Origin of the sequence: Promicromonospora sp. NPDC050262, from assembly GCF_040655935.1 — a bacterium.
Classification (GTDB): domain Bacteria; phylum Actinomycetota; class Actinomycetes; order Actinomycetales; family Cellulomonadaceae; genus Promicromonospora.
Window position 1 is genome coordinate 168200 of record NZ_JBFAKX010000003.1, and the last position, 56652, is coordinate 224851.

The following is a 56652-nucleotide window of genomic DNA, read 5'->3' on the forward strand; positions in this document are numbered from 1 at the left end:
CCGCGCAGCTCTGGACGCTGAACCACCGCCTGCTCACCGTCGTGCTCGACGCCTGCAGCGCCGAGCTGGCCGAGCTGGGCCTGGAGGCGAAGGAGTTCTTCGTGCTCGCCGAGGTGGCCGCGTCCCCGTACCCGGCCGGGCTGGCGGCGAGGCTGGTGATCCCCAAGGCGAGCGTGACGGTCTACGTGCGCAATCTCGTCGCCAAGGGGTTCATGCGCCGCGAGATCGACGACACGGACCTGCGGCGGCACCGCCTCGTGCTCACGGACGACGGCGCGGCCGCGCGGGACCGCGCCTTCGCGGCGCTGGCGAGGGCGTTCGACCGGAGGTTGGCGGCGATCGCGCCCCAGGACCGTGCCGAGCTGCAGCGGATCCTGCTCGCGCTGCTCGAGCCGGCCCCGGGGGCGACCTCGTGAGCGACGTCCCGCTGCCGTCCCGGCCGTGGACCGAGCGCGAACTGGCTCAGCTCGACGACTCGGAGCTGATCCGCGTCGCAGCGGCCCGTGCGGACGGGACGCTGCGGCCCCTCGTGACCGTCGGGCACGTCCGCCTCGGCCAGGACGAGCTCATCCGCTCGCTCCACGGCACCAGCGGTGCCTGGTACCGAGCTGCGGTGGCCTCCGGCCGCGGCGAGATCGAGATCGGTGGCCTACGCGTCGCGGTCGCGTTCCTGCCCGACCACGGGCGTGAGGCGGATGTCGACCAAGCGCTGCGCTCCCGCTACGGCGACGACGCCGGCGTCCGCCGGATGACACGCTCGCCGGCACGCGACGCGACTCTGCGGGTGGTCCCGCTGGGAACCGACGTGTGAACCTCGCACCGAAAGGTCTGCCGCGATCGGTGGACGCCGCCTTTGGGGAGTGCCGCCAAGCTCGATCGGCGCATACGCCGGGCGCGACATACCATATTGGTGTGTGGACCGCAATTGTGATTCTGCTGGTGATCTGGGCGGTGCTGGCCGTCGTCGGGTTCGTCTTCGAAGGACTCTTGTGGCTGGCCGTGGTCGGACTCATTCTGTTCGTGGGCACGTTGATCATTGGGATCATTCGCCAACGGATTCGTCGTAGCGGCTGAACTGCTCGTCGTCCGGCCAGAGCACCGAGGCCCGCGGTTCTCGCCGGCCCGGATGCTCACTCGAAGCGGACGCGCTCTGCCTCGGCCTTCACCCTGGCCGCACGTGCCGCTTCGGCCTGGCCCCATCGAAGACGCTCGTCGTCGCGCCGCTCGCGCTCCGCGACGACCTGCTGATCGATCTCACGGAGGACCCTGGCGATCTCGGTGGCGAGTCCGCCGACCAGCATCGCCAGGTTTGTGTGCGCGATCTCCAGCCGGCGGTCCGCGACTTTCAGGGATACGCCCTGGTAGCCGCGTTCGGCGAGCATCGCCGTGACGCTCGGAGCCTCGATCAGGGCGCGCTCCTCAGCGGAGACCTGACGGGAGAAGACGGCCGTGACCAGGTACCGTTCCGGCTCGTCGTCCGTACCCAGCTCATGCGGAAGAGCGGAATCCAGCACGCCGCGCAAGAAGAGCCCACTTCTTGCGGGTTCGGTGTCAGGAGCCCTGGTGCTGCGCGGGATGTCCGGCTCGAATCCGCCGTCGTCGTCCCACTGCGCTCTCGAGGCGTCCTCGTCGGGAGCCGGAGTTTTCTGCTGTGTCGACGAAGCGTCTCGAGCGGCCTCGTGCGGGCCGCTTTCGCTCTCACCCACACTTTGATCGTACTCCCGGGTGCGAACCGGGCGGCGCCCGGAGCAGGCACGCGCTGACCACCGAGCTGATCGATTCCTGCTGCAGTTCGTCGGCATCTGGAACAACTTCCTGCTGCCGTTCATCATGCTCTCCGACCAGCGGCTCTACCCGATCACCCTCGGGCTGTACACGTCCCTGTCCCGAGGCGCGGGGGATTCGGACCTGTACCCGCTGGTGATCACGGGCTCGGCCGTGTCGGTGGTGCCGCTGATCGTGATGGTGCTGCCCCTCCAGCGGTTCTGGCGCGCCGACCTGCTGGCCGGAGGCCTCAAGGGGTGAGCCGGGGGCTCAGAGGTGGAGCCGCTCGTCCAGCCAGTCGAACATGCGCTGCTCGGTCAGCTCACGGGCGAGCGGCTGGCAGTGGGAGGCGGCCCCCTCGTCCTGGGTGAAGCGGGCGAGCGTGGCGCCGGGCACCAGCTTCGCCAGCTCCGCCGACTGGGGGAAGAACTGGTCGCCGTCGGGGTCTGTGACCAGCAGCGGCGTCGTGATGCGGGCGCCGAGCTCGGGCGTGAGCGCGTACCGGGAGACCTCGTCGAGCACGGCGGAGTAGCCCTCGACCCCGTACGGACGGGCGCGGAAGGCCCAGGTCTCCCGCGCGTCCCGGCCGCCCGGCAGCCGCATGCCCAGGCGCATGTCGCGGTCGAACTTCTCCTTGTGGCCCTTCCGGTACTCGTCGAACACGGCATGCGGGATGTTGGACAGCCAGGACCGGCCGACGTCGACGACGCCGCCGTCGGCGACCGCCGCCGCGAACCGGTGCTCGAACGCCAGGGCCCGCGGGACCCAGTACCCGCCCTGGCTGACGCCGTAGACGGCCACCCTGTCCTGGTCGACGTCGTCGCGGGTGGCCAGGTGGTCGACGACGGGGGTGAGCACGTTCTCCCAGTCGGGACGGAACGGGACGCCGCGCTCGAAGAGCATTGACTGCTGGCCCGGCCCGTCGAACAGCAGCACGGCGTACCCGCGCTCCAGCGCGCCCTCGGCGCCCTGGCACCACAGACCGCTGACCGACCCGTCGCTGCCGTTGTTCATCACGAGCACCGGCCGCGGTTCCCCGGAGAGGTCGGGTCGGAAGAACCACCCGGGCATGCTCGACCCGTCGTAGGGGATGGTGACGGCCTGCGCCGGCCACCGGCCGTGCGCGACGAAACCCTCCCAGGCGGCCCGGTGCGCCCGGAAGGTGGGTAGGTGGTCGGCGGTGTCGTCGTCGAGCCCGTCGATCGCCTCGACGGCGACGGCCAGGTAGTTCGCCGCGCGCAGGAACGCGCGCGCCGCGCTGACGGTGTGGCCGGCGTCGGCGCACCGCTGGGCCTGCCGGGCCACGTCGCGCCCCAGTGCCTCCCACGCGGCGAACCACCCGCGGTGGTCCTTGGGTCTGACCCGGGCGATCGTCGCGAGCACCTCGCCCGGCTCGGAGCCGCCGCGGGCGGCTCTGCCGAGGATCGAGCGGACCTCGTAGTCCCACCCGCCCTCGTAGAACCCTGCGGTGTAGACCTCGTGCGAGCGGGTGCCGTGCCGGTCCAGGTGGTCGACGGCGAGCGCTTCGGTGGTGTCGGAGACGGCCATGAACTCGTTCCCCTTGATGGGCTCTCGAACGATGGGCTGGAGACCGGCTGGGCGGACGGGCTGAAGGGCCGGCCTGATTGCAGACTAGGTCGCGGCTTGGCCCGGCGCTCCCGCTCCGGGCAGTCTCACCCGCTCGCCTACGCCTCCGCCTCCGCCTCGGCCGGCCGCCTCGAAGTCCGACGACCGCACACCGAAAATCCGGCGGTCTGCTGCCGTTCATCGGCGTCTTCGCCGGGTCACCCGAGTCGGCGGCTCAGTCCTTCTTCGCAGCGGACACGTCGACGCATACGATTCCCTCGTTGCCGTCCTGGTCGGCAATCACGGTGAGCATGGGCGCGTTGCTGTCGTCGACGATGGTCCCGCCTGCTGCGACGGCGGCGGCGATCCGTTGCTCGGCAACCTCGGGCGCCACATAGACCTCGATGTGGAACCGCTGACGCGGGGGCTCCTGCTTGTCGGCGTCCCCGAACCACAGGTTCGGTACCCGTCCCGTGGCGTCCCGGATCTCGTCGCCGGGGGACCCGCGGCCCTGGGAGTCGGCGCTTCCGGTCAGCAGCGCGGCCCAGACCGGGGCGATGGTCGCGGAGTGCGCCGTGTCGAGTCCGAGCTCGATATGGCTGACCGAGACCGGCTCGGCGTCGATCTTGTGGTCGGCGGCGATCTCGGTGATCCGTCGCGCGAGGTCGACGTCCTGCTGGGTCACCCATTCGACGACGTGTTCGGTGCCCTCGCCGTCGCGGTAGACGGCGTCGTCGCTGATCAACGTGAAGTCGACGTACCCATGACCGATCGATACGCGCGGGTGGTGGCCCAGTGCGTCGCCCGCCTCGCCCGTCGCGGCGACGAACCGTGCGCCGGTGCCGAAGTCGTCAACCACGTAGCGGGCATGCAACCCCTGGGCCAGCTTGCGCCAGTCGGTCAGGTCGGCTGCCGCGATCTGGTCGCCCGTCAGCATGTCCATGAACGGTGACTCTAGCTCTGACGGTGCCGCAGCGGCACCAGATGACCGCCTGCCGCTCGATGAGTTGAAGGCGCTCTGGCGAGCCGCCGACCCGAGAGCGAGAACTGGTGATCGGGGGCGGGGTACGGCGGCGTCCGGGCAGGCTCAGGCAGGCCGGATCGTACGACGCATGACGGTGTTCTTCAGCCCCTTCGAGCGGACGAACTCGAAGCCGGCTTGCTCGTACATCGTGCGTGTTCCGTTGTAGACGAACGAGTTGTTCATCCGCTTCTCGCCGATCTCGTGCGGGTACCCCTCGACCACACCGCCACCCTGCGCGGCGATCTGGTCGAGCGCCCCGGCCAGAGCCACCTTGGCGTAGCCATGCCTGCGGTACCGCTTGTCGACGAAGATGCAGGTGATGCGGTAGTCCGGCGTGACGTCAGCCTCGGCGAGATATTGCTTGCGGTGATGGATGTTCGGCAGCTCGTCCGGGGTGCCGTACTCGGCCCACGCGATCGCTTCGTCGCCGATCAGCACCAGCGCCGCATGGGCCTGTCCGGCCTCGACGAGCCGCTTCTTCAGCGCACGGCTGCCCTCGTATCCCGGTTCCCGTTCGGCGCATTCGGGGTGGAAGTAGGTACACCAGCACCCACCGAAGATCCCGTTGTGCCGTTCGACCAGACCGGCGAACGCGTCCCACGTCCGAGCGGTCAACGGCTGGATCGAGTGTCCGTCGGTCACCATGCACCGATCGTAGGCTCCGACCGGAAGAGCGCCTGATGTACCGCTGAGTCACCACATGTGTGGGCTGGGACCTCCATCGCGGACGACCGGCAGGCGAGCAGTACGGCGCCGAGCTGCCGTTCGGGCGCGCAGGTCAAGAGCGTTGTAGAGGTCACGCCGCTCCGCCGGCAAGGTCGTCCCCACCACCAGCGACATCTGAAGACGTGCCTAGGCACCGCCTCCGGCTGTCGCGGCCTCCGTCGCGGACCGCCCCGGAGCGGTCGGCCCCGGAGCGGTCGGCTTCGTGAACCACCCTCCGTAGGTCAGCAGCAGCCCCATGACGGCCAGCGCGGCGAAGAAGATCCGGGCCGCGATCGTCGCGGCCGGCGAGTCCATCGTGGCGTCGACACCGGTCTGCATCGCGTCGGGCGTGACGATCAGGGCGAACCCGCGGAGAGCCACGAACCAGCCGAACAATGACACGGTGATCGCGAGCGGGCCGCGCCAGCTCCGGTGCCCGCCGATGATGATCAGGCCGCCCAGCAGCATCATGGCGCCGAGCATCAGGACCAGGATGGGCTGGGCGAACAGGTCACCGATGCCCTCCATCCCGTCGGGCAGCCGGATCGCGTAGATGGTGGTGAAGGCGGCGACGTAGGGACCGATGACGCGGGCGAACGCTCGGGTTCGCAGCTGTGCCTCGATGCTGGCAGCTCGCATGGTCTTACTTCCTCTCCTTGGGGCGGTAGCCGACCTGATGGAGGACGGCGCGCAGGTAACGCTCGGTGTCCTGCGCCGTGCAGGTGTCCGGGTACGTGACCAGGTGCTGCCAGCCCGCCCCGGAGAGCAGATCCAGCAGGACCTGCGGGTCGGTGCCTGCCGGCAGCTCCCCGCGGTCCCTGGCCCGCTCGAAGACCTTCGTGCGGGTATCGCTGCGCTGGTCCCCGAACTGGCTCTGGTAGGCGCGCGCGATCTCGGGGTAGTCCTCGAACGCGCCGTAGAGCCGACGCAGGAGGCGGCGCTGGCGGGTGTCGGCGAGGACGGATGCCCAGCCGGTCAGCAGGTGCTCGACGTCGCGGATCTCCGGCGTCGCCGACGGATTCCCGTTGGCGGCCTCGAACGCGGCCAGCAGGAGTCGGGTCTTGTCCGGAAAGCGCCGGTACACCGTGGCCCTGGTGACCCCCGCACGCCGGGCCACCTGCTCGACGCTGGTCGCGTCCGCGCCGCGTTCGATCAACAGGTCGAGCGCGGCGGTCAGGATGGCTGCGTCGGCCTCGCTGCTGCGCGGGCGGCCGGGGGTGCGGTCGGCGGTTCCCATGCCACTTACAATACAGTACAGCCCTGTATTGTAAATAGCACCGGCGCGCGACCTGCGCTCCGAGCCGACGAGGCCCCCTTTTGTCCTCCGTGAGACGGAAGGGGGCCTCGTCGGCGTATGTGGATCAGGAGATCTTGCGGCGGTAAGCGTCCCTGGTGCCCACGACGTGCCACGGTAAATCCCTGCGGCGCCGGGGCCCGACTTTGTTATGGTCCGGTTACCGCAACGGGAGGGCACCCTCATGATCGACCTCGACGAGCTGGATGCCGCGGCGTCGGCACGATCGTTCAGCGGGGTCGTGACCATCGACGTCGGTGATCGCCGGGTCGTGGAGCACTGCTACGGGTTCGCCCATCGCGCGCTGCGCGTACCGAACACCCCGGGTACGCGGTTCGCGATCGCGAGCGGCAGCAAGAGCTTCACCGCCCTCGCGATCATGCAGCAGGTCGCGTCCGGGACGCTGGCCCTGAGCGACCCGGTGCGGCGCTACCTCGGCGCCGATCTCCCCTTGATCGACGACGACGTCACGATCGAGCAGCTGCTGACGCACACCTCGGGCATCGGCGACTACCTCGACGAGGACGACGACTGGGACCCCGCGGACTACGTCCTGTCCGTCCCGGTGCACACCCTCGAGACGGCGGAGTCGTTTCTTCCGATCCTGGGCGGCCTGCCGCACAAGCATCCGCCCGGTGCGCGGTTCACGTACTGCAACGGTGGTTACATCGTGCTGGCGATCGTGCTCGAGCGGGTCACCGGACGACGCTTCCAGGACGTCGTGGAGACCGACGTGTTCCGACCTGCCGGCATGACGAGCACGTCATACCTTCGCTCGGACGAGCTGCCCGGCGACGTCGCCCTGGGCTATCTGGACTCGGATGGTGATCGCAGCAACGTGCTGCACCTGCCGGTTCGCGGCAACGGCGACGGCGGCGCCTACACGAGCGCCACCGACCTGCACCGGTTCTGGCGCGCGTTGCACGACGGCGCGATCGTGCCCCATGAGGTGGCCACCGAGATGACGCGTCCGCACGTCATCGTGCCGGAGGGGCCGCGGTACGGCCTCGGGTTCTGGCCCCACCCGGTCGATCCCGCGGTCGTGATCCTCGGCAGCGACGCGGGTGTGGAGTTCAGGTCGACGCACGATCCCGTGACCTGCACGACGGCGACCGTGCTGAGCAACTGCAGCACGGGCTCGCAACCCGTCCTGGACCTGCTTCGAGCGTCCTGGCCTGATCTGCTGACGACGACGTGATCTTCGTCGTGTGGTGCCGCGTGGACGGTGAGAACGAAGCCACGCGCGTGTAGGGGTGGTGGAACGATGGATCAGGTGAACCCGAGCGCCGAGCTGCCCCCAGCGCCGAACCGCGCTCCGGACGTCGAGGACGACTTCGCCACGGGGCCGAACCCAGGGCTCTGGGTACCGCACTACCTGCCGCACTGGACCACGCCCGACCGGTCCGCGGCTCGCTACCGGGAGACGGCGAGCGGCCTGGAGCTGCTCGTCGAGGCCGATCAACCGGACTGGCGGCCCGAGGACGCGCCACTGCGCGTCTCCAACCTGCAGACCGGCACGTACTCCGGCCCGGCCGGCTCGCGACGGGGGACCCACCGGCACCGGACCGACGGCCTCGTCGTCCGCACGGCGACGCCGTCACGCCTTCTCTGGGCGCCCTCGGCCGGCCGGATCGAGCTCACCGTGAGCGCGACCCGCGACCCTGGATGCATGCTTGCCGCCTGGTTGGTCGGCACCGAGCAGGACGACGCGACCGCAGCCGGCGAGATCTGCGTCTTCGAGATCGACGCGGCGGCGATCAGCGCCACCACCACGGCGCGCACGGGGATCAAGGCGCACCACGACCCAGAGCTGGCGACCGACATGAGCGAGGTCCGGCTGCCCTTCGACGCGACGACGCCGCACACCTGGACGGCCGTGTGGGGGCAGGGCGAGACGGTGATCGGCTGCCAGGGCAGGGTGCTGCGGCACATCCCGCAGAGCCCGGACTACCCACTCTTCCTGATGGTCGACCTCTTCGAGATCGGCCCGCCCGGCGGCCACTACCCGAAGGCCGCCGTCGTGCACCGTGTACGCGGGTGGACCGGTCGGTAGGACCATCGCCGTTCGGGCCGGCATTCCGACGCGCTATTTGAATGTGGAAGGATTGAAAAGGCGCGCGAGTGGGTGAAAACTATCCCGGGCGGGTTATATTCCAATGCTGAAGGATCGAATCTGTATGTGGACCGATTGAATCCGTTTCCTGGACGTGACCGGCCTGTGAACAGTGGTCGACCCGCTTGAACTGCCCGATTTTTTCTCGGCATGATGAAAGTCATTCACCGCGAAAGAATCCGAGGGGTCATCGTGAATAATCAGCCCATTGTCACCGTGACTGGCATGCTCGCGGCCAGGGCGGAAGAGAGGCCGGACGCGACCGCGATAGAGCTCGTCGGCGCGGGGCGGCTCAGTTATTCGGCGTGGAACGAACGCTCGCGCGCGGTCGGTCACGGCCTCGCGGCCAGGGGCGTCCAGCCTGGTGACCGGGTGGTCGTGCGCGCTTCCGGTGACTGGATCGCGTTCGCGATCGCATACGTCGGGGTGCAGACCGCCGGGGCGATCGCCGTGCCGGTACTCGCGTCCAGCAGCGACGAACACATCGCTCGCGTCTGCGTGGAGGCCGGGGCGGTCGGTGTCATCGGTGACGTTCCCGTGGCCGGGTGCCCAGGCTGGTCCCGGACGGTCCGTCAGATCGAGGCGGCCCAGCCGACCGGCTCGACCGGGGTCGCGGTGAGCGGGGCGGACGACGCCGAGATCCTCTTCACCTCCGGGACGACCGGACGGCCGAAGGGCGTCGTGTCCACGCACGACAACCTCACGTACGCGGTCCGGCCCCCCGGTGACGGCGCGCCGACGGGGGAGGAGACGGCGGGCGAGCCGGTGCGCAGGGTCCTGCATGCACTGCCGCCCGCCACGAACGCGGGTCAGAGCCTCATGATGCAGACGCTGAGCGCGGTGCCGCACACCATGATCGTGCTCGAGAAGTTCGACGCCGACCGTCTGCTGGGTGCCGTCCAGAGGTTCAGGCCGGACGACGTGGTGCTGGTCCCCGCCTACGCGCTCGCGCTCCTGCGGGTCGGCACGCGGTTCGACCTGAGCGGTGTACGGCAGGTGCGGACCACGAGCGCGCCGATCTCTGCCGCGACGCTGGCCAGGCTCGCCGAGCTGTTCCCGACCGCGAGCGTCGTCAACATGTACACCTCGACCGAGAGCTGGCCCGCGCGCCTGCGGATGCACTTCGACCCGGGCCGACCGTTCTCGCTCGGTCGGGCGCACGGCCGGAGCGAGGTGCGCATCGTCGACCTGTCCGGCGAGCCGGTGGCCACGGGCGTCTCGGGGTCGGTGCAGCTCCGGACGGACGGCGTGCGTCCGCGCCGCTACTGGAACGACCCGGAGGCGAGCGCCGGCGTCTTCCGGTCGGACCTGTGGGTGAGCACCGGCGACGTCGGCCGCCTGGACGAAGCGGGGTACTTCTACCTCGAGGACCGCAGCGCCGACACGGTGAACGTCGGCGGGCGGAACGTGTCCACGCTCGCCGCGGAGGGTGTCCTCGAGGACCATCCTGACGTGGAAGAGGCGGCGGCGTTCGGTGTGCCGCACCCGACGCTCGGGCAGTACCTGGTCGCCACCGTGATCGGTTCCGACAGCCTCGACCCCGACCAGGTTCGCTCCTTCGCGGCCGCGCGGCTGGGGGAGGCCGACGCACCGAAGCGGGTCGTCCGGGTCGGGCACTTCCCTCGCAACGCCCTGGGCAAGGTCGTCAAGCGTGAGCTGATCGAGACCGTCTCCGGGCTGATCGCGCGAGATGCCGGGCACGGCGAGGCGGCGAGCGACACGGAACGCGTGGTGGCTGCCATCTGGGGGCGGGCCCTGGACGTCGGTCCCGCCGCGATCGGCCCGGACGCCGAGTGGTTGTCGCTCGGCGGATCGTCGCTCGAGGCGGCCGAGGTCGCGCTGCTCGTCGGCGACGAGCTCGGGCGGGACGTGCCCGAGCGGGTGCTGCACACGAACCCGACCCTGCGGGCCTACGCCGCGGCGGTGGACCAGGCGCCGCCGGCGGACCAGGTGCGGCTGCGGCCCCTGGGCCGCGCTACCCGGGGGGTTGGCGGATGAGCACGCTGCACGCGGCGACGCACTATCAGCGTTCCCTCTTCGACGCGACCGGCGGGCGGGCGTCCGGCGTCAACATCGGCGCGGCCGTCCGGATGCGCGGTCACGCCGACCCCGGCCGCGTCCGCGGCGCGCTGGACGCGCTGACCGCCCGGCACGAGGCCCTGCGCACCACCCTGACACGCCAGGACTCCGGCGGTGCCGCCCATCAGGTCATCGGCAACCACGCTCCGTCGGACCTGCGCGAGGTCAGCGTCGCCGAGGTCGACGAGCAGCAGCGGGAGTCGGCCTGCGCCGCGCTCCTGCAGGAGGAGCTGCGGCGGCCGTTCGTGCTGGAGGACAGTCCCCTCGCCCGGGCCGTGCTGGTGACCCTCGCCGACGACGACCGGGTGTTCGCCGTGATCGCGCACCACGCGATCATGGACGGCTGGTCCGCCGGTGTGATCCGCGACGAGCTCCCGCACCTGTACGAGCACGGCACGGGCGCCACGCTTGCACCGCCCGCGCTCCATCTCGCCGACTACGCCGGGTGGGAGACAGAGCTGGCCGACGACCCCGCGACACAGCGGCACTGGCGGGCCGCCCTGGCCGACGCCAGTCCCCGCCTCACCTTCCCGGAGGACGTCTCGGACGTCGGGGCTGTCGCCCGCACCACGCCTCGTCCGCTCCCGCTCGACCACGGTCTGACGCTGGGTGCGTTGCACCCGCTCATGGTCGAGGAACGGGCGAGCACGACCGCCGTCCTGCTGGCCGCCCTCGCGGCGTCCCTGAGCGGTCATGCGACGAACGAGCGGATCACGTTCGGCGTCATGCGGTCGAACCGCCAGCAGCGTGACGTCCGCGGCACGGTCGGGTTCCTCGCCGGGCACGTGCCGGTCACGGTGGACCTGTCCGGGGACCCGACGTGCGCGACCCTCGTCGGGCGCACGGCCGACGCCTATGACCGGGCGATCTCGCGCCCGGCACCGGTCGGCGTGCTCCGCGGGGCGCTGCCCGACGCGGGCCGTGGGCCCCTGTTCGACGTGTCGCTCAACTACAGCCACGGACCGCATCAGGCCGACGCGGTGGTCACGGGTGCGGGAATCGCGTTCTCGCAGTTCGACCTCGCGCACGAGGAGCCCACCGACCACCCCTGGTGGGACGGCGCCTCGCTGCTGGACTTCCAGGTCAGATCTGATCCGGCCGGGAGACTCTCGGGTGTCCTCGTGGCGGACGCCAACGTGCTGGGCGACCCGGAGGTGGCCGGTTTCGCCGAGCGTTTCAGCGCCGCGCTGCGCAGGTTCGCCGATCGCCCCGGGGATCGCCTCAGTGATCTCGGCGCGGCGAAGGAGGAGGCCCGGTGAGCGCGCTCGCGGCCGACGCCGGGACCGTCGTCCTGCCGGCCACCTACCTCCAGCAGGAATGGGTCGCGGCGGTCGGTGGACCCGAGTCCAACCACAACATCCCGCACGCGATCGAGATCACCGGACCCGTGGACCTCGGTGATCTGTCCGCGGTGCTGGCGGCGCTGGTGGAACGACACGAGACCATGCGCACGGCCTTCGTCCGCACCGAGGCCGGGATCGCCCAGCAGGTCGTCGCGCCGTTCCGCCCGGAGCTGGGGTTCGAGGACCTGTCGCGCCGGCCGCGACCGGCGCAGCGTGCCGCGCTCGAGGAGCTCGCGGTCCGGCGCTGCGAGCAGCCGATCGACCTGTTCTCCCCGCCGCTCTGGTCGGCGGTCGTGGTCCGGATGGCCCCTGAGCGCCACGTCCTGCTGACCGTCTGGCACCACGCGGTCTTCGACGGATGGTCCAACGCGGTGCTGTTCCGCGATCTCCACCAGCTCTACCGTGCCCGGCTCGACCCCGGGTACCCGCCGCCGCCCGCGCCAAAGGTCCAGACCGGTGACTACGCCGCCTACGAGCGCACCCTCGGGCTCGGGGCGAACGCCGGGTTCTGGGGCGAGCAGTTCCCGGCCGACCCGCCGCGCCTTCCCCTGGAGCGCACCGGACCGGACGACCCGCTGTGGCTGCAGGCACACCCGCTTCCGCTCGTGGCGGGGGACGCGGCCGGCTCGCTGCTCCAGCTCGGCGCGCAGCGCGGCGCCAAGCCGGCCAGTGCCCTGCGCGCCCTGGTCCTGGCGTCGCTCGCGCCCTTTCTCGGCGACGACGTGATGATCGGGTGTGTCACGGCCAACCGGGACGCCTCCGGGCTGACGCACACCATCGGTCTCGTCAGCGATCACGTGCCCGTGCGGGTCGATCTGCGGGACAACCCGTCGTTCGGGGAGCTTGCCGGCCGCGTCCACGAGGCGACGAGACAGGCGCACATGCACCGGGTCCCGGTCGGAGTGCTGCGTCACGAGCTGCCCCGGGCGGTCCGGGGGGACGGCTCGTTGTTCGACATATCGATCAACTACATGCCGCACGCCCCGGCCAGGGCCGTCACGATCACGGCAGCGGACGGCAGCAGCATCGGCATGCTCCTCCGTCCGCTGCCGACCGACACGCTCCGGCCGCGGATGGCGTCGTCGTTCAGCGGGGCCGTGCGCCTCGGCTTTCAGCTCCGCCACTCGCACGAAGGACATGTCTCCGGCGATCTGTGGGCGCATCGCCCCGCGTTCAGCACGCGGACGCTCGACGAGCTGACGGGGAATCTCGGCCGTGCGGCACGCGAGGTGCTCGCCTCGCCTGGGCGGGGGATCCGGGACCTGGCAGTCCGGGGGAGGGCGGCGGACTAGCCCGGCGAAGCCGCCATCGCGAGCCGCTGCTGAGCGGCCCACGCCTTCGCGGTCACGGCCACCTGGACCTCGGGATCGAGCAGCCAGGCGGTCTCCAGACCATTGATGAAGGCGATGATCTCGATGGCCTTGAGGCGGGTGTCGACGTCCGCGCGGATCTCGCCGCGATCCTGTGCGGCGGCCAGGACCGAGCCGACCCGGTCGACGGTCGCGTGATACCGGCTGGCCAGCCGGGGGTGGAGAGCGCCGTCCTCGCCGAGGTTCTCGACGACAAGCACGGTGTGCATGCCGACCGTCTGGGAGTGGCTGGCCCAGCGGGTGACGTTGTGGGCGATGACGTCGAGGATGCCGAGGCCGACGTCGGCGTCGCGCCACAGGATCTCGTCCTCGGCCTCGTCGCGCCGATCCAGCACCGCGTTGAGCAGCGCCTCCTTGGTCGGGTAGTGATAGAGAAGCCCGCTCTGCGAGACCCCGGCCTCGGCGGCGATCTCCGCGAGATTGGTGCCGCGCGATCCGTTGCGTGCCACGAGGCGAGTCGCGGCGTCGACGATCAGCTCCTTCCGGGCCTTGCCCTTTGCCGATTCGATTTTCTTGACGCCGCCGGTACCCCGTGCCGCCTGGAGATCGTATTGCCGTGCCATATACGTATCCTATCGCCCTATTTGACAGCGCCCTGAAGCAGGGCTTTCACGAAGTGGCGCTGGAAAAAGAGGAACACCAGCAGGGAGGGGGCAATGATCAGCAATGAACCGGCGCACAACAAAGCGATGTTCGTACCGTGCTCACCCTGGAATGCACCCAGGCCGCCGGCAACGGTACGCATGGTCGGATCATCGATGAGCACGAGCGGCAGCAGGTACTGGTTCCAGGTCGCGAGAAAGAACAGGATCGTGAGTGCCGACAAGGCGGGTACCGCGAGCGGCAGCTGGACCTGGCGGAAGATCTGCCACGGCGTGGCGCCGTCGAGCTCGGCAGCCTCGGTGAGGGCCGTCTCCACCTTGAGGAAGCTCGCTCGCATCCAGAACACGCCGAAGGGCATGAGCAGCCCGATGAGCGGCAGGATGACGGCCCACCGGGTCCCGAGCAGCCCCATGTCGCGAAGGTTGTAGTAGAGCGGCGTGATGAGCGCCTCGAACGGCAGGGTCAGCCCGACGAGCAGGAGCGCGTTGACGAACCTGCCGCCGGGTACGTCGAGCTGCGCGAGCCCGTATCCGGCCGCGGTGGCCATGGCGACGGCGGCCGGCACGACGCCGAGCACGATCAGGACGCTCGACTGGAAGAGCGCGAGGAAGTTCGCCGCGGTCCACGCGTCGGCGAAGTTCTGCCACTGCGGGTCCTCGGGCCAGGCGAGCCCCGGCGGCGTGCTGTTCTGCGGTGCGAGCGCGGCCGTGAGCATGCTGAGCAGGGGCAGGATCGCGAACGCCATGAGCGCCACCAGGATGACCACACGCGAGACGAGGCCGTGGCGGGTCGACGAAGCGGTGTTCATTCGTGCCTCCCGAGTCGCTGGATGGGCCAGATGACGAGCAGGACGAGAGCCGCGAGGAGGACGGCGAGGGCCGAGGCCTGGCCGATCCGCTGTTCCAGGAAGGTGAGCCGGTAGATCTCCACGCCGGGCACCATCGTCTGGTACCCCGGGCCGCCCTGGGTCGCGATCTGGACGACGTCGAAGCTGGCCAGGGCTGCGATCGTGCCGATGGTCGCGCAGACCGCGATCTCCCCGCGGAGCCCGGGAAGCGTGACCGCGAAGAACTCGGCGACGCGGCCCGCTCCGTCCAGGCGGGCAGCCTCGTAGAGCGACGGGTCGATCTTGCCGATGCCGGACAGCAGGAGCACCGTGCAGAAGCCGAACGACAGCCAGAAGCCGATGACGCCGACGGCCGGCAGCGCGAACGTGAAGTCGCCGAGCCAGGCGCGCGTCAGGGACTCCAGGCCGACCGCTCCGAGCGCCTGGTTGACGAGCCCCTCGGTGGAGAACATCCACGTCCACGCGATGCCGGCCGCCACCGGCGGCAGCACCTGGGGGATGAACAGCACGACCCGTGCCGTGGTGTTGAACGTCCCGACCCGGAGCTCTCGGATGAGGCTGGCCGCGACGAGTCCCAGACCGACCGGGAGGACGGTGTAGAAGAAGATGAGGACGAACGCGTGGATGACCGACCCGAGCAGCTCGGGCTCGGTGAAGATCGCTCTCCAGTTGTCCAGGCCCGCCGGTGTCGCCGGCCCGATGCCGTCCCACTCGTAGAACGAGAACTGCACGGACTGGCCCAGCGGGTACAGGACGAACACGCCGTACATGACGAGCGCGGGCGCCACCCAGAGCAGTGCTCCCCACCGCCGTGCCGGACGACGTCGTCGAGCGGGACGCGGGCGTGGTGACGACACGGGACCCGGCTTGACCGCGGTCGAACTCGTCACCAGGTGGCCTGGTGGTTCAGTGCCTGCGTTCTGTGTCATGGTCTCGCCCCCGGGCATCTACTTCTCCGCCTCGTCCTCGTAGTCCTTCTGGACCGCCGCGGAGAACTCGGCCGGCGACGTCTTCCCGGCGACGAGAAGCTGGGTCTGCGGGATCAGGGTGTTCGCGTGCATCGATGCGGTCGAGTTCGACATGAAGTCGACGAGACCGTCGCTCTCCAGCAGCAACTGGAACGACTCGACGGTGCCGGAGACGAGGGATCCGGGCTCGGAGTCCGGCAAGGACGCGTCCGACGGTCCGGCGGGTGGCAGGCCGAGAAGGTCGAGCGTGCTCTGTCGGGCACCGGTGTCCGTCTGGATGAAGTCCAGGAATGCGGCGGCCACGTCACTCTGGGAGGACTTGGTGGGGATCGCGAGCACGCCGGGGGCGGTCATCGCGGTGAACGGGTCACCGGTCTCCTCGGGCGGGAAGAGGAAGAACCCGATCTCGCCTCCGCCTGCTTCCTGGAGCGTGGGTGCCTGCCAGTTGCCGCTCGGGAAGAAGACGCCCTCACCTTCGGCGAACCTGGCGGGAGCCTGGGTCTGATCGATGCTGTTGACGTCCGCCGGCAGATATCCCTCCTCGCTCCAGCTCTGGAGCGTCGTGGCGGCATCCACCAGCGCGGGCGTGTCGATGTTCGCGCCCGGCTTGTTGTAGTTCCAGTCCTGGACCACCTGGGTGCTGCCGGCGTAGTTCATCTGGAGGTTCTGCAGCGGATACGCCAGTCCTCCGTCCTTGCCGTTGACCATCAGCGGCAGCAGGCCGGCGTCCTTCGCCTTCTCCAGGCTCTCCTCGAAGGCGTCGAGCGTGGCCGGCGGCTCGGTCATGCCGATCTGAGCCGCGAGCGACTTGTTGTAGTACATGCCCGTCAGCCCGAACCCTGGTCCGGCGCCGTACAGGTGCCCGGTGCCACGCTGTCGTCCGTCGTCGTCGACGCGGGTGGAGGCGAACTGCGACTGCGGCCACTCGGTCCACCCGTACGCCTCGGCGTACGGGTCGAGGTTGGTCAGGAGCCGGTCCTCGACCAGGTTCCCGAAGGATGCGAGCCGGACCAGGTCGGGCACCTCCGTGCCCGAGATCAGGCGAGGGACGTTCGTCGTCAGGCTGTTGAAGTCCTCGCCGGTCACCTGCACGGTGACATTGGGATGCTTGTCCTGGAAGGCTTCGCCGAGCTCCTCGTAGAGCGCCACGTCAGGTGTGGACACGAGCACCTCGAGAGTGACCGGCGCGTCGCCGATGCTCGTGCTCACGCTCGTCGGCGTGTCGGACAGAGGGCTTTGCGCGCCCGGGGCGCCGCACGATGCCAGGAGTGCGGTAAGGACGACTGGCAGCGCGGTGGGCCAGCTCGGTCGCCGGCTCCGCCGAGGCAGAGTGTTGTTGGTACGCATGACAACTCCTCAGGAGTGAATTTCGGACGGTGTGCTGATCGCGCGACCTGCGCGGTCCGGTTCTCGGTCGGCGAACACTCGCCGTAGTGCCGAGCCGGCCTTGTCCATCGCGTCCGTCGCGTCCGTCATGACGCCGAGATACTCGATGAACCCGTGGATCTGGCCCACGTAGTCGTGGACCTCGACCGGGACCTGGTCGCCACGCAACCGCTCGGCGTACTCGACGGCCTCTGAACGAAGGATGTCGTGCTCGGCGGTGATGACGACGGCGGGGGAGACGCCGCGCAACGTCTCGGCATGCAGCGGCGAGACCACCGGCGATCGTCGCATCAGCCGGTCGGGGACGTAGGCGTCCCACAGGTATCCGATCCGCTCGAAGGCGGTTCTGCCGTAGCCGGCCAGCCCCGCGAAGTCCGAGTACGACTCCACGAACCGACGTTTGCTCGTGGTGTCCATGGTGCTGTCCAGAACCGGGTACACCAGCAGCTGCAGCGCCAGGTCGACCTGGGAGTCCCTCGCCCGGAGCGCGGCCGCAGCCGCGAGGTTCCCGCCGGCGCTGTCGCCCCCGACCGCGACCCTGGAGAACTGCCGCCGGGCCCAGCTGACGGCGGCCCACGTGTCGTCGAGCGCGGCGGGGAACGGGTGCTCGGGAGCGAGCCGGTAGTCGATCGCGAGGACGGCGCACGCGGCACGGTTCGCGATCGCTCGCGCGACGCCCTCGCAACAGTCCAGGTCGCCGAGCATCCAGCCGCCGCCGTGGATCCAGACCAGGACGTCCTCCTCGTCGCCCCGCGGCCGGTAGAGCCTGGAGGGGACGCCGCCGGCCTCGATGGTCTCCGCGGAGACCACGGGCTCCAGCGGACCGCGGAACGCCAGTACGTGGTCGCGGGCCTGCTTCCGCAGCGCGAGGACGTCGCGACCCCAGTAGTTCACCTGGGGTGCGAGGGACTCGAGGTATCTCTGCACCTGCGCGCTGGGCGCGGGGCTGATGGGTGTCGCCATTGAGCTCCTCCTTGAGCTGGGCGGGCCTGCGGTGTCGGCAGGCAGGCAAGAGTGACCACTCCGTCGTGGTCTTTCGGCATCGATGTGGGGTCTGCGGTCGGTCACCGCTGGTCGGGAACCTGGCGGTACGCGGTCACGGTGTGCGGTACCGCTGCGGCCGGGTGAGCAGGCTGCCGGCCGCTCGCGACCGTCCGGTTCACCTGGGCTCGAGAGGCTCGAGCTACCTGTGCGCCCGCGTGCTGGGCACGGGGCTGGTCGATGTCGTCATGGAGCTCCTCCTTGAGCTGGACACGTAGGAGTGACCACGTCCCGCGTGCGTCACCACCCAATACCGACTGAGTAGTCAGTCTGTTCTGTGCTTTTGAATGTAGCTCGCGCTCGGTCGTGTGTCCAAGCCGGCGGATGTGGTGTAACCGATTCGTGATCCCGTGGGCTTCGGCCTGGAAGGCCTCGGCGAGCTGTTCGAGATCGACCGCTTCGACCAGGACCTTGACTCCCTCCGCTCACCGGGTGCCCGGATAGAGTCCTCTCCGTGAGCAGCGGATGGCAGGACATCATCAGCTCGGTGCGGGAGGGTGCCGGCGGCCCTTGGGCGTGTCCGGAGTGCGACGAGGTTGCCGTCGAGCTGGGTCAGCGTTTCGTGCGTCGCGAAGTCGTCGAGTCGACGCTGCTCTGTCTTGCCTGCGAGGCAGGGGCTGACGGGCCCCGGTTCTGAGCCGATGGCGTGAACGACGGACCAGATCCTCGATCGGGTCCGAACTGCCTCGACTCTCGTCGAGGCACGGGCTCGTGGCGGGATCGCGTCGTTGACCGGTGAGGTCCGTATCCCCTAGCCTGGCCGCCGGCCGTTCAGGACCTGTCCGAGTCAAAGGAGACTTCGCGAGGCTGGGTCTGACCACCCCACCGTCCACGGTCGAGCACCTCGCGGGCGCGATCGTCGAGGCCTCGGTCGCAGGGCGTGACGAAGGGAGATCGCGGATGTTGCCCAGGTTCTTGATCGCGGGGATGACAGCGCTGACATCGGCCTCCGTCGACTGACCGAGCACCACCGAACGAAGGAGCGAACGATGAGGTTCACCAGAGCTGCCGCCACGGTCGTCGCACTGGCCTGCGCGCTGGGGGCGGCGGCACCTGCCGAGGCGCAGCACGGCGGCGCCCCCGCGGTGTCGCAGCGCACGCAGGTGCAGCGGGCGGTCGCGTCGTACGACGCGATGCAGGAGCACATGGCCGCGAGCGACGGTTCCGGCCTCTACCGCGAGCGGTACCCGAGCGGGGCCGAGGACCGCACCTACTCGTTCGAGTGGCCGCACTCCCAGGCGCACGTCGCGACGCTCGACCTCACCGGGCTGCCCGGGGCCGCGGGGCGGTCCTTCGAGGACGACCTCGCCGACGTCGCCCGCGGCCAGGAGCACTTCTGGAATGCCGACGGCGGCACCACCGGGCTGCCCGGCTACGACTCGTACCCGCGCGCCCCGTACGGCGGTGGCGGTGACATGTTCTACGACGACAACGAGTGGGTCGCGCTCGCCAAGGTGCAGCAGTATCTGGCAACCGGCGACGAGGCGGCGCTGAGGCGCGCCGAGGAGATCTTCGAGCTCGTGGTCTCCGGGTGGGACACCGACCCGTCGCACCCGGCGCCCGGCGGCGTGTTCTGGACCCAGGCGACCTGGAGCACCGACCGCAACACCGTCTCCACGATGCCCGGCGCGCAGCTCGCCACCCGCCTGTACATGATCACCGGGGAGCGAGGCTACCTCGACTGGGCACAGCGGATGGTGGGGTGGACCGACGAGCACCTGCTCGCGCCGAACGGCCTCTACTGGGACAACATCAAGCTCGACGGGTCCATCGACCGCACGCAGTGGTCGTACAACCAGGGCGTCCCGTTGGGCACCTACACCCTGCTGTACGAGGCGACGGGCGACAAGCGGTACCTGGCCAAGGCGAAGGCGATCGCGGCGGCCTCCTACCGTTACTACGTCACCGAGGGGCGGCTGGCGGACCAGCCGATGTTCTTCAACTCCATCTGGTTCAAGAACCTCCTCCTTCTGGAGTCCGTGACCGGCGGCACGACGTACCGGAACGCCATGGCGGACTACGCCGACGATCAGTGGCGCACCGAGCGCGATCGCGCGAGCGGGCTGTTCAACGCGGGGGACGAGCACACCGAGCTGCTGGAGCAGGCGGCGATGGTCCAGATCTATGCCACCCTGGCGTGGCCCCGCGAGCAGGCCTCCATCCTGTACTGAGCCCTGGCGGCAAGCGGCCTCGCCGTCGACCAGGGCCCAGGGTGCAGCGCCCTCTCGTCCGTGTGAGCGCGGACGAGAGGACGCTCTCCTCGGCGCGGCCCGGTCAGATCCGTTCGAGCCGGAGCATCGACCAGGAGACGGGCGGCAGGTCGACGTGCGCGCGGTCGTCGGAGACCTTGGCCGTGGTGTTCGCGCGCGGCAGCACCGAGCTGGCGTCGTCGGCCGTCGCGGACCACGTGTGGTCGGGGTTCGACAGCGTGAGCGCCTCGACCACCCGGAGCCCGGGGAAGCCGCGCAGGTCCACGTCGAGCGCCACGTCCTCGGTGAGCGACCGGTTGACCGCCAGCACGACGACGCCGCCGGTCTCCGTGTCGTGGGTGGCGACCGCGTCGAGCACCGGGACCGGGCCGAACTTCGCCGTCTCCTGTACCGGTGCGTCCACCGCCAGGCGCAGCACCTCGCCGGCGGCGTGCCGTGCGGTGAGCGCGAAGGGGTGGAACGTCGTCTGCCGCCACGACCGGCCGCCCGGCTCGGTCATGATCGGCGCGATGACGTTGACGAGCTGCGCCAGCGATGCGGCGTGCACGCGGTCGGTGTGCCGCAGCAGCGAGATCAGGAGGTTGCCGACCACGACGGCGTCGGCCACGTTGTAGCGGTCCTCCAGCAGCACCGGGGCCACGGGCCAGTCGTCGCCCGACGGCGGGCGCGACTCCGCGCGCTTCTGGTACCAGACGTTCCACTCGTCGAACGAGACGTGGATGTGCTTGGTGTGCTTGCCCGCCGCGCGCACGGCGTCGGCGGTCGCGGTGACGGAGTCGACGAAGTGGTCCATGTTCACCGCCGAGGCCAGGAAGGAGGCGAGGTCGCCGTCCTCCTCCCAGTAGTAGGCGTGCGCCGAGATGTGGTCGACGTGCTCGTAGGCCTCGGTGAGCACCGTGTGCTCCCACTCGCCGAAGGTGGGCATCTGCGAGCCCGACGAGCCGCACGCCACGAGCTCGAGGTCGGGGTCGACCATCCGCATCGCCCGCGCGGTCTCGGCCGCGAGACGCCCGTACTCCTGCGCCGTCTTGTGGCCGATCTGCCACGGGCCGTCCATCTCGTTGCCCAGGCACCACATCTTGATCCGGTACGGGTCCTCGGCCCCGTTCGCCCGCCGCAGGTCGCTCCAGGTGGTGCCGCCCGGCACGTTGCAGTACTCCAGCAGGTCGAGGGCCTCCTGGACGCCGCGCGTCCCGAGGTTGACCGCCATCATCGGCTCGACGCCGGTCCGGGCGCACCACCGCATGAACTCGTCGACACCCACGAGGTTGGGGTCGGTCGAGTGCCAGGCGAGGTCCAGACGGCGGGGGCGCTGCTCGACCGGGCCGATCCCGTCCTCCCAGCGGTAGCCCGAGACGAAGTTGCCGCCGGGGTAGCGCACCGTCGAGACGCCCAGCTCCCGGGTGAGCTCGACGACGTCGCCCCGGAACCCGTCGGCGTCCGCCGTCGGGTGGCCGGGCTCGTGCAGCCCCGTGTAGACGCTGCGGCCCAGGTGCTCGACGAACGAGCCGAACGTACGGGGACGCACCGGTCCGACGACGAACGCCGGGTCGATGGTGACGGATGCGGACAGCATGGGTGGTACTCCTCGGTGGTCGGTGCTTGAGGGCATGCTTCGCGCAGGCGGGGCGGCTGCCGTCGCCGACGGCCGCTGTGGCCGCCCCGCCTGCGCGATCAGACGGTCGGGGCCTACTGCCCCAGCTGGTTCTGCAGGTCGGCCTGTGTCTGGTCGAGGGCCTCCTGGACCGGCACGTCGTTCTCGTAGATCTCGTTCAGCGTGACGGTGCGGAACGTGTCGTCGACGGTGGGCCAGTTCGGGTCGGCGAACGACTCGAAGTTCCCGATGCCGTCCTTCACCTCGCCCAGCACGTCGAACAGGTTGGTCTGGAAGTACTTGTTGAACTTGTTCTCCGGGTTCTTGGTGACGGCCTCGTCCTCCCACATGGCCATGTTCACGGGGTCGAAGCCCAGCACCTCCCACACGGCGACGTTCGCCTCGGGGGAGAGCTTGGCGAAGGCGAGCCATTCGGCGGCGAGATCCTTGTTCGGCGAGACGACGGGGATCGCCGTGCCGGTGCCGCCACCACCGATGGTCTGCACCTCCGCGCCCTCGGGGGCCGGCGCCGGGGCGATGGCCACCTTGCCGGCGAGGTCGGGCATGTAGTCGACGAACCGGGACGTGTACCAGGCCGGGTAGACGATCGCGGCGAAGTCGCCGTTGTTGATCGCGCCGTACGCCTCCTCGGAGTCGGGGCTCCCGCCCGGGATCGTGGAGACCGCCCCGGCGTCCTGCATGTCCTTGATCATCGAGAGGGTCTCGACGACCTCGGGGCTGTTCACCTGCACGTTGCCCTCGGCGTCGATGTACTGCCCGCCGAGCTGCGCCGTGATGAGCGGCTCCAGGAACATGACGCCGGTGCTGGCCACGCCGAACGCCTTGCCGGTCTCCTCGTGGTACTTGACCCCGGCCTCCTGGAAGTCGTCCCAGGTCTTGATGGTCGTGTAGTCGATGCCGGCGCCCTCGAGCGCCTCCGTGTTGTAGAAGGTGGTGAACGCGCCCACGTGGGTCGGGTAGCCGTACATCTTCCCGTCGCGGCTGTACAGGTCGAGCTGCGCCTGGACGATGTCGTCCTTGTACGGGGCCGCGGCCTCGGTCAGGTCGAGCAGGGGCGGGTTGTCGCCCTTGACGAAGTTGGCGAACTTGTTGACCTCGATGTCGACCACGTCCGGCAGGCCCTCACCGGAGTTCACCGCGAGCTGCAGCTTGTTGTGCATGTCCTCGTACGGGTAGACCGTGACCTCGAGCTGGATCTCCTTGTCGGGGTTGGCCTCGTTCCACTGCTCGGCCATCTCCTCGTAGTACGCGGCGTGCACGTCGGCGAACGTCCACATGTTCAGCGTCGTGGAACCGTCGGCGTTCTTGACGGGTGCCGCGGGCTGACCACCGCCGCACGCGGTGAGTGCGCCCACAGCGAGTGCGGCGGCCAGCATGGACACCGTCGTCCGTAGCCTTGTCATGTCTTTCTCCGTTCGATCAGGGAGCGGTCAGCCTTTGACCGCTCCTGCGGTGATTCCTTCGATGAAGAAGCGCTGGAATGCGAGGAAGAGGATGAGGATGGGGATCAGGGAGAAGAAGGCCCCGATGATCAGCAGCTCGTAGTTGTTGCCGTAGGGCGTCAGGAGCGTGTTCAGGCCGATCGGCAGCGTGAACTTCTCGGGGCTGCGCAGCACCAGCAGCGGCCAGAGGAAGTTGTTCCAGCAGAGCATCCCGTTGAGGATCGCCATGGCGGCCATCGCCGGCTTCGTGATCGGCAGCACGAGCCGGAAGAAGATGCCGAACTCGCTCACGCCGTCGACCCGTCCGGCCTCGAGGATCTCCTTGGGTATCCCCAGGAAGTACTGGCGGAAGAAGAAGATCGTCACGGCCGAGGCGAGGAACGGGAGCGCGATCACGACGTAGGTGTCCGCCAGCCCCATGTCGTTGACCTGGACGTACAGGGGGAGCATGAGCATCTCGAACGGGACGGTCATGACCAGCAGGACCATGACGAACCACAGCGTCTTGGTCCTGAACTCGTACATCGCGAAGCCGTAGGCGACGAACGCGCTCACCAGCAGGGTCCCGGCGACCTGCCCGATCGTCAGCAGGAGCGTGTTCGCGAACCACCGGAAGTACGGCCCCGAGTCCGTGAACAGCAGGACGTAGTTGTCCAGGCTCAGCGCGGCGAGGTCGACGTCGAAGGTCATGCCTCGCCGGATCACCTCGTTCCCGTCCTGGAACGTGCCCACGAGGATGGCGAGGAGCGGGACGAGGGAGATCAGCGCCATGACGACGAGAAAGACGGACTGGACCCACGCCGCGGCGGACGGCCCGCGGCGACGTCGGACGGCGGTGGCAGGAGCGGTCGTCACCCGGTCCTGTTCCTGGAGAGCGGCCATCACGCGGCCTCCTTCTTGAAGGTGCCGCTGGCGACGAGATAGGAGATGTTGATCGTCATCACGATGACGAGCAGCACCACGCCGACGGCAGAGGCGAAGCCCAGGTCGTTCTCCTCGATGCCCTTGCGGTAGAGGTATCCGACGACCGTGAGGCCCTGGTTGTTGGGCGAGTTGTTGCCGGCGTAGAGCATGAAGCTCTCGAGGAACATCGCCAGACCGCCGTAGACGCTGATCGTGACGACGTAGACGATGGTCGGCCGGAGGTTCGGGACGGTGATGTGGACGAACTGGCGGAACCTGCTCGCCCCGTCGATCGACGCCGCCTCGTAGTACTCGGTCGGGATCGCCTGCATGCCGGCCAGGAAATACATCATGTTCACCCCGGTCCACCGCCACAGGGCGATGGCCAGCAGGGCCACGAGCCCCGTGACGTCACCGCGCAACCAGCGGACCGGGCCGAAGCCGAAGAACTCCGCGACCTGGTTCATGATCGCTGTGTCGGACTCCGCGAAGATGAGGCGGAACACGATGCCGGCCACCACGACGGAGGTCAGCGCGGGAACGAACATCGAGGCCTTGAAGAACGCCTTGATGCGGGCGCTGCCGATGCCCGAGTTGATCAGCGCCGCCAGCGCCAGCGGGATCGGGATGAGCAGCACGAGCGTCAGGACCATGTAGCGCAGGCTGTTGAACAGGGCCTGCCAGAAGATGCGGTCCTGCCAGAGCCGCGTGTAGTTGTCGAACCCGATGAAGGTCGCCTGGCCGTAGAGCACCTCCTGGGTGCTCATCACGAACGATCGGCCCAGGGGGACGACCCAGAAGACGGCGAGGGTGACGAGAAAGGGAAGGATGAAAAGGTAGGGCGCAAGCCTCTTCGAGTACAGGAGCTGCTTCACGGCGGTCCGGATCCTCCTTGATCAGAGCCACGGGGTGACGCCGGCGCGGTCGGACGAGGCCGTCGATCGCGGGGTGTCATGATGGTCGGCGTGGTGAAGATGAGCGATGTGGCACATGAAGCAGGCGTCTCGACGATGACGGTCTCGAATGTCATCAACGGGCGGCCGGGAGCTAGTGAGGACACCCGCGCCCGCGTGCTCGACGCGGTGGCCCGGCTCGGCTACCGGATGAACGCCACCGCGCGGCAGCTGCGCGTGGGCCGGAGCGGTGCCATCGGGCTGCTGGTACCGCACCTGGACGGTCCCTACTACTCCCACCTCGCGGCTCGGCTGGACACCCTGGCGCGATCGCGGGGGTACCACGTCATCATCGAGCGGACCGGTGCCAGCAGGGAGGGCGAGCTCGACGCGATCTCGCCCGAGCGCGTGCGGCCCTACGAGGGCGTGGTGTTCAGCCCGGTGCAGATCGACACCGCGGACGTGACGGCGGCCGGCATCGAGGTCCCGGTGGTCCTGCTCGGCGAGCGACGGCTGGCCGGCGCGTTCGACCACGTGATGATGGACAACGTGGGCGGCGCCGAGCTCGCCGTGTCGCACCTGCTGGAGCACGGCGCGCGGCGCATCGCCCTGATCGGTGGCCGCCCGGACAGCGGCGTCGACAGCATGGCGACCCTGCGCAGCCGTGGCTACCGCAGTGCCCACGCCGCGGCGGGCGTGCCGGTGGACGAGCGCCTCGTGGTCGACGCCGCCTCGTTCACCACGAAGGACGGCTACGAGGCGGTCATGCGGCTCCACCACGGCGGCATCCCGTTCGACGGCGCCTTCGCGCTCACCGACGCCGCGGCGATGGGTGCGCTGCGTGCGCTGGCCGACATCGGGCTGCGCGTCCCGGAGGACGTCCAGGTGGTCGGCTTCGACAACGACGCGGAGGGGGAGTACCTCATCCCGCGCCTGACCACGACGGACCCCGACAACGACTCGATGGCGGAACGCATCATGGAGCTGCTCCTGCGGCGGGTCGAGGCGGGTACGGCCGTCGCCGGTGACGTCGTGGAGGCCGTCATGTCGGCCCGGATCGTCGTGCGTGAGTCGACGCTCGCCCGCACGTCTGCTTAGTCGATCGGTCACTGGTTCTCTTCCTCGAGCAGCCTGTCACCTCGGTGATATTTATCGATAAAGTAGGGGTCATCGCCCCGGGTGTCAACGGGACGGTTCCACGTTCGGCGGCTTGCCCGGCCTCCGGCGTTTCAACGTCGTAACTCGGGCCACTCGACCCATTGACACTGATGATCCAGGCGCGCGAACATGTGCCCCGATCGAGCCGTTACGACGTTGTAACGCACGCCGGAGGCCACCGGCCGTCGCAGGGTCTCGATCTCGCTCTGCCTGCGTGGAGGGAGCCGCCCTCCGCGGGGCAGGTGTCACACGGGAGGGAATCAATGACGATCACCACTCAGGACCGAGGAAGGCCATGGCGGCACCTGCTGCGCCGGTGGACCGCCCTGGCGGTTGCCGGAGCCCTGGCGTTCGCCGGGGCGGCGACGACCGGCGCTCCGGCGGCGGCCGAGGAGACACCCTGGCTCACGATCCAGGAGATCCAGGGGCAGGGCGTGTTCGCGCGGTGGACGGTGCCGAACGCCGCCGTGGAGGAGGCGGCCGGCGGGCCGGTGTCCCAGGTCGTGGCGCGAGGAAGCTTCGGACCGTCGGACAACTGGGCGCAGGTCAACCTGTCCCGCAGCGGGTCGAGCTGGACCGACGTGATCGGCCCGCTCGAGCCGGGGCTCTACCACTACCAGCTGACGGCCGACGACACGAAGCACTTCGGCGACCCGACCAACCCGAACACCAACGAGGCCCAGCCCACGTGGCGCTGGTTCTACGTCCCGGGCCCCGACGGCTTCTTCCTGAACGACGTGCCCGATGGGGCCGGCGGCACCTTGCAGGACATGTCGTACGAGAGCACCGCCGGGGGGCAGGACCGGACCGCGGTGGTCTACACCCCGCCGGGATACGACGCCGGACGAGCCGAGCCGTACCCGGTCTTCTACCTGCAGCACGGCAGCGGTCAGAGCTACCGGGACTGGACCGAGCTCGGCCGGGCCCGGCAGATCTTCGACAACCTCGTGCTGGACGGGGGCATGGTTCCTGCCGTGGTCGTGATGGGGAACGGCAACGGGGTGAGCTTCACCGACGAGCTCCTGCAGCGGATCGTCCCGGCGTCCCGGGAGCACTTCAACGTCTCCGACGACCCGGCCGGGATGGCGCTCGCCGGCCTGTCGATGGGCGGCGGCCAGTCCATGACGGTGCTGAAGACCCGCCCCGGGGTGTTCGGCTACGTCGGGACGTTCGGGGCCGGCTTCGGCAGCACGAGCGGCGTGGACGTCGACGCGATCAACGACGGGACCACCCTGCTGCGGCTCTACACCGGCAACAAGACCGACCTCGCGTACAACTCCGTCGTCAGCTCGGTCCCGGCTCTGGAGACGGCGGGCATCGACCACGAGTTCGACGGGATCAACCCGGACTACGGCCACAACTGGAACCACTGGCAGGAGTCCCTCCAGGACTTCTCCCGGCGGATCTTCCGCGACCCGAGCGAGATCGACGACCACGGGATGAGCCCGGGCCACCTCCCGGCGGAGGGCACGTTCACGCCGCCGCCCGCCGGCACGACGCCGACCCCCTACCTGACCGACGACGGGTTCGCGACGTTCGAGGCGCCCGCCGAGTACAGCTCCGCGCAGACGATCACCGTGTGGGGCAACTTCGGCCCGTCCAAGCGCTGGGTCCGCATGGAGATGTCCCGCTCGGCCGGCCGGTGGCGGGCCACCGTCGGTCAGCTCGAGCCCGGCTTCTACTACTACCGGCTGCACGTCGACCGCGTGCAGAGGAAGGACACGAGCAACCCGAGCACGGTCACCACGGAGCCGACCTGGAGCACCTTCTACGTGCCCGGCGACTCCGCACGGCTCCTGGCTGACGCACCGGCCGGTGAGGGCGGGGAGCTCCAGGTGATGAGCTACCCCAGCTCGGCCTCGGGCAACCCGACCCGCAGCGCCTGGGTCTGGACGCCCCCGGGGTACGACGCCGACCGCGAGGTGCCGTACCCGGTGCTGTACCTGCAGCACGGCAGCGGGCAGTCCTGGACGGACTGGGTCGAGATGGGCCGGGCCGGGCAGATCATGGACAACCTGCGGCTGGACGGGGCCACCGTCCCGATGGTGGTCGTGATGGCCAACGGCAACGGGGTGAACTTCACCGACGAGCTGCTGCAGCGGATCGTCCCGGCCTCCCGGGAGCAGTTCAACGTCTCCACCGCCAAGGACGAGATGGCGCACGCCGGGCTGTCGATGGGCGGCGGTCAGACGGTGAGCGCGCTCAAGGCGCGGCCCGGCACGTTCGGCTACGTGGGTGTGTTCGCCGCGGGCTTCGGCGGAGCGGTGGACGCCGCGACCGTGCAGGCCATCAACGAGCGCACGAACCTGCTGCGCTTCTACTCGGGCAACGTCACCGACACGACGTACAACAGCGTGGTGAGCGGGAACGCCACGATGGACGCGATCGGCGTCGACCACGAGTTCAACGGTTACACCGCGCACGGCCACAACTGGGACGCGTGGCAGCTGAACCTGATCGACTTCGCACCGCGGCTGTTCCAGCACGTCGGTTCCGTGTCGGTGACACCGGCCGAGCCGACGGTCACGGTCGGCTGGACCGAGCGGTTCGCAGCCGAGGTGGCGTCCACCCACGGGGCCAGCTCGGCCGTGACCTGGTCCGTCGAGGGGGAGTCGTCGTCCGGTACGACCATCTCCGACGACGGGCTGCTCACCGTCGGCGCGGACGAGACCGCGTCGTCGCTCCGGGTGGTCGCGACGTCGGTGTTCGACCCGACCCGGTCGGGGACGGCCGAGGTCGGCCTGGCGCCGACGGGCGCGGCGGCGGCCACGGTGAAGGCGAGGGCGACACCGGCGTCGGTGCCCGCCGGCGGCACCTTCCAGCTCCACGTCTCCGTGGACCCGGCACACCGGCCGCACGCGGGGCCGTCCCAAGCGGGGCCGTCTCACGCTGGGCCGTCTCACGCTGGGCCGACACCGACCGGTGAGGTAGCCGTCACCTTCGGCGGCACCGTGCAGGTCGTGCCACTGGTCCGTGGCAAGGCCGAGGTCAGCCTGGCCACGACGGACCTGCCTCGCGGGAAGTACCGGGTGCACGTCGCCTACTCGGGTGACCCCGCCTACGCACCGCAGGCCGCGGACCATCAGGAGCTGAGGGTGCGGTAGCCGGCACACCGCCCGGCGGAACGCCGGCGCGGCCCCGGTCGATGGGGTCGGTGAGCGCGAGCTCGCCGACCCCACCGGCTCGCTACGCCGCGCCGTCGCTCTCGGGGACGTCCTTGTCGTCGAACCCCGTGGACTCCCGCCGCACGATGCGGAACGGCGGCTTGACCAGGCGGGCCGGCTGCCGGTCCTCCTGCTCGTCGATCCGTTCGACGAGCAGGTCGACGGCGACACGGGCGATCTCGGCGCGACCGGCGTCGACCGTGGTCAGGGACGGGACGGAGAACCTGCTCTCGTCGATGTTGTCGAAGCCGATCACCGCGACGTCGTCGGGCACCCGCACGCCCGCCGCGGCCAGCTCGCGCAGGGCGCCCAGCGCCAGGCCGTCGTTGAGGCAGAAGAGGCCGTCGAACGGCACCCCGGCGAGGAGCAGCTCGCGCGCCGCCTCCGCCCCGTTCCACTGGAACCACGGGGCGGCCACCCGGACGAGGTCGGGGTCGACGATCAGCCCGGCCTCCTCCAGCGCCTCCCGGTAACCGGCGACGCGCAGGTCGGCCGCGCGCATCTGCACCTGGCCGTCCGGGTGCGCGCCGATGACGGCGATGCGCCGGCGCCCTACCTCGAGCAGGTGACCCACGGCGGCCTTCGCCGCGCTCGTGTTGTGCATCGTGACGTGGTCGGTGGGCCCGCCGAAGATCCGCTCGCCGAGCAGGACGGTGGGGAACGTCCCGGCGAGGAGGTCCTTGTCCCCGGTGCCGAGCCGCTCCGGGGCGTAGAGCAGGCCGTCGGTCAGGTACGGCCGACGGCGCGTCACGACGTCGATCTCGCGCTGCCGGTCACCTCCGGTCTGCTCCACCAGGACGCCGAGGCCCCGCCGCTCGGCGGCCCGGATGACCTCGTCGGCGAGCTCCGCGAAGTAGTTCTGGCGCAGCTCGGGGACGGACAGCTCGATGACGCCCGTCCGGCCGGACCTCAGGCCCCGTGCGGACAGGTTCGGGCGGTAGCCGAGCTCCTCGATCGCCCACTGCACGCGGCGTCGTGTCTCGTCACGGACGCGCGGGAAGTCGTGCACCACGTTGGACACGGTCTTGGTCGAGACGCCGGCGAGGCGAGCGACATCCTGCAACGTCACGCTCACGGACCGCCCCCTTGCTCTGCGCGTCGGCCATGACGCACCAGGTGACACACCAGGTCGGACCGCATCCTACCGGCGGTCCGGCGGCGGCGCGGTCGAGTCGCGGACGGTGAGGCTGGTGGCGAGCTGGACGTGACGTGACGCGGGCTGGACGCCGTCCGCCATGGCCAGCAGCGTCTCGACGGCCATCCTGCCCATCCCGGCCAGCGGCTGGTGCACCGAGGTGAGCTGCGGCGTGGTCCAGCCGGCCTGGGGCGTGTCGTCGAAGCCCACGACGCTGAGCTGCTCGGGCACCGGCACGGCCAACTCCCGTGCCGCGGCCAGCACGCCGACGGCGATCTCGTCGTCGCCGGTGACGATCGCCGTCGGCGGCTCGGGCAGAGCGAGCAGCGCCCGGCCGTGCACGAGGCCCGTGTCGATGGAGAACGAGTCGCTGCGCACCAGGGCCTCCTCCAGGCCGATCCCCGCGGAGTCCAGTGCCGCCCGGTAGCCGTGGAGGCGTTCCCGGGCGGCGGCCGACGCGGACGGGCCGCCGATCCACCCGATACGACGGTGGCCGAGCTCCAGGAGGTGCTCCGTGGCGGTGCGCCCGCCGGCCCAGTTGGCCGAGCCGACGCTGACCGTCCCCGGCGCCTCCACGTCGACGGGGTCGATCATGACGAACGGCATGCGCACCTCCTTCGCGGCCTGCAGCACGGCGTTGGGCCGAGCGAGGGTGATGCCGACGATGCCCAGGACTCCGGACTCCTTCTGCTCCGCCACCCAGGCCCGGGCGGCGGCTCTGGTGGCGCGCACCGCGCGGTCGGGCGCGGAGCGCACCAGGAGGTTGACCCGGGCGCTCGTGGCCGCGGCGAGCACGCCGTCCAGCACGTTGGCCACGTAGGGCGAGGCCAGGGCGTCGAACACCGCGGCGATGGTGCGCGTGGGCGGTGTCTCCCACTGGGTGGTCGGGCGGTAGCCGAGCGCCCCGACGGCCTCCAGGACGCGCGCGCGTGTGTCCTGTGCGATGTCGTGGCGCCCGTTGAGCGCCTTGGACGCGGTGCTCGTGGAGACACCGGCGTGTCGTGCGACGTCAGCGAGCGTCGCCCGCTCCCTCGATGGCCGGCCAACCATGGTCTTTCCCCTCGTCGAAACTATTTCGAAGTCTATTGATCGCCTGAGGCGACGTCAAACCCGGAGATCCTCGAATCTGCGACCCGTTGACGCCTCGGCGGAGTCGCCGCTACAGTCCGTGCTGGATCGATAAAGTTGCGAAACTATTTCGCAACCTCTCAACGAGGAGGGACAGGGTGATGAGGCTTCTTACCAAGGCATGGACGGTCGGCGTCGCGCTCGTGACCGCGGGCGCACTCACCGCGTGCTCGGGTGCGGGCGGGACGACCGGGGGTGCCGGGGGTGGCAGCGCCGACGAGCCGGTGAAGCTGACGGTGTGGAGCTGGGACGGCACGGTGGAGCTCGCGGTCCCGGGCTTCGAGAAGGCCAACCCCGGCATCGAGGTCGAGGTCGTGAACGCCGGCTCGTCCTCCGACGAGTACCAGGCGCTCGACAACGCGATCCAGGCCGGATCCGGTGTCCCGGACCTGGTGATGTTCGAGTACTTCGCGGTCCCGTACTTCGCGGTCCCCGGCAAGCTCGCCGACCTCGGTCCGCTCGGCGCGGCCGAGCTTGCGGACGACTACGTCCCGTCGGCCTGGAACAACGTCACCATCGGCGACGGCGTCTACGCCCTGCCCTCGGACTTCGGACCGGCAGTCATGTTCTGGAACGAGGCGACCTTCGCCAAGGCGGGGATCGACGAGGCGCCGGCGACCTGGGACGAGTACTACGAGGACGCCAAGAGGATCCGGGCACTGGGCGACGACTACTACATCACCCAGGACACCAACGACCTCTTCTTCCTGCTCTCGCTGATCTGGCAGGCCGGCGGGCGCCCGTTCGAGGTCGACGGGACCACCGTGCACATCGACTTCGCCGCCCCGGAGACCCAGAAGGCGGTCGCGTTCTGGCAGAAGATGATCGACGAGGACCTCGTCAACACGAAGATCAGTGCCTGGTCCGACGACTGGAACCGCGCGCTCAACGACGGCACGCTCGCCTCGCAGAACATGGGCGGCTGGCTCACCTCGACCCTGCCCGAACGCGCGCCGGACGCCGCCGGCGACTTCCGGGTCGCCCTCATGCCCCAGTGGGAGAAGGGCGAGAAGGTCGGCGCCGAGAACGGTGGCTCCTCGTTCGGGATCCCGGAGGCCGCGGCCAACAAGGAGGCGGCCTACACGTTCCTCGAGTACTTCACGCACGGCGAGGGACTGCAGCCCCGCGTCGACGCCGGCGCGTTCGTGCCGAACACGTCGGTGCTGGACAGCCCGGAGTTCCAGGACGTGAAGAACCCCTACTTCGGCGACCAGAAGACCGGCGAGGTGCTCGCGGAGGCCTCGAACATCGCCGCCGTCGGCTGGCAGTACCCGCCGTTCTTCGAGTGGGCACGGAGCACCTACGCCGACATCGCCACGCCGTTCTACACCTCGGGTGAGGGCTCGCTCGAAGAGGTCCTGCAGACCTGGGAGCAGCGCTCGGTCGAGTACGGCAACGAGCAGGGCTTCCAGGTCGACTGACCGCCCCGGTGGGCGTCGCGCGCGAGCGCGCTCGGTGCGAGAGCACTCGGCGCGAGCGCACCCGGCGTGGGACGCCCGCCGGACGACCGCACCGACACACGAGAAAGGACCAGTCATGAGCGCAACGGAGCGCATGACACGCCCCGCGGCGGCGAGCACGCTCCTGCCCGCCGGGGAGCCGCAGCAGTACCGGCGGCGACGCACGCGACAGATCGGCTGGGCGTTCGTGGCGCCCTTCGGCGTCCTGTTCGCCCTGGTGTTCATCGTGCCGATCACCTACGCCGCCTACCTCAGCCTCTTCCAGGACCGGATGGTGGGCGGGCCGTCCTTCGTCGGCCTGGACAACTACACCAAGCTGTTCGGCGACGCACAGTTCTGGGACGGCGTCTCCCGGGTCGTCTCGTTCACGCTGATCCAGGTGCCGATCATGCTGGTGCTGGCCCTGGTGCTGGCGCTCGCGATGGACTCGATGCGGCTGCGCGGCATGCGGTTCATGCGGGTCGCCATCTTTCTGCCCTACGCCGTGCCGGCCATCGTCTCCACCCTGATGTGGGGCTTCATGCTCGGCGTCCGCTACGGGCTCTTCGGGAGCATCAACGACTGGCTCGGTACCGACATCGACCCGTTCCGGCCGAGCACGACGCTGATCTCGATCGGGATCATGGTCACCTGGGCCTTCACCGGGTACAACATGCTGATCTTTGACAGCGTGCTGAAGGCGGTCCCGCAGGAGCTGTACGAGGCGGCCGCGATCGACGGCGCGGGGGAGCTGCGGGTGATCCGGGCGATCAAGCTGCCCGCGCTGCGCGGCTCGCTCGTGATCACCGTCATCTTCTCGATCATCGGGACGTTCCAGATCTTCAACGAGCCGCAGATCCTCCCGTCGATGGTGGCCAACAGCGGGATCACCACCTACTACACGCCCAACCTCTACGCGTTCAACCTCGCGTTCACGGGCTCGCAGCAGGGCTACGCGGCCGCCCTCGCCCTCGTCATGGCCGCGTTCACCATCGCCATCGCGTACGCGGTCCAGATCCGGGGCATGCGAGATGCCCTCGACCAGTAGCAGCCGGAGACCTCTCATGACGACCACTGCCGACGTGCGGCGCCGCGGGCGCCTGCACACCCTCGCCAACCCCCGCAAGAGCGGCACGCTGACCTTCCTGACGGGGCTGTTCACGCTCTACTGCCTGGTGCCGCTGATCTGGCTCACGATCAACTCCACCAAGTCCCAGGCCGACTTCGTCTCCAGCTTCGGCTTCTCCTTCGGCCGGCGGTTCGCGCTGTTCGACAACATCGTCGAGGTCTTCACCTACGACGGCGGCATCTTCACCCGGTGGCTGCTCAACACGGTGCTCTACGTGGTCGTCGGGGCCGTCGTCTCGACGTTCCTCGCCGCGCTGGGTGGATACGCGCTCGCCAAGCTGGAGTTCACCGGCAAGCGGGTCTTCCTGTTCGTGGTGCTCGGCGCCATCTCGGTCCCGGGCATCGCCCTGGCCATCCCGCAGTTCCTGCTGTTCGCGCAGCTCGGCCTGACGAACACGCCGTGGGCGGTGCTGATCCCGTCGTTCCTCAACCCGTTCGGGCTGTACCTCATGTGGGTGTTCGCCGCGGAGGCCGTCCCCACCGGACTGCTGGAGGCGGCGAAGATCGACGGCGCGGGGGAGTTCCGCACGTTCTGGCAGATCGCGCTGCCCATGCTCGTCCCGGCGACCGTGACCGTGCTGCTGTTCTCGTTCGTGTCGATCTGGAACAACTACTTCCTGCCCTTGATCATGCTCAAGGACCCCGACTGGTACCCGCTGACCGTCGGCATCAACCAGTGGAACAAGCTGGCCTCCACGGCCGGCAACGGCGAGCTGCTCCAGAACCTCGTCGTGACGTCGTCGCTGCTGACGATCATCCCGCTGATCATCGCGTTCATCTCGCTGCAGCGCTTCTGGCAGTCCGGCCTGAGCCTCGGCGCCGTCAAGGGCTGAACCCGCTCGAGGCCCACGAGCACCCACGCAAGGAAACAGAGGAGAACTGTGCAGACCCCAACCACCCCCGGCCTGACGATCGACGGCGAGGCGACCACCGCCGTCCCGCTGCGGCACATCTGGAACGAGTGCGTCGGCGCGGGCCGGGCCAACGAGGCGCTGCGCGCCGACTGGCAGGCCCACTTCCGCGAGGCGGTCACCCGGCTGGGGGCACGGTTCGTGCGCTTCCACGGACTGTTCCACGACGACATGTTCGTCTACCGCGCCAGTGACGGCGGCGGCTTCGGCCCGCCCGTCGCGCTCGACACCCCGGTGCACACGTTCAGCTACGTCGACAAGGTGTTCGACTTCATCCTCGAGACCGGCGCGCGCCCGTTCGTCGAGCTCGGCTTCATGCCGCGCGAGCTGGCCACCGAGACCGAGACGCTGTTCTGGTGGAAGGCCCACTGCAGCCCGCCCACGGACATGGCCCGGTGGGTCGAGCTGGTCACCGCGACCGTCACGCACTGGATCGACCGGTACGGCCTCGACGAGGTGCGGCAGTGGCGGTTCGAGGTGTGGAACGAACCCAACCTCGTACCCCACTTCTGGACCGGGACGCGCACCCAGTACTTCGAGCTCTACGAGGCCACGGCCCTGGCGATCAAGGAGATCGACCAGGAGCTCAAGGTGGGCGGACCGTCCACGAGCGTGTTCGTGCCCGACGACCGCTACCGGGGCGAGTGGGAGGACCGGTCCGTCGAGCACGCCACCGCCGAGGCCGAGGACGTCGACGCCCTCGACTGGCGCCCCGTCTGGATCGAGGAGCTCATCGACTGGTGCGCCGCGCGTGAGGTCCCGATCGACTTCCTCTCGACCCACCTGTACCCGACCGACGTGGCGTTCGGGGCCAACGGACAGGTCCGCCACATCCGCCGCCACGTCGACGCGACCTACGACGACCTGGTCGCCCTCCGCAAGCTCATCGCCGGCAGCCCGTTCCCCGACGCCGAGCTGCACATCACCGAGTGGTCGAGCTCGCCGTCCAGCCGCGACGCGATCCACGACACCCTGTTCGCCGCCACCTACATCACCCGCGCCTACCTGCGGTGCGCGGCGCTCGCGGACTCGGTCTCGTACTGGACGTTCACCGACGTGTTCGAGGAGGGAGGCGCGGGCATCGGCCCGTTCCACGGGGGGTTCGGCCTGGTCAACGAGCAGGGCCTGCACAAGCCGACGTACCACGCGTTCGAGATGCTGTCGCGGCTCGGCGACACGGTCCTCGCCGCCCTGCCGTACGGGACGATCACGCAGGACTCGGCGACGCGCGAGGTCTCCGCCGTGTTCTTCAACTACCCGGACGGCATGGGCCGCAACGGGGTCGGGTCCGAGCTCACCTACGCGGCCACCCGCGGCCTCGCGGACCTGGGTCCCGCCCGGCGCATCCGGCACACGGTCGAAGGGCTCCCGCCCGGCGCCGTGTTCACGGTCGAGTCGATCGACTGGGACCACGGCAACGTCGCCGAGGACTGGCACCGGATGGGTGAGCCGCTCAACCTCACCCCGGCCCAGACGGCCCGGCTGAGGGAGAGCGCCGACGCGCTGCGGGTCGCGACGCTCGCCGTGTCCGGGGACGGCGCGCTCGACATCGACCTCGAGCTGCCGGCGTGGTCGGTGCTGTCGATCGCCCCGGCCCGGGGCTGACGGCGCGGATCGGGACGTCGAAAACTTTCGGAGCGGCACAGGGGTTCTCCGGCGCGCCAGGCCCGGATTTCCGGGGACAGAGGGTGCGGCGCCTGTCCGTTCAGAACCGGAACGTGGGCAGATGCACCTTGTACTTTTCGGAAGCAAGCGATAAAACGGTCGGGACGAGGAGGCAGCCTTGACGAAGAAGACCGGGCCGGCACGCCCCAACCTCTCGGCCGTGGCCGCACACGCGGGCGTGTCCACCGCCACGGCCTCCAAGGTCGTGAACGGGCGGCCGGACGTCGCCGAGGACACCCGGGAACGGGTCGAGACGGCGATCACCGCGCTCGGGTACCGAGGGCCTTCCCGGACGAGTACGGCACACACCGTCGAGCTCATGGTCGACACCCTGGACACCACCTATGCGTCGCAGGTCCTGCGCGGCGTGGTGCTCGCGGCGGAGGAGGCGGACCTGGAGGTCGTCGTCGGGCGGGTGCGCCGCAGGTCCGCGAGCGGGGTGCCGGAGTCGAGCGCCGCCTGGGCCCAGCGGCTCGCCGCCGCCGACCGGGTGGGTGCGATCGTGCTGACCTCCGGGCTCGGCCCGGACGTCTACGCGAGCCTCGCCCGCGCCCGCGTCCCCCTCGTGGTGATCGACCCGCTCGACGTCACCGAGGAGGGCGTGGTCTCCGTGGGGTCCACGAACTGGCTCGGCGGACGGAGCGCGGCGGAGCACCTGGTGGGTCTCGGGCACCGGCACATCGCGGTGGTGGCCGGGCCGTCGGAGTCCCTCAGTGCCGTGGCGCGCCTGGACGGCTTTCTCACGTACTGCCGGCAGAAGGGCGTGGAGATCGACCCCGGGATGGTTCGGCCGATCCGCTTCGACCACGACCAGGCCGTCCAGGTCGCGGAGCGGTGGTTCCAGCGTCCGGACCCGCCCACCGCGATCTTCGCGGGCAGCGACGCGCAGGCGATGGGGGTGCTGGAGGCGGCCCGACGGGCCGGTCTCCGGGTACCGGAGGACGTCAGCCTCGTGGCCTACGACGACACGCCGCTCGCGTCGTGGGCCAACCCACCGCTGACCGCCGTCCGGCAGCCGCTGGAGGAGATCGGCCGGCGTGCCCTGCTGACCGTGCAGCAGCTGCACGAGGGCAAGCCCGTCGACTCCCACCACATCGAGATCGCCACCACGTTCGTCGTCCGGGACTCGACCGCCGCGCCCCGGACCGAGCGGCTCCGCGACACGCGGGGCTGAACCGCCGCCGGCCTCGCTCCGGCGGACCCGCACCACCCGCCGGACGATCCGCCCGGCGGCCGAACCGAGATGCCGCGCGGCATCGCAGATCGACGGAGATCGCACATGCGCACAGCCGACACCTGGCCCATCGCGGCCAACATGCTGTCCTTCGGGTCGACGACGGCGGACGGCACCCCGAACGTCGACGCACCGGCCGAGTCGTGGCGGGCCCAGCTCCAGCAGGTGGCCGACCTGGACTTCACGGACGTCGACCCCACCGATGCCTGGCTGTCGATCGGCGAGCTGAGCGACGCCCGGTTCACCGAGCTGCTCGCCGTGCTGAAGGAGACGGGGCTGTCGGTCCCGTCCGTGTCCACCACCCGCCGCAGCGTCATCGACGCCGGGCGGGGCGACGACTACCTGCGCTTCGGCCACACGATCATCGACCGCGCCCCGGAGCTCGGGGCGGAGGTCGTCAACTTCGGGTTCATGCAGGCGCTGAAGCCCGCGCAGGAGCGCGCGCTGTGGTTCTGGCTCGCCGAGGGGCACCACGACGACCTCGACGACAAGGACACCTACGACCTCGCGGTGCGGCGCATCCGCGAGCTCGCGGACCACGCGCGCGACCTCGGGGTGCAGATCAGCCTCGAGATGTACGAGGACACGTACATCGGCACCCCGGACCTCGCGGTGCGGTTCGTGCACGACGTCGACCGCGACAACGTCGGCATCAACCCCGACCTCGGCAACCTGGTGCGCCTGCACCGCCCGGTCGAGGACATCCCGACGATGTTCGAGAAGGTCCTGCCCCTGACCAACTTCTGGCACATCAAGAACTACACGCGTGACGAGGACCCGGCGACGGGCTCGTACGCCACGCACCCGACGCCGCTCGTCCAGGGCGTCGTGAACTACCGCGCCGTGATCCGCCGGGCCCTCGAGCTGGGGTTCGAGGGCGTCTTCGTGTGCGAGCACTACGGGTCGGACAGCCTCGGCGTCGCCGCCATCAACCGGGAGTACATCCGTGACGTGCTCCGGGGCGCCGGGCGGTGACCCTCGTCAGCAGCAACCAGGTCCCCGAGCAAAGGTGCAGGTGAGATGACCTACGTCCACAACAGACCGGAAGACTTCGTCCCCGAGGCGCTCCGCGGCCTCGTCAAGGCCCACCCGGGCCGGATCCGCCAGGTCCCCGGTGGTGTCGCCCGCGCGGAGGGCACCCGCCCCGGCAAGGTCGCCGTCGTCGTCGGCGGGGGATCGGGCCACTACCCGGCCTTCGCCGGGCTGGTCGGCGACGGCCTCGCCGACGCCGCCGTGTGCGGCGACATCTTCACGTCGCCGTCGACCCGCCAGGTGCTCGACGTGTGCCGCGCCGCCGACGCCGGCGCCGGCGTGCTCGTCACCTTCGGCAACTACGCGGGCGACGTGCTCAACTTCGGCGCCGCGGCCAGCCGCCTGCGGGCACAGGGCACCGAGGTCACCATCCTCCTGGTGACCGACGACGTCGCGTCCGCGCCCGCGGACCGTGCTCACGAGCGGCGCGGTGTCGCCGGCGACCTCGTCGTGTTCAAGCTCGCCGGGGCAGCCGCCGAGGAGGGCGCCGGCCTGGCGGAGGTGAACCGGCTCGCCGCCCGTGGCAACGAGCGAACGCAGTCCTTCGGGGTGGCCTTCGACGGGTGCACGCTGCCGGGCCACGACCACCCGCTGTTCAGCCTGGAGCCGGGAACCGCCGGCTGGGGACTCGGTATCCACGGCGAGCCCGGGGTCGGGGAGGAGGCCCGGCCGACGGCGGCCGCCCTCGCCGCCGAGCTCGTCGACCGGGTGCTCGCCGAACGCCCCGGCGACGCGGACGGCCGGGCCGCGGTGCTGCTCAACGGCCTCGGCAACGTCAAGTACGAGGAGCTGTTCGTCCTGTGGGACAGCGTGCACGACCTGCTCGTGGAGCGCGGCGTCACGATCGTCGCCCCGCTGGTGGGGGAGTACGTGACCAGCCTCGACATGGCCGGGTGCTCCCTGACGGTCACGTGGCTCGACGACGAGCTCGAACGCCTCTGGCTCGCCCCCGCGGACACCCCCGGCTTTCACCACGGCGGCTGGCGCCCCGCGCAGGCCTCGGTGACGGCGACGCTCACCACGGAACCGGAGACCGAGCTGGTGCGCGCCGCGACGCCGGAGGGCATCGCCGCCGCGGGCACGGTGGCGGGCGTCCTGCGCCGGGCCCAGGGCGCGCTGCACGACGCCGAGCGGATGCTCGGCGACCTCGACGCGGTGGTGGCGGACGGCGACCACGGCCGGGGCATGTGCCGGGGGATCGACGCCGCCGTGGGCGCGGCCGACGCCGCCCTCGCAGCCGGGGGCGACGCGCCGTCCGTGCTGCGCCGCGCGGCCGACGCGTGGGCGGACAAGGGCGGCGGGACGTCGGGTGCGCTGTGGGGTGTGGGCCTGCTCGCGCTGGCCGGCGAGCTTCCGGCGGACGCCCCCGTCACCCTCGGCCACCTCGCGGCCGGGATCACCGCCGCTCGGGACCAGGTGCAGGAGGTCGGCGGCGCGCGCGTCGGCGACAAGACGATGGTGGACGCGCTGCACCCGGCGGTCGAGGCGCTCGCCGCGGCCGTCGGAGCCGGCGCCGGCCCCGCCGACGCCTGGCGCGCCACGGTCGAGGCAGCCCGCGAGGGCGCCGCGTCGACCGAGAACATCGCGGCCCGCCGGGGCCGTGCGCGGGTGCTCGGGGACAAGAGCCTGGGCGTCCCGGATCCGGGGGCGACCTCCCTCGCCCTCCTGCTGAGCGCGGCGGGTGCCGAGGTCGGCATCCCCACGCCCCCGAGCTCGAAGGTGGAATCGTGATGGTGGACGGACTACGCCTGGTGATCGGCTGCGACGACGCCGGGTACGAGTACAAGGAGATCCTGAAGCGGGACCTGGAGGCGGACGACCGGGTCGCCTCGGTGGTCGACGTCGGAGTGGGCAGCGACGAGCACACGGCCTACCCCTATGTCGGCGCCGCGGCGGCTCGTCTGGTCGGAGCCGGCGAGGCGGACCGGGCACTGCTCGTCTGCGGCACAGGGCTCGGCGTGGCGATCGCGGCCAACAAGGTGCCCGGCGTGCGCGCGGTGACCGCGCACGACTCCTTCTCGGTCGAGCGCGCGGTGCTCTCCAACGACGCCCAGGTCCTCTGCTTCGGCCAACGTGTCGTGGGCATCGAGCTGGCCCGCCGGCTGACCCGCGAGTGGCTCGGCTACCGGTTCGACCCGGAGTCGCCGTCCGCGCCCAAGGTCATGGCCATCGGGGAGATCGAGGACGGGGCCGCGGGGAGGCACCCGGCGCCGAACCCGGCATCCTGCGGCTGACTGCTGTTGGTAAACGTTTCAGTTCAGCTCATTCCAGTTCAGCGTGAGGAAGGACATCATGGTCACCAGCATCAGTTCGGTCGCCGTCATCGGGGCCGGGTACATGGGTGGGGGCATCGCGCAGTCGTTCGCGCTCGCGGGCCTGCCCGTCGTCATCGCGGACGTCTCGGCGGAGGCGACGCAGACCGCGTACGCCCGGCTGCTGGCGGAGGCCCGCGAGTTCGAGGACGTGGGTCTCTACGACGCCGGCGCCACCGAGACGATCCGCGCCAACCTGAGCACCGCGACGTCGATCGAGGAGGCCGTCGCGCACGCCGACTTCATCGAGGAAGCGGTGTTCGAGTCGGTCGAGGTCAAGCACGACGTGCTCGGCCGGATCTCGGGGGCCGCACGCGCGGACGCCATCATCGGCAGCAACACCTCGACCATCCCTGCGCGGGTGCTGGTGGAGGCGGTGACGAACCCCGAGCGGTTCCTCACCGTGCACTTCTCCAACCCCGCACCGTTCATCCCCGGCGTCGAGCTCGTCCTCAGCGAGCGCACGGACCCGGAGGTGGTCCCGGTGGTGCGCGAGCTGCTGGCACGGGCGGACCGGCAGGGCGCGCTCGTGGCCGACGTGCCGGGGTTCGTCCTGAACCGCCTGCAGTACGTGCTGCTCAAGGAGGCCATGTCGATAGCGGAGGAGGGCATCGCGTCCCCCGAGGACATCGACACCGTGGTTCGCACCACGTTCGGGTTCCGCCTCGGGTTCTTCGGGCCGTTCGCCATCGCCGACCAGGCGGGGCTCGACGTCTACGCCGGCGGCTTCCGCACGTTCGAGGAGAACTTCGGCGAGCGCCTGGCGACGCCCGACCTCATCAAGGACGCCGTCGCGGGCGACCGCAAGGGCGTGAAGAACGGCAGGGGACTGACGCGGGACTACACGCCGGAGCAGGTCAAGGCGCTGGTCGCGTACCGGAACAAGGCATACGGGGAGATGGGCAGGCTGCTGCGGTCCCTCGGCCCCGCGCCGGCCTGACGGAGCCGCCATCGCACGGGCCGGATGCTCGGCACGCCCAGGCATCCAGCCCGTGCAACGCGCCGGGGGCCGGGGCGCGCCTCGACGAGCGCACCCCGGACCCCGGCTGAGGACCTACCCGATCAGTGCCGGGCGTTCACCGTCTCCAGCGCCGCCTCGTAGCCCCTGAGGTCCGCCCGCGTCGCGCCCGCGTCGAGGCGCGCGGCCTCGATCGCGTGCAGCAGGTCGCCGACCGTGCCGCCGCCGACGATCGGGTCGTCCAGGGCGACCGCGCCCGCCGCGACGTTGAGCCACAGGCTGAGCAGCTGCCGGTCGAAGACGTCGACCCACTCGTCGTGATGGCGCGGCCACAGCACCCGCACGGCGTCGTCCAACGTGGTCAGGTCGACCGCCTCGTCGAACACGTCGCTCTGCGCGCGCGTGGTCGACAGGAGGCACAGCAGCTCGTCGGTCGTGTGGTCCGGGTTCCTGACCTGCCGATACTCCGACGTCCAGTACCCGGCGCCGCGAGCCACGGGCTCCGGCGCCGGCTGCGCGCCGCTCGGCGTGCCGTAGATCTCGAGCTCATAGACGGAGAAGCCCCACTGCGTCGCGCGCTCGGTCGCGTAGAGGCGCACGTGCCGGCCGGTGCCCGAGAGGTCGATGTCGTCGAAGAAGCCGTCGCCGTCGGTGACGGTATTGACCGTGGTCCAGCTCTCGCCGTCGGTCGAGGTCTGGATCTCGTACCCCGACGCGTACGCGGTCTCCCAGTCGATGACGACGCGGCTGAGGTCGTAGCTCGCGCCGAGGTCCACGGCGATCCACTCCGGCTCGCTCCACTGGCTGCCCCACCGGGTGCCCGCGTTGCCGTCCACCGCCATCTCACCGGTGCGCGTGGGGTCGTCGATGCTGGAGGTCGTCACCGGCCGGCCCAGCGCCAGCGACTCCCCGTCGTCGGCATCGCACTGGTCGTCGCCCCCGCCGTCGGCCAGGTAGCAGCGCAGGTACCGGTAGGACTCCGCGGAGGTCTCGAACGACGGGGCGTAGTCCCACTCGTAGGTGTAGTACTCCACGTACGGCTCGGACGCGGCGATGATCGCGGGCAGGTCGATGTCGCCGCTGCCCAGGGCGACCTGCCTCATGTCGCCCTCGGCGTTCACGTTCACGGCGTCCTTGACGTGCAGGAGCTCGATGCGGTCGCCGTACTCCTCGATCCACGCCGGGACGTCGATGCCGGCGTCCGCGGCCCAGCCGACGTCGAGCTGGAACGTGACGTAGCGCGGGTCGGTGTTCGCCTCGATGACCTGCCAGGCGCTGACCAGCTCACCCGTCTCCGGGTGGGGGTACCGCGTGGTGAACTCGCTCTGGTGGTTGTGCAGCACGATCTTGTTCGCGCCGTTCTCGTGCGCGTACCGGCCGAGCCGGTTGACGTACGCCGCGGTCGCGAGGGCTTCCTCGTAGGTGCCGTAGCCGCCCGCCATCCCGCCGGTCCCGATGTAGTCCTGGCCCAGCGCGACGGCATACGCGACCGTCTCGGGCCACGTGTCCCAGTCGGTGCTGCCGTGGCTCGAGGACACCTCGAGGCCGTGGCTGTCGAGGATCGCCTGGTACTCGTCGACGGGCATCGAGTAGGGCTGGCTGAACGGCTCGACGTTGGTGAAGCCGGCGTCAGCCACCTCGCCGAGCACGCGGTCGATCGTCTCGGGAGCCGGGGTCCCGGACCCGAGCTCGTTGACGTGCGTGTACAGCTGGATGGAGATCTTGGAGTCGGGGAGTCCGTCGTCCGCTCCGCATGCTTCTGCTGCCGTGGTGGTCGACGTAGGGGCTGCGAGGGTGGAAGGAGCGGCGACGGCCGGGGCCCCGGCGAGCGTGCCCGCGAGGAGCGCGCCACCTGTCAGCGCCGTGGTGAGGCGGCGCGCGCGAGGCGAATGTAGCGAGATCTGCATGGATGCTCCGATTGACGACTCTGTCGATTGATAGCGACGGCCATGCGACTTTTGTCGCTATACGTGCAAAAGTAGCATTGCGGTCGGCCGATGTTGTGTCAAGGACAGGGCGTCATAGGGTTCCCTGACGAGTCGGCACTGAGGAGAGGTCCATGACACGAACGACACGCACCAGCACGATCGAGGCCAGCCCGGTCACGCTCGGCACGTCAGGACTGGGTGGAGGCACCGAGCCGGGGTCTGCGGGCGAGGCCGCCGCGGTCGAGGTCGCGCTCGATCTGTTCAGCAGCGGCCATACCTTCGTGGACACGTCCAACAACTACTCCGGGGGCCGGTCGGAGTCCGTGCTCGGTCTGGCCGTCGCGCGCCTCGGCCAGGATGCCGCCGCCCGCGTCGTCTCGAAGGTCGACCAGGATCCTGAGACGCGGGCGTTCGATCGCGACCGCGTGCTGCGCTCGTTCGACGAGACGACGGCGCGGCTCGGCGTCGAGCGCCTGCCCTTGCTGCACCTGCACGACCCGTACTCGGTGACGTTCGAGGAAGCGGTCGGACCTGGCGGGGCCGTCGAAGGGCTCGTCGAGCTGCGCGAGTCGGGTCGCGTCGACGCGATCGGCGTCGCCGCCGCGCCGGTGCCGCTCATGGCCAGGTACGTCGGCACCGGCCTGTTCGACGCCGTGCTGATCCACAACCGCTTCACGGTCATCGACCAGTCGGCGGCGCCGGTGTTCGCGGAGGCGAAGTCGCGGGGGATGACGGTGTTCAACGCGGCGCCGTTCGGCTCGGGCCTGCTCGCCAAGGGCCCGCACGAGGGCGCGGTCTACAACTACCGGCCCGCGGGTGCCGACCTGCTGGCATGGACGCGACGGCTCCAGGAGACGTGCCAGGCCCACGGTGTGCCCCTGGCTGCCGTCGCCCTGCACTACTCGCTGCGGTCACCGCTGGTCGACTCGACCGTGGTGGGGGTGGTGTCACCGGGTCGTCGGGCACAGCTCGACGAGCTCGTCGCGACCCACGTCCCCGACGAGCTGTGGGACGAGCTCGAAGCGCTCGGGCCGGCGCCGTCACCGGTGGACGACAGCGCCTACGCCTGATCGCGGCAGGCAGGGGCAGGACAGGACGCGAGCCGAGCTCCTCGACCAGTTGACCTCGACCTCGCTGATGGTGCCGGCGGGCGGGCCTCAAGGACGAACGCGGATGATCGTCTTGCCCTTGACCCGCTCCGACGGGTTGAACGCGGCGACCGCATCGTCGAGGGTCGCCACGTTCGCGATGTTCGTCCGCAGCCGCCCGTCGCGGACTCGCTGGGCGATCTCGCTCAGCTGCGCACGGTCCGCCTCGACCACGAAGTCGACCGCGATCCCGTCGGCCGGCCGTGCTTCGGGCGGGCCGGCGATGCTCACCAGCGTCCCTCCGGCGCGAACCAAGGCTGCTGAACGTCGCTGGATGTCGCCACCGATCATGTCGAAGACGAGATCGACCGCACCGACCTGCTCGAGCGAACCGTCGCCGAGGTCGACGAACTCCTGCGCCCCGAAGTCGAGCGCGGCCTGCCGGTCTGCGGTTCGCCCGGTGCCGATCACGTAGGCACCCGCCGCACGAGCGAGCTGCGCCACCATCGACCCGACGCCGCCGGCGGCGCCGTGCACGAGGACACTCTGCCCGACCGCGAACCGACCGTGGACGAACAGGCCCTGCCACGCGGTCAGGCCCGAGATCGGCAGGCTCGCCCCCACCGTGAAGTCGACGTCGCCGGGGAGCGGCGCGAGGTTGCGGGCCTCGACGGCCACGTACTCGGCGAGCGTGCCGTCGCGGGTCCAGTCCGCGAGTCCGAACACCCGCTGGCCGACGGACAGCCCCCTCGTGCCGTAGCCGAGCGCACTCACCACGCCTGCCAGCTCGTGCCCAGGGATGGACGGCGTCCGGTCACGCCCCAGGCGATCGGTCCAGGTCCCCGGCCAGGTCAGCTCACCCGGGGTGAATCCCGACGCGTAGACCTGGACGACGACGTCGTTCCCCGCGGCCTCCGGCTCGGGACGGTCCGTCAGCGTCATCCCGGCCGCTCCCGCGGCCTGGTCCGTCACCACGATGGCTCTCATCGGGCGCCTCCCTGTGTTGCTCGCGTGCCTTCAACCGTATTTCGGTTCACCGGAGTTAGCGGCGCGAGAACCCGGCGTCTTACCAGTGGAGCGTGCCGGAGCTCAGTCGTGGCGGGAAGCGTGGCGGGTGCCGGCCCGGTAAGACGACGAGAGACGGTGACACCCACCAGTCGAGGGACGCGGTCGCGCCCACCGTTCGAGGAGAGGGAGACCATGACGACCATCGAGCTCACCGACAGCAACTTCGCGAGCACGATCCAGGACAACGACATCGTCCTGGTGGACTTCTGGGCTTCGTGGTGCGGCGGTCCTCAACCAGGCCGGTGCTCTTCCCGCCACGGCCCTCGCCGAGGTCGTCGACGTGGTCAAGAACCTCGACATGGACGAGGTGCGCAGGGACCTCGCAGCGCAGGGCAACCGGTCCGCGCAGGGGGGCTGACCGGGAGCGTCAGCGCCGGGACCACAAACAGGGCCCACGGTGTTGTCCGTGATGACGACACCTCTCGCTGGTGTCAGAAAGGAACGCGACATGGCACACGACTACAACACCTCAGCCGAGGCGTTGCGCCGACTGACCAAGACACAGTTCCGTGTCACCCAGGAGGGCGGAACCGAGCCGGCGTTCATGAACAAGTACTGGGACAACCACGAGTCCGGCATCTACGTCGACGTGGTCTCCGGCCAGCCACTGTTCTCGTCGACCGACAAGTACGACAGCGGCACCGGCTGGCCCAGCTTCACCAGGCCCATCAGTGCAGGCACGGTCCGGGCCGTGACGGACAGGTCGTTCGGGATGGCGCGTACCGAGGTGCGGTCCACCGCCGCGGACAGCCACCTGGGGCACCTGTTCGGCGACGGTCCGGCGGATCGTGGAGGTGAGCGGTACTGCATGAACTCAGCGGCACTGCGCTTCGTACCGGTCGCCGAGATGGAGGCGCAGGGCTACGGCGAGTACCTGGCGCTGTTCGAGCCGGACGCGAACGGCGAGGCGGAGAACTCATGAGCGGCGGAACCGACTATGCCGGGCAGATCAGGCGCGTACCCGGCACCGAGACGGCCGTGCTCGCAGGTGGGTGCTTCTGGGGCATGGAGGACCTCATCCGCCGGCAGCCCGGCGTCGTGGGCACTCGCGTCGGCTACACCGGCGGCCAGAACGCGCACGCGACCTATCGGAACCACCCGGGGCACGCCGAGGCCCTGGAGATCGTCTTCGACCCGAGTGTGACGACGTACCGCGACATCCTGGCGTTCTTCTTCCAGATCCACGACCCGTCGACACTCAACCGTCAAGGCAACGACATCGGGACGAGCTACCGCTCGGCGATCTTCCCGCTCACTCCAGAGCAGGACATGGTCGCTCGCGACACGATCGCCGACGTCGACGCGTCGGGCCTCTGGCCCGGAAGAGCGGTGACGACGATCGAGCCCGCCGGACCCTTCTGGGAGGCCGAGGCCGAGCACCAGGGTTACCTGATCACCTACCCGAACGGCTACACCTGCCATTTCCCGCGCCCGAACTGGGTGCTTCCCCAGCGGGAGCGGTAAGAGAGCCCACCAAACCAGCCAGTCCACAAGGAGCCTGATGAACGGCGTCAACGCAGAGCCCGGACACGACGCGGACGAACTTCGAGACGACGTCGGTGCCAACCGGTTCGAGCTCGTCCGAGACGGCCGGACGGTCGCATGGATGAAGTACAAGCACCTCAACCCGAACCGGTACGTGCTGCTGCACACCGAGGTGGACCAGGCTCAGCGAGGGCACGGGATCGGGAGGATCGTCGTCGAGGCCGTGCTGGACGAGGTCAGATCACGACAGGGGACCGTCACCGCGATCTGCCCGTATGTCGCGGAATACCTGGCCGGTACCGAGCAGTACAAGGACCTCGTCGATCCGAGCCACCCCGGGTACCCGAACCGCGCGGCGGCCGAACGTGGGGACGGCACGATCAGCGAGTGAGACCGAGCAAGGCGGGGCAGCGCCGTCTCCACCGGGTAGACCCCGGTGGAGACGGCGCTGTCCGCTACCGGCCGGGCACGTCGAGATCGCCCTTGCGCAGTCTGAAGACCTGAAGCCTCAGGTCGTAGTACTTCGTCGTCTCACCGACCCATTCCATGCCGATCTCGCGCGCGGTCCTGATCCCGTGCTGATTGCCGGTGCGGACGACGGCGAACACCTCCTCCTCGTCGTGGGAGAACGCGTAGTGCGCGAGCGCGTGACCGGCCTCGGATCCCAGCCCACGGCCCCAGGCAGTCGGTGCGAACTGGTAGCCGAGCTCGAGGTCCTCCGCTTCCGGGGGCAGGCCGAGGATCTGCCCGGAACCGATCAGCTTCCCGCTGTCGAGGTCGTCGATCGCCCAGCGGCCGGTGGGCCGTCCCGTCCCGGTCTGTTCGGTGACCCAGCGTTCGATGATCGCCCGCATCCGCTCGGGCTCGTCGATCCTGTCCATCGCGGGAGCCAGCCATCGCGCGACGTCGGCCTCCCCGTAGATCGCCAGCGCCCCGACAGAGTCATCCACCTGCCAGGGGCGCAGGCGAAGGTGTTGCGTCTCGATCGTGGTGCCGTCGATCGTGACTCGATGGCTCATTTCTCCTCCTGGGTGTGTCAGGACATGAGGGTCCGCGGGCGCCGGACAACGTGCCGGCTGCGACTGGCGTGACCGTACGCGAACTGGACGATCCCGTCCAGTTCCGGTCGTTGACGCCGACGACGCCTCGGAATGACATTCCACCGCGCATCGTGCACTCGTGCACGCTTCGCGCGCAGCCGTATGGAATGCGCGTCGCGTGCCACTAATGATGATGGGCGTATCGACAGAGCGCCCCGCCATGACAACCGCGTGGACGAACCTGTGAAGAAGGACGACGCTCATGACTGATCCGAACCAGGCCGCACCCATTGCCCCGGACGAAGACCAGAAGGTCCTGATGGGCGAGGTCGCTGGTGATGACGGCCAGCCTCTTGAGCTGATGATCACCAAGGACGACAACATCGGCCTCTATGACGCGAGCGTGGGCGGTCAGCAGGTCGGCGGGCTGACCTACAACGACGACGGCGACCGGGTCGTGCTCGTCGCCGTCTCCATACTCCCGCAGTTCCGCAACCAGGGGGCCGCCACCAAGCTGATCCGGCACGTCCTGGACGACCTTCGGACCCAGGGCAGGAAGGCTACGGTCCTGTGCCCGATCGTGCGGACCTTCATCGACAAGCATGCCGAGTACCAGGATGTCGTCGACCGGGAGCACCCGGGCGTCGTGAAGGTGGCGCCGCGGTGACAGCACCTCCGGGAGCTGATGGTCCGAGCTTCGAAGGCATCGGGGCTGCCATCGTCGCGGATCCCGATCTGTTCGCGCTGCTGCCGATGGACTTCTACTACCCGGGCAAGGGCGCCACCGGCGACCTGGCACCACGGAAGGACTTCGCACCGCGGTGGCACGGTCCGTTGGTGGACGCGCTAGATCGAGAGAAAGCAATGAAGGAGACCTTCGCATGAGAGCGATCGTGGTGACAGACCCGGCGGCGGGCCGAGCCGGAATGAGGTTGGTCGACCGCCCAGATCCGGATGCGGCACGGCTGGCCGGCCTCGACGGCGCCAACTACGGCGACGTGGTCGTGGAGGTTCACGCTTCGGGCTTCACCGGTAACGAGCTGGAATGGCCCTCGACGTGGGTCGACCGGCTCGGCCGCGACCGGACACCCTCGATTCCCGGCCACGAGGTCGCCGGAGTGGTCACCTCGCTGAGCTACGGAGCGGCGGGGCTGTCGGTGGGGCAGCGGGTCTTCGGTCTGACGGACTGGACCCGGGACGGCACTCTGGCGGAGTACGTGGTCGTCGAGGCGCGCAACCTGGCGCCGTTACCGGGTGACGTCGATTTCGTGACGGGAGCCGGCGTCGCGATGACAGGACTGACCGCCTGGCAGGGGTTGTTCGAGCACGGACACCTCGCCACGGGGCAGAGTGTCCTGGTGCACGGCGCTGCCGGAGCGGTGGGGTCGATGGCGGTCCAGCTCGCGCGCGAGTGCGGAGCGCATGTCGTCGGGACAGGGTGCGCCACTCATCGTCAGGCGGCGTTCGACTTCGGCGCACACGAGTTCGTCGACCTCGAGAACGACACGTTGGAAGAGATTGGGAAGGTCGACCTCGTGTTCGACGTGTTCGGCGGAGAGGTCGGTCACCGCTCCGCAGGTCTCGTGCGGGCTGGAGGGACGCTGGTGAGCATCGCCGGCAGCCCGCAGGTGCGACCGACCGAGGGGCGGACGGTCGACTTCGTGGTGGTGTCCGAGCGGGCACAGCTGAACGAGATCGCCCGGCGGGTCCGCCAGGGTCGGCTACGGCCGAACATCGGCCGGACGGTGAGCTTCGGGGACGCCGTCGCCGCCTTCCGCTCCACCGAACCGACGAGCGGGAAGACGGTCGTCCGTATCCGCGGTTGAACGGGTGGGCGCCCTCGACCGCCCGGTGTGCGACCGTGCGGAGCACGGCATCGGCAGTGCTCCGCACAGTGGTGTCAGCCGTCGCCGCTGTCAGTGGCGCGCAGGTCGATGGTGTCCGGTCCCGCGAGGCTGAGGACCAGGCGTTCGCCCGCGGTGACCACGACGACGAGGACGTGGTCGCACGACCCCGTCTTCGGTCTCGACCTGCGGCGTCGGTCCGGCGCCGAGCACGGGCCACTTGTCGACCGATCTTGTCACCGCGTCTGGTGCGAGATCGCGTCGACCAGACCCCTGAGGTCCTCCCGGCAGTCAGGGCAAGACTCCAGATGGGCTGCGACACGGGGAAGGAGCTCCGCGGCGCCGCTGCCATCGGTGGTGAGTTCGGCGTAGGAGTCGAGGTTCAGCCGGCACACGTCGCAGCCAGGATCGCTGGAACTGGTCCGGAGGTAGGTGTCCAGCCTCGTCCAGTGCTCATCAGCGGTGTCCACGGGACCGTTTCCCACTTTTCTCCCATGCCAGGTGTGGCCTGCCGCCCCCCGCGGCGGTGGGCATCCAGCTGGAAGCCATCAACCGGGTGCCAGACGGCTGGTGTCCTCGGGCGCTCCTTCGAAAGTGGTCCGCCTCGGCGACGCCGACCCGGCGCTCCGTGACGTGGTGTTGATGTCTGGTCACGAGGTGAGTGGACTTCCGTCGCCGCCGTCTTACGTCGCATGACCAGACAGCTTTCGAAGGTGCCTCCGTATGGCGTCAGGCAAGACGTCCGGGCCTATGGCAACGAACCACTCACCTCCGGTAGTCCCTCGGGCGTGACGTTCTGGCACATGCGGGACGGGCGTCCGCCATCGCAAGACGGGCGGGCCGGACCTGGCTCGCTGGACTGGACGCAGAAGTCCGGAGCGAGCGGCCATGACAACCCTCCTGCACCTTGTCTGGACCCTAAGGTCCGGTTTACCGTGTGGCGACGTCCTCGGTTCGAGGCGTGCACGGACATGGCCGACGCCGGTTGCTCTTCACGCGCGGGCCAGGAGGGTGGGACGCGATGGACGACCTGCAGATCACTCAGGACAACCGCAGGTGGGTGCGAGACCTCGGCGCCACCGGATCGGTTCGCGAAGCAGCCTGCAAGGAGCTCTATCGGCTGCTGCACCGGGTCGCGAGGCGCGAGGCGACGCGTCGCGCCTCGTCCCTGCGCATGTACGGGCCGGAGCTGGACGACATCGCCTACCAGGCGGCAGCGGACGCCCTGATGGCGATCAGCCGGCGGCTCGACACCTTCCGGGGCGAGTCACGGTTCACGACGTGGGCATTCAAGTTCGTCATCTTCGACGTCGCGACGAAGATGAACAGGCACCACTGGCGTCATCACGACATTCCGTACGACTACGAGGACTGGTCGCGCCTCGCGTCCAGGTTCGAGGTCACGCCGGGCCAGGAGGTCGAGGCGGCCGAGTTCGTCGATGCCGTGTCGCACGCCATCAAGAGCAGCCTCACGGACCGGCAGCGACTCGTCCTCGTGGCGACCGTGGTGAACGAGGTGCCCATGGACGCCCTGGCGGACGAGCTCGGCTCGACGAGGAACGCGCTGTACAAGGTGCTGTTCGACGCCCGCAGGAAGCTGCGCGCCGCGCTCATCTCGGAGGGTTACCTGCCCGCGCCATGACGTGGACGCCACTGCTCTCCTTGGGGTCGCCCGGGACCGCACACCCCGAGGCCGGTTGAACGGGACTGTTTCGTCCAGTTACGCTTCTGCGGGAGTTGTCAGGGGCGACCGACGGCCGGTGCACGGACGAGGAGGCGGACTACGCGGTGACAAGCGCAGCCACGGGCGGTGAGTCTGTGCGGTCGGACACCACGGGAGGGGCCGCCGCGGACGCCACGACGCAGTTTCGAGCAGTTCTCGACGCGGAGGAACGCTGGCTGGGCGCAGTCTCGCGCGCCGGCGACTTCACCGTCTGGCGATCGCGCGTGGTCCGTGAGGTCATGGACCGCCGGTCTCCCTATGCGATGGCGCTGCGCCGCGGTCACGGAGCTGGTCGGCAGGCCGAGTTCCTCCAGAGCTGGCAGGCCCTGATCGCGGAGACAGTGCAACGGATCGCACCGGTCCGCGATACCTGTGCGCTGCCGACGGCCACGTCCGCGGCATCCGGACACCCCGAGAGCCTGGCCGTCGCGATCCTCGCCGCGCTGCACGGTGGCGCCACGCTGAGCTGGCTGGCACAGGACGCCCGGTCGCTCGAAGCCGCGCTCGACATCGTGCTGACGCCCGTGCTCGCGCTCGAGGAGCCGGACGGCCGTCGTGACCAACGATCTGGTTAGCCCTCTCAGTACGATGTCGCTGTGAACGCGAACTCGGACGAGAGCCCGGCGATCCGGCTGACGGCACGAGGGATGAAGACGAGGACCCGGATCGTCGCCGCAGCCGCAGACCTGATGCGCGTGCAGGGGATCGGTGGAACCACCCTGGACGACGTCATGGTCGCGAGCGGCGTGAGCAAGTCCCAGCTCTACCGGCACTTCGAGGACAAGGACGCACTCGTCAGGGCCGTGATCACGCACGTGGGCGAGTTCGTCATCGCTCGCGAGACGAACATGCTCGGGAGCGTCTCGACCCTGGCCGGGCTGCGGCGTTGGCGGGACTCGTTGATCAAGGCCAACGCGTTGCGCCACGGGATGTACGGCTGTGCGCTCGGCTCCCTGGCGGGCGAGGTCTCCGACCACGACGCCGTCGCCCGGGAGATGCTGGACGAGCTGTTCCGTGCCTGGCAGAGCCTGATCGACGACGCCCTCGGCCGGATGAAGCGCGCCGGTGTGCTGGACGACTCGATCGACACCGCTCGCCTCGCGGTCGGATTTCTCGCCTCCCTCCAGGGCGGCTACCTCCTTGCGCAGACCGCCCGCGACGTCGAGCCCATGGCGATCGCGATCGACGTCGCCATCGCCCACCTGGAAACCCTCGCAACACCGGACCGCGCCGCGTCCTAGCCGCGCCTCAGCACGGCCCGCCGCGGGGACGAGAGCCTCGACGACGACTGGCGAGCGCAACCCCGAGGTCGTCGCGGTGGAACATCGCTGGCTCAACCGGGTGTTGTGGAACGACACGGAGCAGCAGGTACCTGTGCCCGTGCTGCATGGGTGAACAACGGATAGGACGAGATCATGGCGGACCTGGCATTTGGGATCGACATCGGTGGCTCCGCCATCAAGGCCGGCCGGGTCGACCTCAGCTCCGGGAGCGTGCAGACAAAGCTGTCGCACGTTGCGACGCCGATGCCGTCAACACCGGAGGCCGTCATCGCGGCCATCGACAGGCTGCTCGACCTGCACGGTGTGTCGAGCGGGATGCCGGTCGGCGTCTCGATCCCGGCCCCGGTCGTGCACGGAGTCGTCCCGTATATGGCGAACCTCGACCAGAAGTGGACCGGCATCGACGTGTCGACCCTGATGGAGGCGCGCCTCGGGCATTCCGTGACCGTCGTCAACGACGCGGACGCGGCGGCGCTCGGGGAGGTGGGTTTCGGCGCCGCCCAGGGCGTGGCCGGGACCGTGATCGTCACGACCTTGGGGACCGGGATCGGTTCGGGTGTCGTCGTGGACGGACGGCTCGTGCCGAACGTCGAGCTGGGACATCTCGAGATCGACTCGTTCGACGCGGAGACGCGCGCGTCCGCGCGACAGAAGAACATCGAGAACCTGTCCTGGGAGCAATGGGCGGCGCGGCTGCAGCGCTACTACTCGCACGTCGAGAAGCTCTTCTCGCCGGACCTGCTGGTGGTCGGCGGAGCCATCTCCGAGCAGTCCGCCCACTTTCTGCCGCTCCTGGACCTGCGGACCCCGATCGTGCCCGCCGTCCTCAGGAACCGGGCCGGTGTCGTCGGTGCCGCTCTCGCGGCGTCCGTCGCGACCCGGACCGAGGCCTGACCACCCGGCTTCGTCTCGACGCGGTCGGTAAGACGGTGCGTCGCATCTGACACCAATCAGACGCGACGACGGTCGCGGAACCGTACCGAGAGGAGCCGGCAGACGAACGACGCCATGCATTCCGCCGAGGATCTGGCCTCGTCTCCCTGCCGTCCATGGTGCGCCGCGGGCGTGCGAACCGGCGGTGGTCACAGCACAGTCAAGGGGGAGGGATTCTGATCGGCCTCCCCGGACGCGTGTCGACGACGAGACGAAGCGAGGTACCCCATGAGCGAGAGTCCCACCAGGGTCGTGATCGTGGGGGGCGGTTTCGCCGGCTACAACGCGGCCCGGGCCCTGCGTGGCGCGCTGCCGCGCACGGCCGACGTCGAGATCGTGCTGGTGAACCGGACCGACTACTTCCTCTACCTTCCGCTTCTGCCGGAGGTCGCGGCCGCCGTGATCGATCCTCGGCGGGTCACGGTCTCGATCCCGGCGACGCTGCGCGGGGTGCGGCTCGCGCTCGGCGACGTGACGGCGATCGACCCGGACGAGGACAGCGTCGAGTACACCGACCCGGAGGGCGGGACGCACACTCTGCGCTACGACCGGTTGATCCTGGCCGCGGGCAGCGTCACCCGGCTGCTGCCGGTCCCGGGCGTGGCCGAGCACGCGCATGGCTTCCGCGGGGTCGCCGAGGCCCTCTACCTGCGTGACCACGTCATCCGCCAGGTGGAGCTGGCGGCCGCGACCGACGACCCGGCCGAGCGGGATGCGCGCTGCACGTTCGTCGTCGTCGGCGCGGGCTACACCGGGACGGAGGTCGCGGCGCAGGGACCGCTGCTCACCGAGGCGCTCCGGCGCCGGCACCCCGTGCTGGCGGACCAGAAGATGCGCTGGATGTTGCTGGACCTCGCGCCGAAGGTGCTGCCCGAGCTCGACCCACGCCTGTCCCGCACGGCGGACCGGGTGCTGCGGGGCCGGTACGTCAAGGTGCTGACCGGCACCTCCGTGGCGGAGGCGATGACCGACGGCGTCCGGCTGACCACCGGCGAGCTCGTCCCGGCGCGCACGCTGGTGTGGTGCGTCGGCGTGCGGCCCGACCCGCTCGTCAGCGACACCGGGCTGGAGACGCAGAGGGGCCGGCTCGTCGTCGACACGACGCTGAGCGTGCCCGGTCGGCCGTACATGTTCGCGTGCGGGGACGCCGCGGCCGTGCCGGACGTGACGCGGCCCGGCGAGGTCACGGCGATGACGGCCCAGCACGCGAGCCGTCAGGGCACGCTCGCCGGCCGGAACGTCGCGGCGTCGCTCGGCTACGGCAGCGTCCGCGGGTACGAGCACCACGACCTCGGGTTCGTCGTGGACCTCGGCGGGCTCCAGGCGGCGGCGAACCCGTTGCAGATCCCGATGTCCGGGCTCCTGGCGAAGGTCGTGACCCGCGGGTACCACCTGATCTCCATGCCGGGCAACCGGGTACGCACCGCCGTCGACTGGCTGCTCGACGCCGTGCTGGGCCGGCAGTCGGTCCAGCTCGGGCTCGTCCGGTCGACGGCCGTCCCGCTCGACACGTCGACACCCCTGCCCCGCGACCGCCCTGGCGCCTGACACCCGAGCCCACACGGCGCCGGTCGCACGTGTCGTCATCGCAGTATCGCGGCAACCGTCCCGCCTGCACGAGGCTCGGGGCTTGGCACCCTGATAGATGATGTGTAATCTGATGACGTGTCATCTACTGAGGAGCCAGCCATGTCCATGACCGACCCCATCGCGCGTGTCTCGGTGATCAGCACGGGATCCGTGTCGATCCGACCGGAGCACGTCGGCCCCACGCGGAAGAACACCTACGTGTGGCTCTTCACCTCGACCCGATGGACCGCGCCCCGGCCG

55 protein-coding genes and 1 pseudogene (2 of these 56 only partly in view) are annotated in these 56652 nt (G+C 69.9%); 36 read left to right on the forward strand and 20 right to left on the reverse strand.

All coding sequences use genetic code 11. From position 1 onward, the window contains the following. The 3 genes in view from AB0I29_RS06195 to AB0I29_RS06205 are tightly spaced (each overlapping or abutting the next) and all read left to right on the forward strand, a layout consistent with a single transcriptional unit that may run on beyond the window. Positions 1–416: the 3' portion of a MarR family winged helix-turn-helix transcriptional regulator gene (locus AB0I29_RS06195; protein ID WP_357479314.1), read on the forward strand. 13 nt of this gene lie to the left of the window's left edge; the window shows 416 of its 429 coding nt (coding positions 14–429); the start codon falls outside the window, past its left edge; it ends in the stop codon at positions 414–416. Continuing rightward, positions 413–811: a DUF2255 family protein gene (locus tag AB0I29_RS06200; RefSeq protein WP_357479317.1), complete on the forward strand. Its 399-nt coding sequence runs from the start codon at positions 413–415 to the stop codon at positions 809–811. The genes AB0I29_RS06195 and AB0I29_RS06200 overlap by 4 nt, the downstream gene beginning before the upstream one ends. Beyond that, a complete protein-coding gene (locus tag AB0I29_RS06205) occupies positions 808–1074 on the forward strand; it encodes a hypothetical protein (protein WP_357479320.1) in 267 nt (88 codons plus the stop codon). The genes AB0I29_RS06200 and AB0I29_RS06205 overlap by 4 nt, the downstream gene beginning before the upstream one ends. Positions 1075–1130: 56 nt before the next feature. Here the strand turns inward: AB0I29_RS06205 and AB0I29_RS06210 are convergent, their stop codons facing one another. Continuing rightward, a complete protein-coding gene (locus tag AB0I29_RS06210; RefSeq protein ID WP_357479323.1) occupies positions 1131–1706 on the reverse strand; it encodes a hypothetical protein in 576 nt (191 codons plus the stop codon). Positions 1707–1725: 19 nt separating this feature from the next. Here AB0I29_RS06210 and AB0I29_RS06215 point away from each other — a divergent pair, with 19 nt between their 5' ends. Then, positions 1726–2025: a hypothetical protein gene (locus AB0I29_RS06215; protein WP_357479326.1), complete on the forward strand. Its 300-nt coding sequence runs from the start codon at positions 1726–1728 to the stop codon at positions 2023–2025. A gap of 9 nt (positions 2026–2034) precedes the next feature. Here AB0I29_RS06215 and AB0I29_RS06220 read toward each other — a convergent pair whose 3' ends face one another. From AB0I29_RS06220 to AB0I29_RS06240, 5 genes are all read right to left on the reverse strand, one after another. Continuing rightward, a complete protein-coding gene (locus AB0I29_RS06220; protein WP_357479329.1) occupies positions 2035–3312 on the reverse strand; it encodes a prolyl oligopeptidase family serine peptidase in 1278 nt (425 codons plus the stop codon). A 253-nt stretch (positions 3313–3565) separates the two neighbouring features. Further along, on the reverse strand, positions 3566–4273 hold the full coding sequence (locus AB0I29_RS06225) for a VOC family protein (RefSeq protein WP_357479332.1): 708 nt from the start codon (positions 4271–4273) through the stop codon (positions 3566–3568). 144 nt (positions 4274–4417) lie between these two features. After that, complete coding sequence (locus AB0I29_RS06230; protein WP_357479335.1) at positions 4418–4999, reverse strand: GNAT family N-acetyltransferase; 582 nt, start codon at positions 4997–4999, stop codon at positions 4418–4420. A gap of 207 nt (positions 5000–5206) precedes the next feature. Further along, entirely contained in the window at positions 5207–5698 is a 492-nt protein-coding gene (locus tag AB0I29_RS06235; protein WP_285104513.1) for a hypothetical protein, read from the reverse strand. 4 nt (positions 5699–5702) lie between these two features. Next, on the reverse strand, positions 5703–6296 hold the full coding sequence (locus tag AB0I29_RS06240) for a TetR/AcrR family transcriptional regulator (protein WP_357479338.1): 594 nt from the start codon (positions 6294–6296) through the stop codon (positions 5703–5705). 241 nt (positions 6297–6537) lie between these two features. On the opposite strand from AB0I29_RS06240, the gene AB0I29_RS06245 reads away from it, so the two are divergent. The 5 genes from AB0I29_RS06245 to AB0I29_RS06265 all read left to right on the forward strand — a co-directional run bounded on the left by AB0I29_RS06245 (position 6538) and on the right by AB0I29_RS06265 (position 13180). Next, on the forward strand, positions 6538–7551 hold the full coding sequence (locus AB0I29_RS06245) for a serine hydrolase domain-containing protein (protein ID WP_357479343.1): 1014 nt from the start codon (positions 6538–6540) through the stop codon (positions 7549–7551). A gap of 66 nt (positions 7552–7617) precedes the next feature. Beyond that, positions 7618–8406: a hypothetical protein gene (locus tag AB0I29_RS06250; protein WP_357479346.1), complete on the forward strand. Its 789-nt coding sequence runs from the start codon at positions 7618–7620 to the stop codon at positions 8404–8406. Positions 8407–8691: 285 nt separating this feature from the next. Then, complete coding sequence (locus AB0I29_RS06255) at positions 8692–10464, forward strand: AMP-binding protein (RefSeq protein WP_357479349.1); 1773 nt, start codon at positions 8692–8694, stop codon at positions 10462–10464. Next, positions 10461–11804, forward strand: coding sequence for a condensation domain-containing protein (locus tag AB0I29_RS06260; protein WP_357479350.1), 1344 nt, complete (start codon positions 10461–10463; stop codon positions 11802–11804). The genes AB0I29_RS06255 and AB0I29_RS06260 overlap by 4 nt, the downstream gene beginning before the upstream one ends. After that, positions 11801–13180 carry a condensation domain-containing protein gene (locus tag AB0I29_RS06265; RefSeq protein ID WP_357479353.1) on the forward strand — a complete coding sequence of 460 codons (1380 nt, stop codon included), beginning with the start codon at positions 11801–11803 and terminating at the stop codon, positions 13178–13180. The genes AB0I29_RS06260 and AB0I29_RS06265 overlap by 4 nt, the downstream gene beginning before the upstream one ends. On the opposite strand, the gene AB0I29_RS06270 is transcribed toward AB0I29_RS06265, so the two are convergent. The 5 genes from AB0I29_RS06270 to AB0I29_RS06290 form a co-directional block, all read right to left on the reverse strand. Next, entirely contained in the window at positions 13177–13821 is a 645-nt protein-coding gene (locus AB0I29_RS06270; protein ID WP_357479356.1) for a TetR family transcriptional regulator, read from the reverse strand. The two genes, AB0I29_RS06265 and AB0I29_RS06270, sit on opposite strands and share 4 nt — an antisense overlap. A 17-nt stretch (positions 13822–13838) precedes the next feature. Next, positions 13839–14627: a carbohydrate ABC transporter permease gene (locus AB0I29_RS06275; RefSeq protein ID WP_350224571.1), complete on the reverse strand. Its 789-nt coding sequence runs from the start codon at positions 14625–14627 to the stop codon at positions 13839–13841. 38 nt (positions 14628–14665) lie between these two features. Next, positions 14666–15598 (reverse strand): sugar ABC transporter permease, encoded by a 933-nt coding sequence (locus AB0I29_RS06280; RefSeq protein ID WP_357479361.1) that lies wholly within the window; start codon positions 15596–15598, stop codon positions 14666–14668. Positions 15599–15655: 57 nt separating this feature from the next. Further along, positions 15656–16885, reverse strand: coding sequence for an ABC transporter substrate-binding protein (locus AB0I29_RS06285; RefSeq protein WP_357479364.1), 1230 nt, complete (start codon positions 16883–16885; stop codon positions 15656–15658). A gap of 147 nt (positions 16886–17032) precedes the next feature. Beyond that, positions 17033–18025, reverse strand: coding sequence for an alpha/beta hydrolase (locus AB0I29_RS06290; RefSeq protein WP_357479367.1), 993 nt, complete (start codon positions 18023–18025; stop codon positions 17033–17035). 532 nt (positions 18026–18557) lie between these two features. Between AB0I29_RS06290 and AB0I29_RS06295 the strand changes: the two genes are divergently transcribed. Further along, on the forward strand, positions 18558–18740 hold the full coding sequence (locus AB0I29_RS06295) for a hypothetical protein (protein WP_285104530.1): 183 nt from the start codon (positions 18558–18560) through the stop codon (positions 18738–18740). 352 nt (positions 18741–19092) lie between these two features. Continuing rightward, positions 19093–20274: a glycoside hydrolase family 76 protein gene (locus AB0I29_RS06300; RefSeq protein WP_357479371.1), complete on the forward strand. Its 1182-nt coding sequence runs from the start codon at positions 19093–19095 to the stop codon at positions 20272–20274. Between the two features lie 103 nt (positions 20275–20377). Here AB0I29_RS06300 and AB0I29_RS06305 read toward each other — a convergent pair whose 3' ends face one another. From AB0I29_RS06305 to AB0I29_RS06320, 4 genes are all read right to left on the reverse strand, one after another. Next, complete coding sequence (locus AB0I29_RS06305; RefSeq protein WP_357479375.1) at positions 20378–21889, reverse strand: alpha-N-arabinofuranosidase; 1512 nt, start codon at positions 21887–21889, stop codon at positions 20378–20380. A gap of 113 nt (positions 21890–22002) precedes the next feature. After that, positions 22003–23331 (reverse strand): sugar ABC transporter substrate-binding protein, encoded by a 1329-nt coding sequence (locus tag AB0I29_RS06310; protein ID WP_357479378.1) that lies wholly within the window; start codon positions 23329–23331, stop codon positions 22003–22005. A gap of 27 nt (positions 23332–23358) precedes the next feature. Beyond that, entirely contained in the window at positions 23359–24252 is an 894-nt protein-coding gene (locus AB0I29_RS06315; RefSeq protein ID WP_285104537.1) for a carbohydrate ABC transporter permease, read from the reverse strand. Beyond that, complete coding sequence (locus tag AB0I29_RS06320) at positions 24252–25148, reverse strand: sugar ABC transporter permease (protein ID WP_357479382.1); 897 nt, start codon at positions 25146–25148, stop codon at positions 24252–24254. Before AB0I29_RS06320 ends, AB0I29_RS06315 begins: the two co-directional genes overlap by 1 nt. 99 nt (positions 25149–25247) lie before the next feature. On the opposite strand from AB0I29_RS06320, the gene AB0I29_RS06325 reads away from it, so the two are divergent. Both AB0I29_RS06325 and AB0I29_RS06330 read left to right on the forward strand, forming a co-directional pair. Then, positions 25248–26264: a LacI family DNA-binding transcriptional regulator gene (locus tag AB0I29_RS06325; protein ID WP_357479870.1), complete on the forward strand. Its 1017-nt coding sequence runs from the start codon at positions 25248–25250 to the stop codon at positions 26262–26264. Between the two features lie 323 nt (positions 26265–26587). After that, complete coding sequence (locus tag AB0I29_RS06330) at positions 26588–29428, forward strand: alpha/beta hydrolase-fold protein (protein WP_357479386.1); 2841 nt, start codon at positions 26588–26590, stop codon at positions 29426–29428. A gap of 82 nt (positions 29429–29510) precedes the next feature. On the opposite strand, the gene AB0I29_RS06335 is transcribed toward AB0I29_RS06330, so the two are convergent. Next, positions 29511–30563, reverse strand: coding sequence for a LacI family DNA-binding transcriptional regulator (locus AB0I29_RS06335; protein WP_285104543.1), 1053 nt, complete (start codon positions 30561–30563; stop codon positions 29511–29513). A gap of 66 nt (positions 30564–30629) precedes the next feature. Further along, a complete protein-coding gene (locus AB0I29_RS06340; RefSeq protein WP_285104545.1) occupies positions 30630–31673 on the reverse strand; it encodes a LacI family DNA-binding transcriptional regulator in 1044 nt (347 codons plus the stop codon). Between the two features lie 179 nt (positions 31674–31852). On the opposite strand from AB0I29_RS06340, the gene AB0I29_RS06345 reads away from it, so the two are divergent. The 9 genes from AB0I29_RS06345 (at position 31853) to AB0I29_RS06385 (ending at position 42412) form a co-directional block, all read left to right on the forward strand. Then, positions 31853–33172, forward strand: coding sequence for a sugar ABC transporter substrate-binding protein (locus AB0I29_RS06345; RefSeq protein ID WP_357479873.1), 1320 nt, complete (start codon positions 31853–31855; stop codon positions 33170–33172). 115 nt (positions 33173–33287) lie between these two features. Next, entirely contained in the window at positions 33288–34238 is a 951-nt protein-coding gene (locus AB0I29_RS06350) for a sugar ABC transporter permease (protein ID WP_357479392.1), read from the forward strand. A gap of 16 nt (positions 34239–34254) precedes the next feature. Beyond that, positions 34255–35151 carry a carbohydrate ABC transporter permease gene (locus tag AB0I29_RS06355; protein WP_285104551.1) on the forward strand — a complete coding sequence of 299 codons (897 nt, stop codon included), beginning with the start codon at positions 34255–34257 and terminating at the stop codon, positions 35149–35151. Between the two features lie 48 nt (positions 35152–35199). After that, positions 35200–36834 (forward strand): beta-xylosidase, encoded by a 1635-nt coding sequence (locus AB0I29_RS06360; RefSeq protein ID WP_357479396.1) that lies wholly within the window; start codon positions 35200–35202, stop codon positions 36832–36834. Positions 36835–37012: 178 nt separating this feature from the next. Then, entirely contained in the window at positions 37013–38068 is a 1056-nt protein-coding gene (locus tag AB0I29_RS06365; protein WP_357479399.1) for a LacI family DNA-binding transcriptional regulator, read from the forward strand. A 105-nt stretch (positions 38069–38173) separates the two neighbouring features. Then, positions 38174–39103 carry a sugar phosphate isomerase/epimerase family protein gene (locus AB0I29_RS06370; RefSeq protein ID WP_357479402.1) on the forward strand — a complete coding sequence of 310 codons (930 nt, stop codon included), beginning with the start codon at positions 38174–38176 and terminating at the stop codon, positions 39101–39103. Between the two features lie 45 nt (positions 39104–39148). Further along, positions 39149–40891, forward strand: coding sequence for a dihydroxyacetone kinase family protein (locus AB0I29_RS06375; protein ID WP_357479406.1), 1743 nt, complete (start codon positions 39149–39151; stop codon positions 40889–40891). Next, positions 40891–41394, forward strand: coding sequence for a ribose-5-phosphate isomerase (locus AB0I29_RS06380; protein ID WP_285104559.1), 504 nt, complete (start codon positions 40891–40893; stop codon positions 41392–41394). The genes AB0I29_RS06375 and AB0I29_RS06380 overlap by 1 nt, the downstream gene beginning before the upstream one ends. Positions 41395–41452: 58 nt before the next feature. Next, on the forward strand, positions 41453–42412 hold the full coding sequence (locus AB0I29_RS06385) for a 3-hydroxyacyl-CoA dehydrogenase family protein (RefSeq protein ID WP_357479411.1): 960 nt from the start codon (positions 41453–41455) through the stop codon (positions 42410–42412). Positions 42413–42534: 122 nt separating this feature from the next. Here AB0I29_RS06385 and AB0I29_RS06390 read toward each other — a convergent pair whose 3' ends face one another. Further along, positions 42535–44337: a discoidin domain-containing protein gene (locus AB0I29_RS06390; RefSeq protein WP_357479414.1), complete on the reverse strand. Its 1803-nt coding sequence runs from the start codon at positions 44335–44337 to the stop codon at positions 42535–42537. A gap of 152 nt (positions 44338–44489) precedes the next feature. Here AB0I29_RS06390 and AB0I29_RS06395 point away from each other — a divergent pair, with 152 nt between their 5' ends. Next, complete coding sequence (locus AB0I29_RS06395; protein WP_357479417.1) at positions 44490–45428, forward strand: aldo/keto reductase; 939 nt, start codon at positions 44490–44492, stop codon at positions 45426–45428. 87 nt (positions 45429–45515) lie between these two features. Here the strand turns inward: AB0I29_RS06395 and AB0I29_RS06400 are convergent, their stop codons facing one another. Next, entirely contained in the window at positions 45516–46433 is a 918-nt protein-coding gene (locus AB0I29_RS06400) for an NADP-dependent oxidoreductase (protein WP_357479421.1), read from the reverse strand. 213 nt (positions 46434–46646) lie between these two features. Between AB0I29_RS06400 and AB0I29_RS06405 the strand changes: the two are divergent. From AB0I29_RS06405 to AB0I29_RS06420, 4 genes and pseudogenes are all read left to right on the forward strand, one after another. Next, positions 46647–46872 (forward strand): annotated as a pseudogene (locus tag AB0I29_RS06405) (thioredoxin domain-containing protein). Positions 46873–46962: 90 nt separating this feature from the next. Further along, the gene (msrB, locus tag AB0I29_RS06410) at positions 46963–47436 is read left to right on the forward strand and encodes a peptide-methionine (R)-S-oxide reductase MsrB (protein ID WP_357479424.1); all 474 of its coding nucleotides are present in this window, start codon (positions 46963–46965) and stop codon (positions 47434–47436) included. Then, on the forward strand, positions 47433–47978 hold the full coding sequence (gene msrA, locus AB0I29_RS06415) for a peptide-methionine (S)-S-oxide reductase MsrA (protein ID WP_357479427.1): 546 nt from the start codon (positions 47433–47435) through the stop codon (positions 47976–47978). The genes msrB and msrA overlap by 4 nt, the downstream gene beginning before the upstream one ends. 37 nt (positions 47979–48015) lie before the next feature. Then, the gene (locus tag AB0I29_RS06420) at positions 48016–48390 is read left to right on the forward strand and encodes a GNAT family N-acetyltransferase (protein ID WP_357479430.1); all 375 of its coding nucleotides are present in this window, start codon (positions 48016–48018) and stop codon (positions 48388–48390) included. A gap of 64 nt (positions 48391–48454) precedes the next feature. Here the strand turns inward: AB0I29_RS06420 and AB0I29_RS06425 are convergent, their stop codons facing one another. Further along, a complete protein-coding gene (locus tag AB0I29_RS06425) occupies positions 48455–49018 on the reverse strand; it encodes a GNAT family N-acetyltransferase (protein ID WP_357479433.1) in 564 nt (187 codons plus the stop codon). Positions 49019–49301: 283 nt separating this feature from the next. Here AB0I29_RS06425 and AB0I29_RS06430 point away from each other — a divergent pair, with 283 nt between their 5' ends. The 9 genes from AB0I29_RS06430 to AB0I29_RS06470 form a co-directional block, all read left to right on the forward strand. After that, positions 49302–49706 carry a GNAT family N-acetyltransferase gene (locus tag AB0I29_RS06430; protein WP_357479436.1) on the forward strand — a complete coding sequence of 135 codons (405 nt, stop codon included), beginning with the start codon at positions 49302–49304 and terminating at the stop codon, positions 49704–49706. Continuing rightward, positions 49703–49924 (forward strand): hypothetical protein, encoded by a 222-nt coding sequence (locus AB0I29_RS06435; RefSeq protein ID WP_357479439.1) that lies wholly within the window; start codon positions 49703–49705, stop codon positions 49922–49924. The genes AB0I29_RS06430 and AB0I29_RS06435 overlap by 4 nt, the downstream gene beginning before the upstream one ends. Next, on the forward strand, positions 49861–50865 hold the full coding sequence (locus AB0I29_RS06440; RefSeq protein WP_357479442.1) for an NADP-dependent oxidoreductase: 1005 nt from the start codon (positions 49861–49863) through the stop codon (positions 50863–50865). The genes AB0I29_RS06435 and AB0I29_RS06440 overlap by 64 nt, the downstream gene beginning before the upstream one ends. Before the next feature lie 1039 nt (positions 50866–51904). Beyond that, positions 51905–52525 (forward strand): sigma-70 family RNA polymerase sigma factor, encoded by a 621-nt coding sequence (locus AB0I29_RS06445; RefSeq protein ID WP_357479445.1) that lies wholly within the window; start codon positions 51905–51907, stop codon positions 52523–52525. A 146-nt stretch (positions 52526–52671) separates the two neighbouring features. Then, positions 52672–53181, forward strand: a complete 510-nt coding sequence (locus tag AB0I29_RS06450; protein ID WP_357479448.1) for a hypothetical protein — start codon at positions 52672–52674, stop codon at positions 53179–53181. Positions 53182–53202: 21 nt separating this feature from the next. Beyond that, positions 53203–53847, forward strand: a complete 645-nt coding sequence (locus AB0I29_RS06455; protein ID WP_357479451.1) for a TetR/AcrR family transcriptional regulator — start codon at positions 53203–53205, stop codon at positions 53845–53847. A gap of 174 nt (positions 53848–54021) precedes the next feature. Next, a complete protein-coding gene (gene ppgK, locus AB0I29_RS06460; protein ID WP_285104586.1) occupies positions 54022–54783 on the forward strand; it encodes a polyphosphate--glucose phosphotransferase in 762 nt (253 codons plus the stop codon). 267 nt (positions 54784–55050) lie between these two features. Then, positions 55051–56370, forward strand: coding sequence for an NAD(P)/FAD-dependent oxidoreductase (locus AB0I29_RS06465; RefSeq protein WP_357479455.1), 1320 nt, complete (start codon positions 55051–55053; stop codon positions 56368–56370). A gap of 141 nt (positions 56371–56511) precedes the next feature. Next, on the forward strand, positions 56512–56652 hold the 5' portion of the coding sequence (locus AB0I29_RS06470) for an N-acyl homoserine lactonase family protein (protein WP_285104590.1). It continues 738 nt past the right edge of the window; only the first 141 of its 879 coding nucleotides appear in the window; its start codon is at positions 56512–56514; its stop codon lies beyond the right edge, outside the window.

Bases quoted from the DNA above. Each gene is read 5' to 3' on its own strand.
- AB0I29_RS06255 (WP_357479349.1), top strand. From the start codon at position 8,692: ATGCTCGCGGCCAGGGCGGAAGAGAGGCCGGACGCGACCGCGATAGAG.
- AB0I29_RS06300 (WP_357479371.1), top strand. From the start codon at position 19,093: ATGAGGTTCACCAGAGCTGCCGCCACGGTCGTCGCACTGGCCTGCGCG.
- AB0I29_RS06230 (WP_357479335.1), bottom strand. From the start codon at position 4,999: ATGGTGACCGACGGACACTCGATCCAGCCGTTGACCGCTCGGACGTGG.
- AB0I29_RS06420 (WP_357479430.1), top strand. From the start codon at position 48,016: ATGAACGGCGTCAACGCAGAGCCCGGACACGACGCGGACGAACTTCGA.
- AB0I29_RS06315 (WP_285104537.1), bottom strand. From the start codon at position 24,252: ATGGCCGCTCTCCAGGAACAGGACCGGGTGACGACCGCTCCTGCCACC.
- AB0I29_RS06380 (WP_285104559.1), top strand. From the start codon at position 40,891: ATGGTGGACGGACTACGCCTGGTGATCGGCTGCGACGACGCCGGGTAC.
- AB0I29_RS06350 (WP_357479392.1), top strand. From the start codon at position 33,288: ATGAGCGCAACGGAGCGCATGACACGCCCCGCGGCGGCGAGCACGCTC.
- AB0I29_RS06355 (WP_285104551.1), top strand. From the start codon at position 34,255: ATGACGACCACTGCCGACGTGCGGCGCCGCGGGCGCCTGCACACCCTC.
- AB0I29_RS06430 (WP_357479436.1), top strand. From the start codon at position 49,302: ATGACTGATCCGAACCAGGCCGCACCCATTGCCCCGGACGAAGACCAG.
- AB0I29_RS06250 (WP_357479346.1), top strand. From the start codon at position 7,618: ATGGATCAGGTGAACCCGAGCGCCGAGCTGCCCCCAGCGCCGAACCGC.
- AB0I29_RS06395 (WP_357479417.1), top strand. From the start codon at position 44,490: ATGACACGAACGACACGCACCAGCACGATCGAGGCCAGCCCGGTCACG.
- AB0I29_RS06290 (WP_357479367.1), bottom strand. From the start codon at position 18,025: ATGGCGACACCCATCAGCCCCGCGCCCAGCGCGCAGGTGCAGAGATAC.
- AB0I29_RS06240 (WP_357479338.1), bottom strand. From the start codon at position 6,296: ATGGGAACCGCCGACCGCACCCCCGGCCGCCCGCGCAGCAGCGAGGCC.
- AB0I29_RS06260 (WP_357479350.1), top strand. From the start codon at position 10,461: ATGAGCACGCTGCACGCGGCGACGCACTATCAGCGTTCCCTCTTCGAC.
- AB0I29_RS06445 (WP_357479445.1), top strand. From the start codon at position 51,905: ATGGACGACCTGCAGATCACTCAGGACAACCGCAGGTGGGTGCGAGAC.
- AB0I29_RS06235 (WP_285104513.1), bottom strand. From the start codon at position 5,698: ATGCGAGCTGCCAGCATCGAGGCACAGCTGCGAACCCGAGCGTTCGCC.
- AB0I29_RS06465 (WP_357479455.1), top strand. From the start codon at position 55,051: ATGAGCGAGAGTCCCACCAGGGTCGTGATCGTGGGGGGCGGTTTCGCC.
- AB0I29_RS06225 (WP_357479332.1), bottom strand. From the start codon at position 4,273: ATGGACATGCTGACGGGCGACCAGATCGCGGCAGCCGACCTGACCGAC.
- AB0I29_RS06245 (WP_357479343.1), top strand. From the start codon at position 6,538: ATGATCGACCTCGACGAGCTGGATGCCGCGGCGTCGGCACGATCGTTC.
- AB0I29_RS06310 (WP_357479378.1), bottom strand. From the start codon at position 23,331: ATGACAAGGCTACGGACGACGGTGTCCATGCTGGCCGCCGCACTCGCT.
- msrB (WP_357479424.1), top strand. From the start codon at position 46,963: ATGGCACACGACTACAACACCTCAGCCGAGGCGTTGCGCCGACTGACC.
- msrA (WP_357479427.1), top strand. From the start codon at position 47,433: ATGAGCGGCGGAACCGACTATGCCGGGCAGATCAGGCGCGTACCCGGC.
- AB0I29_RS06305 (WP_357479375.1), bottom strand. From the start codon at position 21,889: ATGCTGTCCGCATCCGTCACCATCGACCCGGCGTTCGTCGTCGGACCG.
- ppgK (WP_285104586.1), top strand. From the start codon at position 54,022: ATGGCGGACCTGGCATTTGGGATCGACATCGGTGGCTCCGCCATCAAG.
- AB0I29_RS06400 (WP_357479421.1), bottom strand. From the start codon at position 46,433: ATGAGAGCCATCGTGGTGACGGACCAGGCCGCGGGAGCGGCCGGGATG.
- AB0I29_RS06425 (WP_357479433.1), bottom strand. From the start codon at position 49,018: ATGAGCCATCGAGTCACGATCGACGGCACCACGATCGAGACGCAACAC.
- AB0I29_RS06330 (WP_357479386.1), top strand. From the start codon at position 26,588: ATGACGATCACCACTCAGGACCGAGGAAGGCCATGGCGGCACCTGCTG.
- AB0I29_RS06370 (WP_357479402.1), top strand. From the start codon at position 38,174: ATGCGCACAGCCGACACCTGGCCCATCGCGGCCAACATGCTGTCCTTC.
- AB0I29_RS06345 (WP_357479873.1), top strand. From the start codon at position 31,853: ATGAGGCTTCTTACCAAGGCATGGACGGTCGGCGTCGCGCTCGTGACC.
- AB0I29_RS06220 (WP_357479329.1), bottom strand. From the start codon at position 3,312: ATGGCCGTCTCCGACACCACCGAAGCGCTCGCCGTCGACCACCTGGAC.
- AB0I29_RS06375 (WP_357479406.1), top strand. From the start codon at position 39,149: ATGACCTACGTCCACAACAGACCGGAAGACTTCGTCCCCGAGGCGCTC.
- AB0I29_RS06340 (WP_285104545.1), bottom strand. From the start codon at position 31,673: ATGGTTGGCCGGCCATCGAGGGAGCGGGCGACGCTCGCTGACGTCGCA.
- AB0I29_RS06325 (WP_357479870.1), top strand. From the start codon at position 25,248: ATGAGCGATGTGGCACATGAAGCAGGCGTCTCGACGATGACGGTCTCG.
- AB0I29_RS06270 (WP_357479356.1), bottom strand. From the start codon at position 13,821: ATGGCACGGCAATACGATCTCCAGGCGGCACGGGGTACCGGCGGCGTC.
- AB0I29_RS06390 (WP_357479414.1), bottom strand. From the start codon at position 44,337: ATGCAGATCTCGCTACATTCGCCTCGCGCGCGCCGCCTCACCACGGCG.
- AB0I29_RS06385 (WP_357479411.1), top strand. From the start codon at position 41,453: ATGGTCACCAGCATCAGTTCGGTCGCCGTCATCGGGGCCGGGTACATG.